39 protein-coding genes and 1 other RNA gene are annotated in these 52,432 nt (G+C 46.9%); 17 read left to right on the forward strand and 23 right to left on the reverse strand.

Annotated elements, in window-relative coordinates; translation table 11 throughout:
• Nucleotides 1–484: 484 nt before the first annotated feature.
• On the forward strand, nt 485–1,414 hold the full coding sequence (locus JGK14_RS13630; RefSeq protein WP_293325396.1) for an SH3 domain-containing protein: 930 nt from the start codon (nt 485–487) through the stop codon (nt 1,412–1,414).
• A 532-nt stretch (nt 1,415–1,946) separates the two neighbouring features.
• Here the strand turns inward: JGK14_RS13630 and JGK14_RS13635 are convergent.
• The 9 genes from JGK14_RS13635 to JGK14_RS13675 form a co-directional block, all read right to left on the reverse strand.
• A complete protein-coding gene (locus JGK14_RS13635; protein ID WP_325315181.1) occupies nt 1,947–9,323 on the reverse strand; it encodes a DUF4347 domain-containing protein in 7,377 nt (2,458 codons plus the stop codon).
• Between the two features lie 787 nt (nt 9,324–10,110).
• Nucleotides 10,111–12,228, reverse strand: coding sequence for a prolyl oligopeptidase family serine peptidase (locus JGK14_RS13640; protein ID WP_293191239.1), 2,118 nt, complete (start codon nt 12,226–12,228; stop codon nt 10,111–10,113).
• 174 nt (nt 12,229–12,402) lie between these two features.
• Entirely contained in the window at nt 12,403–12,996 is a 594-nt protein-coding gene (recR, locus tag JGK14_RS13645) for a recombination mediator RecR (protein WP_293177858.1), read from the reverse strand.
• 212 nt (nt 12,997–13,208) lie between these two features.
• A complete protein-coding gene (locus JGK14_RS13650; protein WP_293177861.1) occupies nt 13,209–13,577 on the reverse strand; it encodes a translation initiation factor in 369 nt (122 codons plus the stop codon).
• A 282-nt stretch (nt 13,578–13,859) separates the two neighbouring features.
• On the reverse strand, nt 13,860–14,660 hold the full coding sequence (locus JGK14_RS13655) for a M48 family metallopeptidase (protein WP_325315182.1): 801 nt from the start codon (nt 14,658–14,660) through the stop codon (nt 13,860–13,862).
• 176 nt (nt 14,661–14,836) lie between these two features.
• The gene (locus JGK14_RS13660) at nt 14,837–15,532 is read right to left on the reverse strand and encodes a TIGR00266 family protein (RefSeq protein WP_293177961.1); all 696 of its coding nucleotides are present in this window, start codon (nt 15,530–15,532) and stop codon (nt 14,837–14,839) included.
• A gap of 320 nt (nt 15,533–15,852) precedes the next feature.
• Complete coding sequence (locus tag JGK14_RS13665; RefSeq protein ID WP_293177867.1) at nt 15,853–16,533, reverse strand: TIGR00266 family protein; 681 nt, start codon at nt 16,531–16,533, stop codon at nt 15,853–15,855.
• A gap of 37 nt (nt 16,534–16,570) precedes the next feature.
• Nucleotides 16,571–17,230 (reverse strand): TIGR00266 family protein, encoded by a 660-nt coding sequence (locus JGK14_RS13670; RefSeq protein ID WP_293177870.1) that lies wholly within the window; start codon nt 17,228–17,230, stop codon nt 16,571–16,573.
• 202 nt (nt 17,231–17,432) lie between these two features.
• Nucleotides 17,433–17,825, reverse strand: a complete 393-nt coding sequence (locus JGK14_RS13675; protein ID WP_293177873.1) for a nuclear transport factor 2 family protein — start codon at nt 17,823–17,825, stop codon at nt 17,433–17,435.
• A gap of 383 nt (nt 17,826–18,208) precedes the next feature.
• Between JGK14_RS13675 and trpB the strand changes: the two genes are divergently transcribed.
• From trpB to JGK14_RS13695, 4 genes are all read left to right on the forward strand, one after another.
• Nucleotides 18,209–19,456, forward strand: coding sequence for a tryptophan synthase subunit beta (trpB, locus tag JGK14_RS13680; RefSeq protein WP_293312324.1), 1,248 nt, complete (start codon nt 18,209–18,211; stop codon nt 19,454–19,456).
• A gap of 217 nt (nt 19,457–19,673) precedes the next feature.
• A complete protein-coding gene (locus tag JGK14_RS13685) occupies nt 19,674–20,162 on the forward strand; it encodes a CAP domain-containing protein (protein WP_325315183.1) in 489 nt (162 codons plus the stop codon).
• Nucleotide 20,163: 1 nt separating this feature from the next.
• Nucleotides 20,164–20,361: a hypothetical protein gene (locus JGK14_RS13690; protein WP_325315184.1), complete on the forward strand. Its 198-nt coding sequence runs from the start codon at nt 20,164–20,166 to the stop codon at nt 20,359–20,361.
• Nucleotides 20,315–20,953: a ribonuclease D gene (locus JGK14_RS13695; RefSeq protein ID WP_293177886.1), complete on the forward strand. Its 639-nt coding sequence runs from the start codon at nt 20,315–20,317 to the stop codon at nt 20,951–20,953. Before JGK14_RS13690 ends, JGK14_RS13695 begins: the two co-directional genes overlap by 47 nt.
• A gap of 171 nt (nt 20,954–21,124) precedes the next feature.
• Here the strand turns inward: JGK14_RS13695 and JGK14_RS13700 are convergent, their stop codons facing one another.
• A complete protein-coding gene (locus tag JGK14_RS13700) occupies nt 21,125–22,210 on the reverse strand; it encodes an ATPase, T2SS/T4P/T4SS family (RefSeq protein WP_293177889.1) in 1,086 nt (361 codons plus the stop codon).
• A gap of 447 nt (nt 22,211–22,657) precedes the next feature.
• Here JGK14_RS13700 and JGK14_RS13705 point away from each other — a divergent pair, with 447 nt between their 5' ends.
• On the forward strand, nt 22,658–22,867 hold the full coding sequence (locus tag JGK14_RS13705) for a hypothetical protein (protein WP_293291007.1): 210 nt from the start codon (nt 22,658–22,660) through the stop codon (nt 22,865–22,867).
• 80 nt (nt 22,868–22,947) lie between these two features.
• Here JGK14_RS13705 and JGK14_RS13710 read toward each other — a convergent pair whose 3' ends face one another.
• Nucleotides 22,948–24,126: a HetZ-related protein 2 gene (locus JGK14_RS13710; protein WP_293191216.1), complete on the reverse strand. Its 1,179-nt coding sequence runs from the start codon at nt 24,124–24,126 to the stop codon at nt 22,948–22,950.
• Nucleotides 24,127–24,408: 282 nt separating this feature from the next.
• Here JGK14_RS13710 and glyS point away from each other — a divergent pair, with 282 nt between their 5' ends.
• Nucleotides 24,409–26,577: a glycine--tRNA ligase subunit beta gene (gene glyS, locus JGK14_RS13715; protein ID WP_325315185.1), complete on the forward strand. Its 2,169-nt coding sequence runs from the start codon at nt 24,409–24,411 to the stop codon at nt 26,575–26,577.
• Between the two features lie 268 nt (nt 26,578–26,845).
• Nucleotides 26,846–28,198 (forward strand): UDP-N-acetylmuramoyl-L-alanine--D-glutamate ligase, encoded by a 1,353-nt coding sequence (murD, locus tag JGK14_RS13720; protein WP_293325405.1) that lies wholly within the window; start codon nt 26,846–26,848, stop codon nt 28,196–28,198.
• 82 nt (nt 28,199–28,280) lie between these two features.
• Here murD and JGK14_RS13725 read toward each other — a convergent pair whose 3' ends face one another.
• From JGK14_RS13725 to JGK14_RS13750, 6 genes are all read right to left on the reverse strand, one after another.
• Nucleotides 28,281–28,436: a hypothetical protein gene (locus JGK14_RS13725; RefSeq protein ID WP_293177903.1), complete on the reverse strand. Its 156-nt coding sequence runs from the start codon at nt 28,434–28,436 to the stop codon at nt 28,281–28,283.
• Between the two features lie 51 nt (nt 28,437–28,487).
• A complete protein-coding gene (locus JGK14_RS13730) occupies nt 28,488–28,853 on the reverse strand; it encodes a hypothetical protein (RefSeq protein ID WP_293177906.1) in 366 nt (121 codons plus the stop codon).
• Nucleotides 28,822–29,004: a hypothetical protein gene (locus tag JGK14_RS13735; RefSeq protein WP_293177909.1), complete on the reverse strand. Its 183-nt coding sequence runs from the start codon at nt 29,002–29,004 to the stop codon at nt 28,822–28,824. The genes JGK14_RS13730 and JGK14_RS13735 overlap by 32 nt, the downstream gene beginning before the upstream one ends.
• 74 nt (nt 29,005–29,078) lie before the next feature.
• Nucleotides 29,079–29,498 carry an MAPEG family protein gene (locus JGK14_RS13740; protein WP_293177912.1) on the reverse strand — a complete coding sequence of 140 codons (420 nt, stop codon included), beginning with the start codon at nt 29,496–29,498 and terminating at the stop codon, nt 29,079–29,081.
• A 94-nt stretch (nt 29,499–29,592) separates the two neighbouring features.
• Entirely contained in the window at nt 29,593–30,252 is a 660-nt protein-coding gene (locus JGK14_RS13745) for an SGNH/GDSL hydrolase family protein (RefSeq protein WP_293325409.1), read from the reverse strand.
• 177 nt (nt 30,253–30,429) lie between these two features.
• The gene (locus tag JGK14_RS13750) at nt 30,430–32,178 is read right to left on the reverse strand and encodes an ABC transporter ATP-binding protein (RefSeq protein WP_293177918.1); all 1,749 of its coding nucleotides are present in this window, start codon (nt 32,176–32,178) and stop codon (nt 30,430–30,432) included.
• A 359-nt stretch (nt 32,179–32,537) separates the two neighbouring features.
• On the opposite strand from JGK14_RS13750, the gene groL reads away from it, so the two are divergent.
• Nucleotides 32,538–34,247, forward strand: a complete 1,710-nt coding sequence (groL, locus tag JGK14_RS13755; protein ID WP_293196541.1) for a chaperonin GroEL — start codon at nt 32,538–32,540, stop codon at nt 34,245–34,247.
• A 616-nt stretch (nt 34,248–34,863) separates the two neighbouring features.
• A complete protein-coding gene (locus tag JGK14_RS13760) occupies nt 34,864–39,099 on the forward strand; it encodes a PAS domain-containing protein (RefSeq protein ID WP_293277610.1) in 4,236 nt (1,411 codons plus the stop codon).
• Here the strand turns inward: JGK14_RS13760 and JGK14_RS13765 are convergent.
• On the reverse strand, nt 39,086–39,196 hold the full coding sequence (locus JGK14_RS13765) for a hypothetical protein (RefSeq protein WP_325315186.1): 111 nt from the start codon (nt 39,194–39,196) through the stop codon (nt 39,086–39,088). The genes JGK14_RS13760 and JGK14_RS13765 overlap by 14 nt on opposite strands.
• Before the next feature lie 301 nt (nt 39,197–39,497).
• Here JGK14_RS13765 and corA point away from each other — a divergent pair, with 301 nt between their 5' ends.
• The 3 genes from corA to rnc all read left to right on the forward strand — a co-directional run bounded on the left by corA (nt 39,498) and on the right by rnc (nt 42,388).
• A complete protein-coding gene (corA, locus tag JGK14_RS13770; protein ID WP_293177927.1) occupies nt 39,498–40,661 on the forward strand; it encodes a magnesium/cobalt transporter CorA in 1,164 nt (387 codons plus the stop codon).
• A 127-nt stretch (nt 40,662–40,788) separates the two neighbouring features.
• An RNA gene (rnpB, locus tag JGK14_RS13775) (RNase P RNA component class A) lies at nt 40,789–41,222 on the forward strand.
• 443 nt (nt 41,223–41,665) lie between these two features.
• A complete protein-coding gene (rnc, locus tag JGK14_RS13780) occupies nt 41,666–42,388 on the forward strand; it encodes a ribonuclease III (protein ID WP_293177931.1) in 723 nt (240 codons plus the stop codon).
• Here rnc and JGK14_RS13785 read toward each other — a convergent pair.
• On the reverse strand, nt 42,360–42,545 hold the full coding sequence (locus tag JGK14_RS13785; RefSeq protein ID WP_293196537.1) for a hypothetical protein: 186 nt from the start codon (nt 42,543–42,545) through the stop codon (nt 42,360–42,362). The genes rnc and JGK14_RS13785 overlap by 29 nt on opposite strands.
• A 179-nt stretch (nt 42,546–42,724) precedes the next feature.
• On the opposite strand from JGK14_RS13785, the gene JGK14_RS13790 reads away from it, so the two are divergent.
• Entirely contained in the window at nt 42,725–43,843 is a 1,119-nt protein-coding gene (locus JGK14_RS13790) for a Gfo/Idh/MocA family protein (RefSeq protein ID WP_325315187.1), read from the forward strand.
• Nucleotides 43,844–44,494: 651 nt separating this feature from the next.
• Here the strand turns inward: JGK14_RS13790 and JGK14_RS13795 are convergent.
• The 3 genes from JGK14_RS13795 to JGK14_RS13805 all read right to left on the reverse strand — a co-directional run bounded on the left by JGK14_RS13795 (nt 44,495) and on the right by JGK14_RS13805 (nt 48,763).
• The gene (locus JGK14_RS13795) at nt 44,495–46,573 is read right to left on the reverse strand and encodes a sensor histidine kinase (protein WP_293224075.1); all 2,079 of its coding nucleotides are present in this window, start codon (nt 46,571–46,573) and stop codon (nt 44,495–44,497) included.
• A gap of 187 nt (nt 46,574–46,760) precedes the next feature.
• Complete coding sequence (locus tag JGK14_RS13800; RefSeq protein ID WP_325315188.1) at nt 46,761–48,032, reverse strand: RNA-guided endonuclease InsQ/TnpB family protein; 1,272 nt, start codon at nt 48,030–48,032, stop codon at nt 46,761–46,763.
• Between the two features lie 491 nt (nt 48,033–48,523).
• Nucleotides 48,524–48,763, reverse strand: a complete 240-nt coding sequence (locus tag JGK14_RS13805; RefSeq protein WP_293177946.1) for a hypothetical protein — start codon at nt 48,761–48,763, stop codon at nt 48,524–48,526.
• 31 nt (nt 48,764–48,794) lie between these two features.
• On the opposite strand from JGK14_RS13805, the gene JGK14_RS13810 reads away from it, so the two are divergent.
• Both JGK14_RS13810 and JGK14_RS13815 read left to right on the forward strand, forming a co-directional pair.
• Complete coding sequence (locus JGK14_RS13810; protein ID WP_293216777.1) at nt 48,795–49,454, forward strand: class I SAM-dependent methyltransferase; 660 nt, start codon at nt 48,795–48,797, stop codon at nt 49,452–49,454.
• A 737-nt stretch (nt 49,455–50,191) separates the two neighbouring features.
• Nucleotides 50,192–50,446, forward strand: a complete 255-nt coding sequence (locus tag JGK14_RS13815; RefSeq protein ID WP_293152247.1) for a DUF2811 domain-containing protein — start codon at nt 50,192–50,194, stop codon at nt 50,444–50,446.
• Nucleotides 50,447–50,531: 85 nt separating this feature from the next.
• On the opposite strand, the gene JGK14_RS13820 is transcribed toward JGK14_RS13815, so the two are convergent.
• On the reverse strand, nt 50,532–50,657 hold the full coding sequence (locus JGK14_RS13820; RefSeq protein ID WP_293177952.1) for a hypothetical protein: 126 nt from the start codon (nt 50,655–50,657) through the stop codon (nt 50,532–50,534).
• Between the two features lie 106 nt (nt 50,658–50,763).
• On the opposite strand from JGK14_RS13820, the gene hemG reads away from it, so the two are divergent.
• Nucleotides 50,764–52,227 (forward strand): protoporphyrinogen oxidase, encoded by a 1,464-nt coding sequence (gene hemG, locus JGK14_RS13825; RefSeq protein WP_293191236.1) that lies wholly within the window; start codon nt 50,764–50,766, stop codon nt 52,225–52,227.
• Nucleotides 52,228–52,432: the final 205 nt, after the last annotated feature.

Here is a 52,432-nt window from a genome sequence, read left to right on the forward strand (position 1 = left end):
GTCAATACTGGCAAGCGTCAGGGTTTAACTGCTTATCAATCTATTCAACAAGCTCTCTCTACTGATGGCTCCATTTTTTCCCCTAGTTGAGCAATTACGTTATTTGCTATTCAAAAATTGACTCCACAGCCGCGATTAGGGGACTTCAACTAATGCTAGCGATTGGCGCTCTTTGCGGTAATTTTAAGGTAAAGTGCGATCGCCTGCCACACATGTGAACTGTAGACGGTTGACTCTTCCCCTCTCCCCCTCTCCCTCTCTCCCTCTCGCCTTCTCGGGTTCTACCATAACGAGCAATTTACAGGTGCAGCAGCTTAATTTTTCCTCGCTTAAATCTTACGCTGCATTAATTTATACAAATAAAAATTGACTTGCAGGCAGTATTCTGTTATAGACAGTATTTTTCTGGAAGACAAATCGCTTTTTTTGCTATATTGACCAGCAATAAAGATAATGGTTTTGATTAGATTGAGGAGTTGAACGGATGAAAAACTTGAATTGCTGGAACAAACCCGCTGCATTGCTGGGCGCGATCGCCATTGTAGCCGGAAGTGTGCAGGCGACTGCGATCGGTGTTGCCACCTCACCAGCATCCACTACCAGTCAGGATGCTGAAAAAATTTCCTTTGAAGACAGCGCTACTTTTCAAATCGCCCAAGCTGACACGCTTTGCCGCAAAGTAACTCCCAAAGAAGGTTTGACAGTTCGCCAGAGCCCAGACCCCAAATCCGCGAGAGTTGGCGGTGTAGCCATGAATACTCAGGTAACACTGTTCCAAGGCGCTACTTCTGTTAAAGCCTCCGACGGCCGCCTCTGGATTCAAATTACCGCTCCCGTAAAAGGGTATATAGCTACCGGATACCCGAACAACGAGGCTAATTTAGCTTCGTGCACAATTAGTCAAGCTCCTTCCCCAAGTCCAGCACCAGCACCTGCGCCAGCACCTGCACCAGCACCTGCACCTGCACCAGCACCTGCACCTGCACCAGCACCTGCACCTGCACCAGCACCAGCACCTGCACCAGCACCAGCACCTGCACCAGCACCTGCACCAGCACCTGCACCAGCACCTGCACCTGCACCTGCACCTGCGCCAACACCAGCACCAACACCAGCACCAGCACCAGCACCAGCACCTGCGCCAGCACCTGCGCCAACACCCGCACCAACAACGGGCCCCGTCAGCCTGTGCCGCCAAGTAGAACCTCGCGTAGCACCGAAAGGTCTGGCTATTCGTGCGGAGCCTTCAAAGACTGCGACAGTTAAAGGCGGCGTACCCGCTAACGGTCAAGTAACGCTTGTGCCGAATTTCCAGTTAGTCAAAGATAAGAATGGAGAAGACCGCAATTGGGTTGAGATTTCAGCCCCTGTTCCGGGATTCATCTCGGCTGGAAACTTGATCATGTGCAAGTAAACTTCTGAGTTCTATCAGATCGAATTTGGTTTGTAGTGAGGACATTAGCCCACATTCAAGAAGGACTAAAGTCCTTACTACAAACCTTGCTACAGTCGAGTTTTAGATTATTAAAAATTATCGAAACGCCACAGAAATTGTAAGTTGCTGTGGCGTTTTCTTATGAGAAGAGGGTAATTTCGCGACCAATTATAACCCAATACGGTTTACTTAACGCTTTTGATGAATTTTATCTGACGATTTTTGGATTATAAAGAGGTGAAGTAGATATTAAGAAGATTTTACCGCAGAGAACACAGAGAACACAGAGAGGGGAGGGATAAAAGGTTTTTTTCCAAAACTTTCGCAATACTCTTGCCTCTGCGCCAAAAGCGCCCCAATACGGTTCAAAACTCTTCTCTTGATGGAGTGGATTGTATTTCAATACGGTTTACTTAATGCTTTTGATGAATTTTATCTGACGATTTTCTGGCAATATAGCCATTTTGGGCAAGTCAGATTTTTCTTAAGTAAACCGTATTGAATTATAACCCTAAGAAGGCAAGATAATTGATGACAGGAAATCCGAGGATCCGATCGCCCCATTAATCCCCACCAGATTCGCTAAAACCCGATCGGTTCCTGCGACTCGCAGCAACGTACCGTCAGGAGTGGTGCTCAATTGCAACTGCTGGAAACTCAGGCCGCCAGTCAAAACAAACTTATCGACGCCTACCTCGAAGCCGATCGCAGTATCAGTACCACTGTCAGCACCCAAGACAAATCGATCGCTCCCAATACCTCCGATTAAAGTATCGTCGCCCAAGCCACCAAACAGCCAGTCATCACCATCACCCCCATTGAGCAAGTCGTTATCCTTACCGCCAATTAGGGTATCGGTGCCAGCATCTCCATTCAGGGTATCTTCCCCTTCATTGCCGTAGAGCAAATCATCGCCAGCATCGCCATTGATGCAGTCTTGCTGGTCGTTTGCGCCCACCGAGACAGCCCGGTTATCGGAGCGATCGCCATAAATGGTATCGTTGCCCTCGCCACCGCAGAGCTCATCGCTGCCGTCACCGCCGTAAATCTTGTCGTTGCCAAGATCTCCGTGGATGAGGTCGTTATTTTTACCGCCGTAAATGCTGTCATCGCCTTCACCGCCACTGATGGTATCGTCAGCTTCGTCGCCGAAGAGTACGTCAGCACCAATGTTGCCAAAGATCAAGTCCTGGCCGTTGATATCTTGAGCTCGACTGCGAGCGCCACCGTATATCGTGTCATCGCCACTGTCGCCGACAAGGGTATCGGAGCCTAATTCGCCCCAAATCAAGTCATTCTCTTTGCCGCCCCAAACGCAATCATTGCCTTTGCCTGCTTGCACGGTGTCATTGCCGTTGCCACCGGCGATGATGTCGTTGCCGGTGTCGCCAAAGATTAAATCTCCTTCGCTAGCACCGTTAACTGAGTTGGAACCGCCTTTGTCGCCTAGCAGAGTATCGTTGCCTGCGCCGCCGTAGAGGGTATCAGAGCCTAATTGAGCGTAGATGAGGTCATTGCCTTTACCTCCGTAAGCGCGATCGTTACCTTTGCCTGCAACCAGGGTATCGTTGGCTTCTTGGCCACTGAGGAAGTCGTCGCCGTCGCCTCCATAGAGCAAGTCGCGTCCCTGGGAATCGAAGTCTGTGTTGCCGTTGAAACCGCCAAATAAGGTGTCATTGCCGGTGCCCCCAATCAACGTATCGGAGCCGATTTGGCCCGAAATGATGTCATTTTCTTTGCCTCCAAGGGCAAGATCGTTACCTTTGCCGGCATGGATGGTATCGTCGCCTTCGTTGCCGTTAATGATGTCTGCGCCGTTACCTCCGAAGATCAAATCGCGATCGTCCGCAGCGCTGCTAGAGTTATCGCGGCCGTTATCTCCCAAAATCGTATCGGCACCTTCATCTCCAAACAGGGTGTCAGAGCCTAAGTCGCCTGCAATCCAGTCGTTCTGCTTGCCGGCACGGATGATATCGTTGCCCTCGCCACCGTAAGCAATATCCGTGTCAGTGTCCGCAAAAATCCTGTCATTGCCTTCATTGCCGTAAATTTCGTCGGCGCCGTCTTTGCCTAAAATCAGGTCGTTCCCTTTTAAACCGATGATTTTTTGGTTGCCTTTGTTGTCTGCGATCGAGTCATTGCCGTCTGTACCTTTGGTGGTTTGTCCCTCTCCCAGTTGCGAAATTGGCCGGACAAATCGAACTCCGGGCGCTGGTGGCGGCGGTGCAAAGTTAATTCCTGGTTTTTCTACAATGGGTTCGCACAGACAGTCGGTGTCTGGTTCGGCGATCGGATTTGATATTGGGGTTGGTGTTGGCGCCACCAGCCCCAAGATTGCAGCGACAGTAGCGGTAGCGGGACTAATGCCGCCGCGATCGTCTGTAGCGCTGTAGCTGAAAGTGGCTCCCGTAAAACTTCCTGTGGTTTGGAAAAATAATTGCTCAATTTGTGCCGGAGTTAGAACTTGGCCGGGTGTGACGCGAACGCCGCCGTTGGCTGGATCTCCTAAAAATAGAACTCCTTGGTTGGCTGGGGGCAGGGTGTCGATCGTGTAAGAGGCGATCGACCCGTCGGGATCGCTGCCTCCCAATCCCGGAACCTGGGCGCTGCCACTGGGAGCAATACTGAAGTTAGCATTGTTCACCAATGGCGGTAAGTTGGTCGTCGGGCGAATCGCAGCAACAGTAGCGGTGCCGGGACTAATCAGGCCGCCGTTGTCGGTGGCGCTGTAGGTGAAATTGGCTCCCGTAAATTCGCCCGTCGTTTGGAAAAATAGTTGCTGAATCTGTCCGGGAGTGAGAATTTCACCGGGTGCGATCGCTATCCCACCGTTAGCAGGATCTCCTAAAAACAGTGTTCCTTGGTTCGCCGGTGGCAAAGTGTTGATTGTGAAAGAGGCGATCGTCCCGTCGGGGTCAATTCCTCCCAATCCTGGAACCCGCACGCTGTTGTTGGGCGGAATGTTGAAGTTGACATTTATGCCAACTGGAGGTTGGTTGAGAACAATTGGCGCCGGAGTCGGAGTCGGAGTTGGAGTCGGTGCCGGAGCTGGAGCTATGGCAGCAACTGTAGCATTAGCGGGACTGGTAGCACCGCGATCGTCCGTAGCGCTGTAGTTAAAATTCGCTCCTGTAAAGTTGGCCGTCGTTTGCAAAAATATTTGCTGAAGCTGTGCGGGAGTCAGAACTTGGCCGGCTGTGACGCGAACGCCTCCGTTGGCGGGATCTCCTAAAAATAGGACTCCTTGGTCTGCTGGGGGCAAAGTATTGATGGTGTAAGAGGCGATCGATCCGTCGGGGTCGGTTCCGCCCAATCCCGTGACTAACCTGCTACTGTTGGGCGGAGTGCTGAAGTTGACATTTGTGGCAACTGGCGGTTGGTTCGGCACCGGAACCAAAGCGGTAACTGTAGCATTGGCGGGACTGGTGGCGCCTTGATTGTCGGTGGCGCTGTAGGTAAAATTGGCTCCCGTAAAGCTGCCCGTCGTTTGGAAATATATTTGCTGAATCTGTGCCGGAGTCAGAACTTGACCGGGTGTGAGTCGAACGCCTCCGTTGGCCGGATCTCCTAAAAATACCTGTCCTTGGTCTGCTGGGGGCAGGCTGTTGATGGTGAAAGAGACGATCGTCCCGTCGGGGTCAGTTCCTCCCAATCCCGGAACTCGCGGGCTGGTGTTGGGGGGAACAGTGAAGTTGACATTTGTGGCAACTGGCGGCTGGTTGGGAGGCGGCACTGGTGCAGGAGTTGGTGTCGGCACCGGTGCAGGAGTCGGTGTCGGCACTGGCGCAGGAGTCGGTGTTGGCACTGGCGCAGGAGTTGGTGTCGGCACCGGTGCAGGAGTTGGTGTCGGCACTGGCAGAGGGATTGCCGCTACAGTTGCGGTAGCAGCATTGGTGGCACCGCCGTTGTCGGTGGCGGTATAGCTGAAGTTGGTTCCCGTAAAGTTGCCTGTGGCTTGCAAAAATAGTTGCTGAATCTGTGCCGGAGTCAGAACTTGGCCTGGTGTCACCGCTACGCCTCCGCTGGCGGGATTGCCTAAAAATAGCTGCCCTTGAGAGACAGGTGGCACGGTGTTAATCGTAAAAGAGGCGATCGTCCCGTCGGAGTCCGTGCCTCCCAATCCGGTCAATAAAGCGGTGCTGCTGGGCTGCTGGCTGCTGTTGACAGGATTGGCAACCGGAGGTTTGTTGACCGGTGCGGGTGTTGGCGATGGTACTGGAATGGCGGCGGCAACGCTAGCGCTGGCGGGGGTGGTAGCGCCTTGATTGTCGGTGGCGCTGTAGCTGAAGTTGGCTGCGGTAAAAGTGCCTGTAGATTGGAAAAATAATTGATTGATTTGAGCGGGCGTGAGAATTTGACCTGCGGTGACGGCAATTCCCCCAGAGGCGGGATTGCCTAAAAATAGCACCCCTTGAGCGACTGTCGGCAGGGTGTTGATTGTGTAGGAGGCGATCGTTCCGTCGGGGTCGGTTGCTCCGAGTCCGACAATGTTGGCTGTGCTGTTCGGAGGTAGGCTGATGTTGGCGTTGTTGGCTACAGGAGGTTTGTTGGGTGTCGGCAGTACCGCAGAGACGGTAGCGGTGCCGGGACTGGTGAGGCCTTGATTGTCGGTAGCGCTGTAGGTGAAGTTCGCTCCGGCAAAGGAGTTGGTCGCTTGGAAAAATAATTGATTGATTTGAGCGGGTGTGAGAGTTTGACCCGCTGTGACGGCAATTCCCCCAGACGCGGGATTGCCCAGAAACAGGGTTCCTTGGGCTGCTGGCGGTAGGGTGTTGATGGTGAAGGAGGCGATCGTCCCGTCGGGATCTGTGCCTCCCAATCCGGTCAGTAAAACGGTGCTGCTGGGTGCGATCGCGCTGTTGGCGTTATTGGCTACCGGAGGTTGGTTCGCGGCAACGATCGCAGTTGTCACTTGAGCGTTCGCAGCCGTACCGTTGTTGTTGTCACTGTTAGGATCGGCGGTGGCGGCAGTGCTTCTGGCAGTGTTGACAACGCTGCCAGTGGCAGGAGCAACAACGCTGACAGTGCGGGTGATGGCGTTGGCTGCCCCGCTTGCCAAACTTGCGATCGCCGGGAAGCTAACAATACCTGTGGCTGGGTTGTAACTGCCACCGTTGGAAGCTGTCACTCCCGTTAACCCCAGAGGCAGAGTATCGGTGATGACGACGTTGGTGGCGCTGGAAGGGCCGGCGTTTTGGGCGGTGATGGTATAAGTGGCAGTGGCTCCCGGCGCGATCGATGCCGGGCCTGCTTTGGTGGTAACTACGTCGGCGCTGGGAGTGATCGTGGTGGTGACTTGGGCGTTTGCAGCCGTGCCGTTGTTGTTGGCAGTATTGGGATCGGCGGTGTCGGAGGTGCTTCTGGCGGTGTTGGCGACTGTGCCGCTGGCAGGAGCAACAATGCTGACTGTGCGGGTGACGGCGTTGGCTGCCCCGCTTGCCAAACTTGCGATCGCCGTCCAGGTGACAATACCTGTGGCAGGGTTGTAAGTGCCACCGTTGGAGGCTGTCACTCCGGTTAAGCCCACAGGCAGGGTATCGGTGATGGAAACGTTGGCGGCTGCCGAAGGGCCGACGTTTTGGGCGGTGATCGTATAAGTGGCAGTGGCTCCGGGCGTGACAGATGCCGGGCCTGCTTTGGTGGTAACTACGTCGGCGCTGCTCGTTATCGTGGTGCTGACTTGAGCGATCGCAGCCGTGCCGTTGTTGTTGGCACTATTGGGATCGGGAGTTTCGGCTGTACTCCTGGCAATGTCGATGACAGTGCCGGTATTTGGGGTACTGAAGCTGACTGTGCGGCTGACGGCGTTAGCCGCACCGATGCCCAAAGTTGCGATCGCCGTCCAAGTGACAACACCTGTGGCAGGATTGTAACTGCCCCCGTCGGAGGCTGTCACTCCAGTTAAGCCTGCGGGCAAAGCGTCTGTTACCGTCACATTGGTAGCGCTGCTCGGCCCGCTGTTTTGTGAGGTAATTGTATAGGTGACCGTCGATCCAGCCACGGCTGTTGTCGGGCCTGTTTTTGAGGTGATGATGTCGGCTGTAGCGGGAACGATCGCAGTTGTAGCTTGAGATACTACCCCTTCACCGGTGTTGTTAATCAGGTTGGGATCGAAAGTGCTGCTGCTGCTAAATGCCAGGTTAGTTACCGATCCGATTGTGGCAGGTGCAGTCACGGTAATACTGCGGGTAACGCTGGCACCGTTAGCCAGAGTCGAAATCACTGGCCAACTGACACTCCGCGTTGTCGGGTTGAAAATCCCACCATTATCGGCGCTGCTGAAAGTTAAGCCCGGAGGCAGGGGATCTTGAATTAGGACGTTGGTAGCGTCGTTGGGCCCGTTATTGGTGGACGTAATGGTGTAAGTAATACTGCTGTTGGGTAGGGCAAATGCGGGGCCAGTTTTAACCGTGGCAATATCGGCTGAGATGGTAGGTGCTGTGACAGTTTCAACGCTGAGATTGCGAATTTCGTGAATGTTGGTCACTGCCCCTGTCGAACTAGCAAAACCAAATTTGAAAGTCGGCGGAATTGTGCCATTTACAGCCGCCAAATTTGGGATGTCGATCGCACTTTCGCCCGGGCCGTTAAATAAGTTGTCGCCGTTTAAGTCGATGTTAACGAAAAAACGGCTGGGTATTGTGGGAGTAGACGGTTGTAAAGTAATTTGAACTCTTTTTCTGGCAAGAGTGCGATCGGTAACGGTAGGATTATCTATGCCGCCGGGAATTACATTGTTAGTTAAAAACTTATATTCTCCGGTTTGGCTGCCTCTAATTCCTACCGCATCAGGTATCGATCCCGGGCCACCTAAACGCCCTTCACTCGGATCTGAAAAATTGCCATATTCGTCAAATCCAACACCTAAATAACCTCCGACAATCCCCGGTATACCAGAACTGTTGTTGGGAGCATAACCGAGAGAACCGCCGAATCCACCTGCTTGAGTTGGTGTAGCAGCCCCGTCAATTAAGAAGAAACTAATGCCGTCGGCACCGGTGCCGTCATAGGCAAATAAATCAAAGGCAACTCTGATGCCGTCAGTCGAAGAAATTGGGTTGTTGTAGATGACAAAAGCTGCTTGGTTGTTCGCATTCGATGTTAATCTTAAAGCGCCACTGCCCGGAGGATCGCCCAGCCCTAAACTGGGAATGATGCCGGGGCCGCTACCTGAGGTTAATCCCGGTTGAATTGCACCGCCGCTAGTTCCGTAGATCCAAGGCCCTAATGCTGTGGGATTTTGAAAGCTTTCGGTAACTAATGTTCCGAGGACATGATTGTAGGTTTTTAAGACTTCTGGTTTAAAGGCTAGTTCGGCATCGATTTGTCCTGTGGTAATTTCTAATTCCCAGTCGCCGCCTAGTGCTGCACTCCCAGTTAAGTTGTTAGAAGCAGCAATATTTGCTCCAGTTAATTCGCTGAGTTTTTGTATGAATTTAATGCCCGATTCGCCGACAGCTACGTTACATCCATAAAGTAAAATGCTACCGGGTTTGTTAAGGGCTTTTCCCCACTGCTGCAATTGACTGCTGTAGGTTTCTAGGTTATCAATATTCAGTTCTGTCCGACCGATCGCGACTGCTGCTTCTCGGCCGTGAGAAACTACGTGCAGGCTGTTGATGCTGTGGTAATGCCCCAAAAATTCGGTGATTTGTGCGATCGCATCTCTGGTTGGATCGAGCACCAATACTTCGCTTCCGGGTTTGACTCCACGGATCAATTCCTCGTAGTTTTCTACTCGGGAGTCAACAACGACTAGATATGTTTTCGATTCTAGATACGCTGTAGAGTTTGCTGGCTTAAAAAATAAGTTGTTGGTAGTGGTAATATTAGTAGATTTGCGTATTTTTACGGCTGACACATTCGACGTATTGGGGCTCGTTTTCATAGTTCGCTGATTTAGTTACTTAGTTTTAAACTACCCCCTTTGAGAACATTCGATATACACGGAAATATAAATTTACTGTAAATTATATTTACGAAATAAATTAAACACTTACGTGTTTTGTTGAAGTTAAGATGTGAGGGAAGGATTGGATAGACAATGCTGTATCAGCTTCGCGCATTAACCTAGGTAATAAATCACTACACCCTTAGATATGCAAGCATTATCTGGTTTTGATTGCGCCACTCAAGTATTTTTCTTGAAAAGAAATTAATCCCATAACCTTGAGATTGCGATCGGCACTTACTTACGTATTGCTGACAAAAAGGCAGTGATTCCGGTAACGGGATGCTTCTCAGTACAGTTGGGAGTGTAATTTTTTCTGAAATCTTGACCGTAAATCCACTGAAAAAAACGTTTCCGAGAATTAGAAAATTTTTTGATTGTAGCTTGGATTTACTACTTGTGGGAGTTGACATTGCCACGAACTTTACTTAATAGGGTTTCATCTCTAAAAAGCTCAGAACCAAGGCTAAACCATACAAAAAGTTACAGAATGTCAGGCAAATTAAGACAAGTGGGAGTTGACAAGTTACACTAATTTATGCTGTAGCGATCGGTTGTCCGCAGCCACAGGCCATGAAACGATCGCACAATTTCCACATTGAACATCAGGTTAGCAGCAAAAGATGTGTCAGATCATACCATCAGGTAAGTGGTGTTCACCAGCAGTTGAAGAGAGGAGTGCGGGTGCGCGCCTAGGGAATAGGCGCACCCAATCCCGCGCTGGTTAAACGTTAATATCGAGTTCGCGCACCAAAAAAGCCCATTCATCTGCCAATTCTTCAATGACTTTAGCGGTAGGTTTGCCACCCCCATGTCCCGCTTTTGTTTCGATGCGAATTAACACCGGTTTTTCGCCTGCGTGCGTTGCTTGCAAAGCCGAAGCAAACTTGAAACTGTGGGCTGGAACCACTCTATCGTCATGATCCGCAGTTGTAATCATTGTCGCCGGATAAGCAGTTCCCGCTTTCAGATTGTGCAGCGGAGAATAGGCGTGAATTGTGGGAAACTCTGCGGGATTGTCCGACGAACCATATTCAGGAACCCAAGCATGACCAATGGTAAACTTATGGAAGCGCAACATATCTAGGACGCCGACGGCGGGCAATGCTGCACCGAACAATTCTGGCCGCTGAGTCATGCAAGCCCCCACCAATAAGCCGCCGTTGCTACCACCTGCGATCGCCAATTTAGCAGGTTTGGTATACTTATTCTCGATCAACCATTCCGCAGCGCTGATAAAGTCATCAAACACATTTTGTTTGTTCAACTTTGTCCCAGCTTGGTGCCACGATTCGCCGTACTCGCCACCACCCCGCAAACAAGCTGTCACATAAACTCCGCCCATTTCCAACCAAACCAGCCTGCTAAGAGAAAAACTTGGAGTCAGCGAGATAGAAAAACCACCATAACCATACAGGTAAGTGGGGTTATTGCCATCTAGCTGCAAGCCTTTTTTGTGCGTGACAAACATCGGTACTTGCGTACCGTCTTTGCTGGGATAAAATATTTGTTTTGTCTCGTAATCCTCTGGATTAAAATCAACCTTTGGCTGCCGATAAATGCTACTTTCATCAGTCAGCATATTGTAACGGTAGATTGTGTTCGGAGTCGTGAAGCTGGTGTAAGCATAAAAGGTTTCGGTGTCGTGCCGCTTGCCGCCAAAACCTCCTGCCGAACCAATTCCCGGCAAGGCTACTTCTCGCGCAAAAGAGCCATCTAAGTTGAAGATTTTAATCTGAGTGTAGGCGTCTTTCAGGTAAGAAGCGACAAATTGATTGTTGAGAAGGCTAATGCCTCCCAGGGTTTCGGCTGCTTCGGGGATGATTTCGGTGAACCCCCCCTTGGTAAGGGGGGGATTCAGGGGGGTGTCAGCGCCCGCTAGGGATGAAGGAGGAGGGTTGTTAGTGTCGATCGCAATTACGCGGCCCAGCGGTGCATTCAAGTCGGTTTGAAACCAGAACAATGAGCCTTCGTTATCAATGAAACTGTACTCAGCCTCGAATTTGTTAATCAGTTCGACAATGCTTGATTCCGGCGCGGTTAAATCCTTGTAAAAAATCAGGTTTTGCGGGTCAGTGCCGAGCCAGACTGATATAATCAAATACTTGCCGTCTTCCGTAACACCACCGCTAAATCCCCATTCTTTTTGGTCAGGGCGATCGCAAATTAATACATCTTCAGATTGCGGAGTACCGAGCTTGTGATAGAATAGCTTTTGGTAATAGTTAACATCTTCGAGTTTGGTTTTTTCGTTGGGTTCATCGTAGCGGCTGTAAAAAAAACCTTTACCGTCGTGAGTCCAGGCTGCACCTGAGAATTTCAGCCATTTTAAATGGTCTGATAAATCTTCCCCAGTTTCCACATCGCGAACTTTCCATTCCTGCCAATCCGAGCCAGAAATTGACAAACCGTAGGCCATAAGTTGGCCGTCTTCGCTGAGAGCTATGCCGCCGAGAGCAACGGTTCCGTCTTCTGAGAGAGTGTTCGGGTCAATTAATACTTTTGGTTCGCCGTCGAGAGATGTTAAAGTGTAGAGTACGGATTGATTTTGCAGACCGTCATTCTTGTAGTAAAAATAGCGATCGCCCTGTTTAAAAGGTATGCCGTATTTCTCGTAATCCCACAGTTTAGTCAGGCGCTGTTTGATTTTTTCCCGCGCCGGAATTTGGCTGAGGTAGCCGAAAGTGACTGCGTTTTGAGCTTCCACCCAGGCTTGAGTTTCCTCTGAATCCGGGTCTTCCAGCCACCTGTAGGGGTCGGATACTTGGACGCCGTGGTAATCGTCTGTTTGCTCGGCTTTGCGGGTTGTGGGGTAGCTTAAAGGGCGATCGAATTGAGTCATATTTTTCACTCTCAGTAACTTTATTCAGTTTAACCTTTTTTACAAAATTGTCATTGCGAACCTCAATAAAGCAATCGCACTTTCTTCTCTCCCATCTTCCTACCCTTCGGGAACGGCTTCGCCGAACGTGTCCTTAGCGTCTTCGCGGTTCATTTCTCTTCTCTTTCAATTCACCTAATCCAATTCCCTCCTTCCTTCCAAAGCACGAGCCAAAGTTACCTCATCAGCATATTCCAAATCTCCCCCCATCGGCAAACCAAAAGCTATTCGCGTAACCTTGGTAAAAGGCTTTAATAAGTGACCGATATAAAGAGTAGTAGTTTCGCCTTCCACGCTAGGACTAATCGCAATAATAACTTCAGCGATCTTTTGCTGGCTGACGCGGCGGACTAATGGCTGAATGTTCAATTGTTCCGGGCCAATTCCATCCATCGGCGAGATGACACCGCCGACAACATGATATTTGCCGATGTATTCCCGCGTTTTTTCTAAGGCGATTACATCGCGGGATTCTGACACAACACAAATAGTAGAACCGTCCCGGTTAGTGTTGCGGCAAATTTCGCAAACAGGTTCAGCGGATAAGTGAAAGCATACTTTGCAAAAACCGACTTGTTTTTTGGCATCAATCAATGATTGAGCTAGGGCTTGCACGTCTTCTTCCGGTCGCTTTAAAATATGTAAAGCGAGTCGCTGTGCACTTTTTGGGCCGATTCCGGGCAAGCGCTGCAATTGTTCGATCAAACGGGCTAAGGGTCGAGTGTACATAAAATGAAGGAAGAGGGAAGAAGGAAGAAGGAAGAGGGAAGAAGGAAGAGGGAAGAGGGAAGAGGGAAGAATAACAGAAATTAACCGGGCGCATCTGGGGCGCATGAAAATATATCTGTAGGGGCGAAGCATGACCGCAGTAAATATGAGATTATAACTAATAAGTTATATGCGGTCATGCTTCGCCCTCTTCAAAACCCAGATGCACCCAATTAACCTCCGCTAATTTTAGCTTTGTAGCCCAATTTTTTGAGAATTTCGAGTAGCTTTTGCTTGTGTTCGCCTTGAATTTCAATTTCATTATCCTTAACTGTGCCGCCCGTGCCGCATTGGGCTTTTAGCTGCTTGGCTAAATCTGCTAAAGTTTCGGGTTTTTCTTGAAATCCGCTGATGACTGTAACTGTTTTGCCACCGCGTCCTTTTCGGGATGCTTCTACTTTCAAAGTTTGTTGATTCTGGGGAACTTCCGGGGTTCCTCGCTCGAGAGCAGCCGAGTTTTCGTAGTTACCAAACTCAGAGTAAACTACTCGTTTACCGTCGGTTGTTTTGTTGTCAGAATTTTTGCGTTTGGATGCTGCCATATGTTATACTGCCTGAACTTGTTTTACCATAAATAATTGGTTGAAAGCCCCAAGCCTGCTCGGGAGAAATACAAATCAGACTATTCATTACTCCAATCCTCTTCCTTCTAGGTAGAGGTCGCTCTCAAACTGTCAACTGTCAACTGTCAACTGTCAACTGTTGAAGGGTATTTCTAGTTTTAGTGGATTGGTGTAAGGTTGCGATCGCTCGTTGAGACTCTGATATTATACCTATTGTATTAGCCCATCAAGGGAGAGCGGGAATTATTAAGTGTCTGATTGTTATCGATCGCTTTTGAGTGTTGCGGGTAAAGGCGATCGCTCTTGAATCGGATAGCGGCGTTGGGCGATCGTTTGTGTTAACGTTAAACTGCGATCGCCAGGTGCCGGATGAGTCGATAACAAAGCAATATCTAGACCAGATTTTCGCGCTAATCGCTGGAAAAAGTCTGCTGCGCCCGCTGCGTGCCCGTAATGGGAAACCAGCAGTTGTAAGCCAAATTCATCGGCTTGGGCTTCCTGACTGCGAGAAAATTGGGCTTTGCTTAAATTGGAAGCGATCGCAGCGGCAACATTCACCAACCCACCTCCATCGCCTACGAACACCGCCACCACAAACTGTAGCGCCAATCCCCGTCCAATTCCCCGCAAATGATCGCGATTGGCGAAATGACCCAACTCATGACCTAAGATCATCATCAACTCGTTTTCCGATTCCAATTGCTTTATTAAACCCCGATAAACAACAATTGTATCTCCAGGTAAGGCTAGCGCGTTTACAGTATCATCGGGAATGTAAAGTAGGCGATAATTGCGATCGATATTTTTTTGTTTAGGTAATTTAGTTTCCAGGCGATCGAGAAGTTGATTGAGGGTATCTTGTGCTGGAGAAGATTCCGCAAGACTTTCATAAGCTGGGATAACTAACGCCCCCAAACGCTGTTCGAGTTCGGGGGGAATTAATAAAATCAGCCCATCTACCAGTTTGAGGCTTCCCCAAAGCAATAAACATCCTATGGCTAAAAAGATTCCTAATAAGGTTAGCAGTTGCCTGTTGCTTGTGGGTGGATTGCGATCGGTCATTCGATTTTAGATTTTAGATTTTAGATTTTGGATTGACTTGCGTGAGTTTGTAGGGTGCATCGCTACGAGTTATTGAATAGCAGTGGCAGATTATATGGCGACGCACCTTACACGGAATTTCCCAAAATTGTGTGTACCAAATATACATGGAATATGCTGTATATAAAAGCACCAAACTAATTGTTCTTTGTCGGTCGGAAGGGATTTAAAAAATTAATCAGAGGAAACAGATTGCGAGACTGTATCCACAGTTTCCCCTGTCCACTGAAACGACAAACTAAGCCTTCTCCACCTAAAATTCCCGTTCTCAAATTTTTCCAGGATAGTCCGCCCAGGACTTCAACATCATACTTCAGCGTATCCTCAAAGGCAACGATATAACCGGTGTCCACGATATAACTTCCATTGACTGGAATTTCCAGAATTGCGCCATAGGAATTAAACCAGATATCGCCTTGTCCAGTTGCTTTGAGAAAAAACAATGATTCGCCACTAAAGAAACCTTTTAATCCCTGAAATTTAGTATCAAGGTCTACAGTAGAACTCGATGCCACAAAAGCAGAAGATTGCAGCATCAAGCTATTGCCATCGAGGTGATAATGTTGAATATCGCCGGGAACTCCAGGGGAAACGTAAAGTATTCCAGAACGTTCCGGCGAAGTAAATTCGCTGATAAACAAAGACTCACCTGCTAACATTCGCGTGAGGCCTTTCATCAAACCTCCTTTGACTTTTGATTTCAGGGTGATGTGACTATCCATTGCTGCCATTCCCGAAGATTCTACCAACACCGTTTGGTTGGCAGGAATTTTGAGTTTTAGTTGGGCATAGGATGGAGAATGTTCGATTGTATATGAGATGTTTTTAGGCATATAAGTTAGTTGACAGTTGACAGTTGACAGTTGACAGTTGGCAGTTGGCAGTTGACAGTTGACAGTTGGCAGTTGATAGCTCAATAACGTTCAGTTAGAATGATCGTTGCGAGGAACACTTTACATGAATGCGATGTTTTATGAGGGTGTATTTCAGTTTGGCAAATATGTCTGTAGGGGCGAAGCATGACCGCAATCAATATGAAATTATAATTAATAACTTATATGCGGTCATGCTTCGCCCTCTTCAAAAACCAGATGCACCCTTTTATGAAAGCAATCTCCGTTTATGTTTTGCATATCGCGAGTCTCCACGCTTGCTACCTGGGAGGTAAACGATTGCCGACGGCTTGACCGAATGCTGTGGTATTGTGGGTTTGACAGAACAGGCGACCGTTACCTTTAAATCGACAAACTAAACCTTCTCCACCGAGAAATGCACTCACCCAACTACTTCCTGGGGGCTTAGTAATTTCAAACTTTAAACTTTTCTCAAAGGCGACAATATGACCTGTATCAACAATGTATTCTCCTTTGACTGGAACTTCGTAAATTGCGCCGAAGGAACTCAATAGTACATCTCCTTGACCCCCCATATCTAGCCAGAAAATACTTTCTCCAGAAAACATCGATTTGAAGCCTTGAAAACCCAAGTCAATATTAACATCTGGTGTGCTAGCTAAATAAGAACCTGCTTGTACTACTAAGCCACTTTTGCCCATTTGATAGTGCAGCATATCGCCCAACATTTTGGGTGCTAAAAACAAGGTATTTTCCGGTGTTGGCGATCGAAATACACTTAAAAATAGCGACTCTCCGGCAATCATGCGTTTGAGTCCGCCGAAAATACCGCCACCTTTGCCTTGGCGCAATGTCGTACTTGCTTGTAGATTGCCACTCATCGCCACCATTGCACCTGCCTCAGCAACGATTTCTTCACCGGCATTTAGAGTGATTCGGGCGATCGTGCTGTCGGGTTGTTGTAAAAGTTCAATTTTCATAAGTAGGTACTAGGTAATGGATATATTCGCTCGCAAGTCAAACTTTACTTGATAAAAATTGCACCAAACCATCGATACTTCTGGATTGCAAGTAAATTGTTCCTTTACCCGTCACTTTATTCACAAACCCTTCCCCGGATGTAATCGAACCTAATAATCCGCCTGCCATTTTTATCGACATTTTCATTCCCGATTCGTAAGCTACTAAATGCCCTGTATCGACAATGAAGTCACCATTGATTTGCTTGCTAGTCAAACCACCATAGGCACCAAAAAATACTGTTCCCTGTCCGCTGGCTTGCAATTTAAATAAGCCTTCTCCCGAAAACCAACTGGCAAATCCAGCCCAGCGCACGCCTAATTTGATATCGGGGGTACTGGCAATATAAGCACCGGGTTGAAAACAGAGGTTATTTTCATAGACTTGAGCTTCGGCAATATCTCCGATTGTAGATTGAGAAAGAACGACTTGGAGAGACTGCCGTGTTGGATTGATAAATCGATTGACGAACAGCGATTCACCACCAAAAAACTTTTTCAATACACCTGACAAAAAACCTCCATTAAATTCTGTTTTCATTGTGAGTGCTGCATCCATTGCTATCATCGCTCCTGATTCAGCAATAATGCTTTCTCCAGGTTCGAGTGTAAGAAAAATTGTGGCAAAGGAAGGTTTATAACGAATGTCGATATCCACGATTTTGGTTTCCTGTTGTGTAACAATAACTAAAGGAAGTGAGAATTGTAGGTCTACGCTTTTAGTTTACTACGATTGAATGAGCCAACTGTTGCGTTCTTCAATAATTTTAACATATTGCATAAGGGGGCGGGTTTATGTAGATTGTTTGTTGGTATTAAATATTATTTGTAAAACCCGCCCCCGCCCAAGGACATCATTGCTAGTTGGAACTTTTTGTCTTTTGAATCATCTCCTCTATTGTTTCGGTTTCGCCAATTTCATAAAGACAAATCAGACCATCCTCAATGGTAAAGATTTGATGAATTGTTGCATCCGCAAGCACATTGCATTGCAAATCTTTAATAATTTGATGAACGGTGACAATGTTCCGATTGTTTTCGTCAGTCTCGAATTTTAACGTTTCAAGCTCCGGTTGAATATCCTTAAATTGATTTGTCCAATATTCGCGCACCGCATCGCGTCCATAAACGAAACCGCCTTCCACTCCGTTCGCCCATTTCACGTCTGGGCGCATCAACGAGATGATTGTTTCAATTTCGCGTTTGTTAAAAGCATCGTATAAATTTTGCAGAAACTGCTGATTTGAATTCATAATTGTTCACCATTACGAAGTTTCCATTCAATTAGTTTCCCCAGCGAGCGGGAACACGTCAACCTACCAAAAGTAAAGGTCGGGAGATCCTAGTTTCCATTCAATTAGTTTCCCCAGCGAGTGGGGATCCCTCGATTATAAACCCCATACAGCGCAACGTGTCCAGAGGCCATTTGCGAGGACTCCCAAAAATCTCTGTACAAACAACCTCTCATCTACAGAAAAAATCCCTGAAACCCTTACAGGGCAATATCTCGAAGGCTCCGACGAACTTCCGCCATCCTAGCGATTTTTGGCAGCCCTCGCAAAATTACCCGATCGCCCACCGCCCCGCCACATCGACTAGATATAATAAAATCTGTCCCCTTATCCCCACAAAGTCCGTGACTGTCACACCCCTGCGTCTCACCACAGAAACCACCGAAACCACCGCCCAACGCCCCGACTCCCTCGGTAGATTTGGCAAATTCGGCGGCAAATATGTCCCCGAAACCCTGATGCCGGCTTTATTTGAGCTTGAAGCGGCTTTTCACAAATACCGCAGCGAACCGGAATTTCAACAGCAACTTCAAGGATTACTTAAGGATTATGTCGGCCGCCCCAGCCCATTGTATTTCGCCGAACGCCTCACGGAGCATTATGCTAAACCAGACGGCACTGGCGCCCAAATTTACCTCAAACGCGAAGATTTAAACCACACTGGTGCTCACAAAATCAATAATGCTTTGGCTCAAGCATTGCTCGCAAAACGCATGGGTAAAAAGCGCGTAATTGCTGAAACTGGTGCTGGCCAACATGGCGTTGCTACTGCCACTGTTTGCGCTCGTTTCGGTTTAGAATGCGTTGTCTACATGGGCGTTCATGACATGGAAAGACAGGCTTTAAATGTGTTTAGAATGCGCTTGATGGGTGCTGAAGTGCGACCCGTGGCGGCGGGTACGGGAACGCTGAAAGATGCCACTTCTGAAGCGATTCGCGATTGGGTGACAAATGTTGAAACAACTCATTATATTCTTGGTTCGGTGGCGGGGCCGCATCCTTACCCGATGATGGTGCGCGATTTCCATGCAATTATCGGTCAAGAAACTCGCAGTCAGTGTCTAGAAAAATGGAATGGTTTGCCAGATATCTTATTAGCTTGTGTGGGCGGCGGTTCTAATGCTATGGGTCTTTTTCATGAGTTTGTTGGGGAAGAAACTGTGCGGTTAATTGGTGTTGAAGCGGCGGGAGAAGGTGTGGATACGGATAAACACGCTGCTACTTTGACTAAGGGAACTGTGGGTGTTCTGCACGGGGCTATGAGTTATTTGTTGCAGGATAATGAGGGTCAAGTCATCGAGCCGCATTCGATTAGTGCGGGTTTGGATTATCCTGGTGTGGGGCCGGAACACAGTTATTTGAAGGATGCTGGCCGGGCTGAATATTACAGTGTAACCGATCAGCAAGCTTTGGATGCTTTTCAACGGTTGTCGCAGTTGGAGGGGATTATTCCGGCTTTGGAAACTGCTCACGCGATCGCCTATTTGGAGACTCTCTGTCCGCAGCTAACCGGTAATCCGCGCATTGTCCTCAACTGTTCGGGACGCGGTGATAAAGATGTGAACACTGTGGCGAAGGTTCTGAATATCTAGTTTACCGGAATTTCGGGCGATCGCCCTGTAGGAATGGTCAGACGGCGGTTTCAACCACGTCTATATAAATGATGTCCGCCTCCGCCGACTTAGAAGATAACGTAATTTTCATCATCCGTTCTTCAACCCGCGGAGGCGGGTTTTGTCTGTGTAGCCGCGGTTTCAACCGCCCGGTCTTCTTTATCTTTAATAGTTCATGTACAAACCTTTGATTTTAATGTCTCTAGGATTCCTGGCAATCCTACCTAATTGTACTCAACTCATTCCTACACAATCGCTCCCAGAAACTTCCATGAATACTAATATTGCTGCTACGAGTTCAATTGCTGAGTTAGAAAAAGCTGTTAACCAACAGATCAATCAATATCGAGCCTCGAAAAAGTTGCCGCCGCTGACTGTCGATCCGCGAATTAGTCAGATAGCCAGAATTCACAGCGAAAATATGGCGAGTGGGAAAGTTAAATTTAGCCACGATGGATTTGAAGGGCGGGCGAAAGCAATTACTGTTCCCTATCAAAGTGTAGCTGAAAATGTTGCTTACAATTTTGGCTACAGCGACCCGGTTGGCAATGCTGTTGAGGGTTGGATTAAAAGTGACGGCCACCGCAAGAATATCGAGAGTCAATTTAATTTGACTGGTATTGCGATTGCCAAAAATGCCAAAGGGGAGTATTATTTTACTCAGCTTTTTGTCCGCAGTCGATAAGATGAAGGAAGAAGGAAGAAGGAAGAAGGAAGAAGGAAGAGGAAAGAAGGAAAGATTAATTATCGATTCCCGATTACCGATGCCCGATTACCGATTACCGATGCCCGATTACCAATTACCGATTACCAATTACCGATTACCAATAACCAAGAATGGAATTTCCAGATTTTCAAGTGTGCGATCGCGATATCTCCGATGATCTGCTATCTTATTATTTGACGGCGGAGGCGATCGCCGTTGATACGGAAACGATGGGTTTGATGCCCTGGCGCGATCGCCTGTGTTTGGTGCAGTTGTGCGATCCGCAAGGTAAAGTGGCGGCGGTGCGGATTGCTAAAGGCCAGACGGCGGCGCCAAATTTGAAAAAGCTCATGGAAGCTGAAAATATTGAGAAGGTATTTCACTTTGCGCGCTTCGATCTGGCAACAATGCGTTACAATTTAAGTATTGACATTGCACCTGTTTTCTGCACAAAAATAGCTAGCAAGTTAGCCAGAACTTATACTAACAGACACGGACTTAAAGAGTTAATCCAAGAGTTGGAAAAAGTAGAACTCAATAAAACTTCTCAAAGTTCGGATTGGGGAAATTCCGAGCATCTTTCTGATGACCAATTGAGCTACGCTGCTAACGATGTCCGATATTTGCTGGGCGCTAAACAAAAGTTGACTGCTATGTTGCAGCGAGAGGAACGCTGGGAAGTTGCACAGCAATGTTTTGGGTGTTTGCCAGTTTTTGTAAGTTTGGATTTGTTGCAGTACGATAAGATTTTCGAGCACGGTTCATCTTAGGTGCGATCGCACAACTGCACTCACATAGGTTTGTAGTGAGGAATGCGAGTCCTTCTTCAGATTTTGGATAAGGAAGGACTCGCATTCCTCACTACGAACCTAATTATTGTTATTTATTTGATCGGGCTAGATTTGAGTTAAAGAAAGTTCAAAACTTACAACTATTTCTAATTAGAAATCCTCGGGATTCTGTTCTTGCATCAAAGCTTCAAGTTGGTCGTCAACATTTCTGACAACTTGTTCCAAAGCGGGTAAACCTTCCAAAGGTAAAGGAGAAAGCCGAGTGCGATCGCGAATTTGATTCACTTTCCGCTGCAATTCTTTGGCCAGTTGCAGTGCATCTCGACTCAGAGTAGACAATTGCTGCTGCTGGTAAAACCTCAAAGCTGCTCCCCGCAAGACTTGCAGCGTTGCTTCTTCCTTGCCACCCACGGGCATTACTCGCAAGCGCAACAGCAAATGAGTTTTTCCATAGATGCGTTCTACTTCGACTTGTTTGGGATGTTCCACCGGGGAAACAGGCATATCTGTCAGCCGTTTCAACTCGTCGATGACTTCTTGAAACAGGAAGGGAGAGAGACCTTCGAGGATCGATTTCAAAACGCCGTCTTGACTCCAAAGAATCCTACCTTGGGACTGGTGTCTCTCAAAAAACAGCCTACCGATACCGTCTACGAGCACTCTACCGAGCAATTCTTGCAGCAGTTGGGGCGCGGGTAAAGTTGCCAAAACTTCGACGGGGCTTGACAAGTGCACGGCCTCGACATCCAAAACCGAAAGTTCTGTCGGCGTCAGCAAAACCTCAGCATCGGGAGGTTTCAACCGATCGGGAACCCGAATGGAGGGTTCGGGTACAGACAGCAGGGTGTCTGCTTCGGAGCTTGATGTTGTTGGTGCGGGATTTATTGGTGTTGGGGCTGGTATCGGTGTTGGGGCTGGTGTGGTTTCTGTCAGGCTGGGTTCTCTGACTTGGTTCCCGTGGAGCAAGTAAGCTGAGAGCATCGAACGCTGAGTTTCCGGGGCAATTTGCTCCGTTGTCACCGAGCAATTCATGTATGCTAAAATCCGCTGCACGTAGTCCAAAGCGGAGTCATCTTGCACATCGACTACGCCCAATTTAAATAGATTGCCTTCTAGAGATAAAGGCAAAACTTGATAGTAAAGGCAAGCTTCAAAGGGAACAACTGTATCGATTAGTTGAAATATTCGATCGGAGTCCATTGTAGTCGCCGAGTCTGTTGAAGATGTATGTACCATTAGCTTCTCTGTAGTCGGAAGCGCGATCGCGCTATACCAACCTGATTTATAAAATTAAACCATGCAACTTCCCTGACGTAGCTAGGCATCTGAAACCCGGAAGCTTTTATGAAAGAAAAATATTGGGTCTCAGAATTTTCTCTCTTCTGTATTCCAGTCTCAAATTCTACAGAAAGATTGACAACTAGATGATCGCGGGCGGACTATCGACTAACTATCATTTATCGCCCAAGATTGATTCCTATGGCTGGCAAAGATAGAATTTTGTCTGAATGCCCAAGTATGACAGATACACCAGAACTGATGATTGACGTGCAACTGCTGAACTGAGGATTGGTTAAAAAATCCTGAAGAGTCGATCGTCCTACTAATATCTTACTCCACAAAGTTCACGGTGAGCATCCCCGATCGCGAGCGTCAGTCAATTTGAGATTTGAGATTTGAGATTTGAGATTGACTCCTCTAGATGAATCTGGGATGTGGATCTTTGGTCTAAAATTTGGGGATCAGCGCGATTTAAGTACGTGGGACGGTATCCGTTTTTGGGTGAGATCGCGGCAGCACGCGCGATATCCCGATCGATATTACCTGATTCGATCGCGCGGTTTCCACGGGGAAACTCGCAGCAAATCTGGCTGTTCGGGAATTGATTTGTAGCGCGAATTCGGAAAATTCCTACCGCCAATTAACAATTAGCAATTCCCTCCGCTACGCTTCGCCCGCCACTCATTACCAATCTACTCGTTTCGGAGGGATTGAGCAGCTAAATAGAGTTTGCTCCACTCGCCGATGACTTGATTGGTTTTTAACTTTAATTCAGAGGCGATCGTCTCTACACTTTTCCCTGCTTTGAGCGATTCTATCAACTGTCGCTGCACCGGCGTGAGATCTTGTAAATATTGCTGCCACTGGGCGGGAGTCAAGCCCAAACTGTGTTCTTTGAGCGAAATTTCCAGCCAGTTAGCGACTAATTCTGGTGCTTGTTTGACTGCAAACACCCGAATCGCGTGGTAACTGACTTTTTCTCGCAAGCGGTAAATTTGTTTGACTGGCACCTTCAAATCCTCAGCAATTGCCTCTTGGGAACGGCCTTGCAGGTAAAGCCGCAGCCATCGCGAAGCCAGCGGATCGACTTCAGCAGTCAAGTAATTCTCAAATTCTTGTTGGACAATCTGCCGCTGAGTTTGCCGTTCTTCCCAAGCTTGATGTTCTCGATAATCCGACATCGCCTGTTCGTCTAGCAAGCTGAGCGGTTCGTCTGTATCGTCAGGCAGAACCTGTTCCGACACCAGCCGCACCCAATCTCCCGCCGGGACTTGCGTCAACCCGCCCCGCTGGGAACGCCGCAGGTAGTTGACGAAGCGGTACACCAGCAGCGGCTGGTTGCGGATCGGCCGCAAGCAGTATTCTTCTGTGCTCGCTAGCAGCAAAGCATTTCGCAAGCGCTTATCTGTTGTGCATTCGGCAATCCAGGCGACTTGCTGCTGGAGGTAGCGATCGGAATTCAGCATTTCCTGAATCACTTCTTGCAGTACCTCTACCGCACTGCGCTGTCTGTCGCGCGAGAGAGAAACCCACGCTTGGATTTTTTGCCGGAGCACCACCAAACCGCCCAGGCGCCCGATCAAGTTGCGGTAAGCTCTTTCTGGCGCTACTCCCAGATAGCGCTGCTGCAAAATTCGATATAAAAAGTCGATCGCCCCAGAAGCGACAGCGAGTTGAGTCGGATTTAGAGTGTCAAATCTTTCTGGCTTGTCTCCCAACAGCCAGCGAACAACACTCTCGCGAGTGCTAGAGCTCTCGTCGGGGCAATCTTGTTCGAGTCGCGACTTCCAATCTTCTGCTAGTCTTTCCGCCAAGGTCATGAGCTGCTGAGAATATCTTTCACCCCCGATTTTAAGTGCTATGCTGATCATTTGAGTGTTTTTTAGCTCTAATCAGACCTGTGACCGGTAAAATAATTCTGTGATGTTATTATCGCGATCGTCATTCCAGGCTTTTTTGATTGCCGATCGCTAATTTTTGTAATAATTGAACTGGCAAATGAATTGCCTCTTGACAAAAAACCATAAATTTGTTATGTAAAGGTTTTCTGTCAACTAACGCACTCCCCAGCCGATTACCAATTACCGATTACCAATTACCCATTACCCATTACCCATTACCAATCCGTAGCTCCCTCACTTCACAATTTCTATATGCCTAACTTTTTATTAGAACTCGGCACCGAAGAATTGCCCGCATCTTTTGTCGCAGGCAGCGTCCAACAGTGGCAGGAACTCGTACCTGCAACTCTGGCAGAACAATCTTTGACAAATGAATCAATTAATGTATACGCAACTCCGAGGCGTTTGGCCGTTCTTGTTAAAGGACTGCCAGTTAAGCAATCAGACAGAGAAGAAGAGGTAAAAGGGCCGCCCGCAAGTTCGGCTTTTAAAGATGGCAAACCGACGAAAGCAGCCGAAGGTTTTGCGAAAAAACAAGGCGTAGAAATCGATGCTTTGGAAGTTCGCGCTACCGATAAAGGCGATTTTGTGTTTGTTCTCAAACAGATTCCGGGGCGGATGACGGCGGATATTTTGGTCGAACTTGTGCCGCAGTGGATTAACAAGTTAGAAGGCAAAAGATTTATGCGGTGGGCTGACGGAGATTTGAAGTTTCCGCGCCCGATTCGATCGATCGTAGCGCTGTTTGATGATACTGTACTGCCGATCGCATTGGTCAGCGGTTCAGATACCGTCAAGAGCGATCGCATTTCCCAAGGACATCGGGTGTTGCACACCCCCCCTACACCGGAGATGGGGGGGGTCTCGATTCCGCAAGCCGAGGATTATGTCGAGTGTCTGCGGGCTGCTGGCGTGGAAGTCGATCGACAACAGCGCAAAACTCAAATTAAAGCACAAGTAGAAGCCGCCGCCACCAAACAAGGCGGTTACGCCGACATTACCGAAGATTTGTTAGAAGAAGTTACCGACTTAGTAGAATGGCCCAACGCCGTAGTCGGCAAATTTGACGACGGTTTTTTGATGTTACCGCCGGAAGTAATCACCACAATTATCGTCACCAACCAGCGCTATTTTCCAATTCTCAAAAGCCCAGAATTCCCCGAACTCCTCCCCTATTTCATTACAATTTCCAACGGCGATCCGGCAAAATCGGCGATAATTGCCGCAGGTAACGAGCGAGTCGTGCGGGCGAGATTGGCAGACGGTCAGTTTTTCTACAAAGCAGACTTGGTAAAGCCTCTAGAGGATTATTTGCCAAAGTTGGAGACGGTCACTTTCCAGGAAGATTTGGGTACAGTGCGCGCCAAGGTCGATCGACTGTGCAAGATTGCCTCTCTCATCACCAAGCAACTGCAAATCACCGCCGCAGAACAAGCTTACATAGAAAGAGCAGCATTGCTTTGCAAAGCCGACCTTGTAACCCAAATGGTTTACGAATTTCCCGAAATGCAAGGAATTATGGGGCAGAAATACGCCTTAGCTTGCGGCGAACCGGAAGCCGTAGCAACAGGAATTTTCGAGCATTATTTGCCCAAAGGTGCGGGCGATAATTTGCCGCAAACTCTCACAGGTCAAGTTGTCGCAATCGCTGACAAATTAGATACATTAGTCAGCATCTTCGGCTTAGGAATGCTGCCGACTGGTTCCTCCGATCCCTTCGCCCTGCGCCGCGCCGCCAATGCAATAACTAACATTATTTGGGCGGCTCAGTTGCCAATCAATTTGCACCAACTACTTGCAGAAGTTGTCGCAGAATTTACCGCGGTGCGCCCCCAAACATCGGCGGAGTTGCTATCGCAATTATACGAGTTTTTCCTGCAAAGAATTCGCACTTTGCTGCAAGAAGAAAAGAATGTAGATTATGATTTGGTGAATGCAGTTTTGGGAGAAAACGACCCAGAATATACTGAACGAGCATTGAGAGATTTGTTGGACGCGCTGGAAAGAGCAATTTTCCTGCAACAAATCCGCAATGACAAGACTTTGGATCTGATTTACGAAACAGTCAACCGTTCGACTCGTTTGGCGGCTCAAGGTGATTTGGATAAGGTAGAATTGGAACCGAAAACGGCGGTGAAACCCGAGTTATTTCAAAAGTCTTCCGAACAAGCTTTTTACGATGCTGTGGTGCAGTTAGTGCCGCAAACGCTGCTATCGAAGCAAACTCGCAATTACCAACAGTTGGTAGATAGTTTGACGGAGATTGCTCCGGCTGTGAGCAGCTTTTTTGACGGGCCAGAAAGCGTTTTGGTGATGGATTCTGACCCGGAAATTAAGCGCAATCGCTTGAATTTACTGGGTTTGTTGCGGAATCACGCGCGGGTGTTGGCTGACTTTGGGGCGATCGTCAATCGATTTTAAATTTTTAAGGTACGTTGTTGCGCTTCAGCGCTCTTTCCTGCGGGATCATCTCATTTTTGTAAAAAGCATTTTTTCTTTGAGGTGCTCGCACTATAATAAATGCAAAACTGAGATACTCCCCTTTCATACATAGATGAAAGAGCGCTTAAGCGCAACAACATACCTTTTTTCGTAAATTAAGCATAATGGCCAATAGGCAAAAATTCATGCAAGGTTAAGATATAAACTTAGAAAACCAGGGAAATTCGCTCCATCACACACATAACGTATGCCGATCGCTCATATAATTGGATTAGGAAAATCAGGGATTGCCGCCGCCAGACTGCTCAAACGCGAAGGATGGGAAGTAACGCTGAGCGATCGCTCATCGGCCCCAAACTTGCTCGAACAACAACAGGAACTAGCTAACGAAGGCATCAACCTAGAATTAGGTAAATCTTTTGAACCTGACAAATCCATAGAATTAGTAGTAGTAAGTCCGGGCGTTCCCTGGGATATTCCAGCATTAGTACGCGCCCGAGAATTGGGAATTGAAACAATCGGAGAAATGGCTCTCGCGTGGCGCTATCTCAAATCTCCTTGGGTAGCAATTACTGGTACTAACGGCAAAACTACAACTACTGCTTTAATTGCTGCGATTTTTGCCGAAGCAGGGCTTCATGCTCCCGCTTGTGGCAACATTGGTTATGCTGCGTGCGAATTAGCTGCTTCCGAGAAACCGCCGGATTGGGTAATCGCAGAAATCAGCAGCTATCAGATAGAATCATCGCCGTCGGTAGCGCCGCGCATCGGAGTTTTGACGACTTTGACGCCGGATCACCTCAGCCGCCACAAAACTTTAGAAAATTACTACAACATTAAAGCCCATTTGCTGAAAAATTCGGAATTGCAAATCATCAACGGTGACGATCCTGGTTTGCGACAGCAAGGAGTTGACATTTGGCCGGATGCGTGTTGGACGAGTGTTAAAGGTGAAAAAGATTTGTTGGGAAAACACGCTTTTGGAGCGTACATCGAAGACGGTTGGGTAATTGCTCAAGGCGAGAAAATTTTGCCTGCTGAGTCTTTGCGGATGGTGGGCGAACACAATTTGCAAAATTTGTTGATGGCTGTGGCAGCGGCTAATTTGGCAGGGATAGATCAAAGTGCGATCGCCCGGGCGATCGCGAAATTCCCCGGAGTGGCGCACCGCCTCGAACACATCCGCACCTGGGAAGGCATAGATTTCATCAACGACAGCAAAGCGACTAATTATGACGCAGCGCAAGTCGGGTTAGCTGCTGTCAGCGCGCCGGCGATTTTGATTGCGGGCGGCGATCCCAAAGAGGGCGATGATAATGCTTGGATTGATACAATCAAGGCGAAGGCTGTTGCAGTGCTGTTAATTGGGGATGCAGCGGGCCTTTTTAGTGATCGGCTAGAACAAGCAGATTATAACGCTTGGGAAATCGTCGAAACAATGGAAAGAGCCATTCCCAGAGCCGCAGAATTAGGCAAACAAAACAAAGCTAAAGTCGTACTGCTTTCGCCAGCTTGCGCCAGCTTCGATCAATACCAAAGCTTCGAGCAACGCGGCGATCATTTCCGTCAATTGTGTCTCGAATCGCTTCCCAAAAAGTAGGGCTGCATTACGCGATATCCGCAGGGACACGGCAATGCCGTGTCCGGTGCTGGAACCTACAACTTTATAAACAGGCCATCCCTCAAACACTCTTCCAAATATCCTTAATTTTTGCCTGCTGTTCCCATTCCAGCTCATCAAAAACTAGCATCATTTCCTCATGAGTGTAATCAATAATAATCGCAGCCAACTGAGCCACCGTTTTCGCTTCCAGCAGCGCTAGTTTCAATTTAGTCATTACTTCTTTATCCATTAACGCTAAAACTTTAATCTTGACCTCACTTTGACTTTATTTCTGCCTGCAAATCTCATTTAATTTTGGCTGAAAACTGGCAATCTCAGCAGCACTGATTGTATCATGATACCGCGAGGAGATTAAAAAATCTTCCCGACAAAGCTGAGAGCGCAATTTTTCATCAATCTCCAGAATCTTGCCTTCGGAAGTGGCAGTTTTTCCCAACAAAGCTGCGATTTCCCGTTCCAGTTGGCGATTTCCTTGCTCGAAGAAATCTTGAGAGTTAGAACGAAATAAACCGCTATTAACTTGTTGAATTGGGTTAATTGTCAGCGATTGAGCGGAGACAGCAGCCGGAAATACAAAAAAGAATACTGCCAGCCACAAGCTAGGAATTATTGGTTTGAGAATGCTGTTCATCACTATCGGGAGGACTTTTTACCTCTATTGGTTTCTCGTCTTCTGACTCGCTGGCTAATTCATCTTCTAGTGCGAGTTTTTCTTGCCACTCGGTAAGCTGTTGAAAAAGTTGCTGGTTAATTTGAAATACAGGTTTGTTAGTTTCAGACATATTGACTCGTGAAGGTAATTGAAAGAGTTGTATTTGCGTCGTAAGGTGCTGATGCTGCACCCTACTAATATTAGTTATAGCTGTGAAACTTTTACCAGCGACATGATGATGCCAATCAATGAACCGCCAAGCAAAGTTAAAGTAGCTAAGGTACTAATACCAAATCCTGCGGCTCGTTTTTCCGCCGCTTGGTAATAACCCCAAGCAAACAAAATGCGTCCAACTATCCAAACTGCACCGATACCGGCTGCCCAAATTGGGCTGACAAATTGCGAAAACAGCCATAGCGAGGGCAAAAATAGAATCATTTGCTCTAGGGTATTTTGCTGAACTCGCACTACTCGTTCAAAGTCCGGGTTTCCTGTCATCTGCGGGGGAGAAACTTTGTATTTGAATCTGGCTCTGCCAACGTTGATGGTAACAACGAAGTATAGAATTAATGCTGAAACAGTTATTAGACTAGGCCAGAGTGTGGCGTTTGCTTCTGCGAGCATGATTGGGGATTATTGGGGTGGACTAGATATATTCATTATACTATTTTTCTTGACGACGATTGTAGACTGCGTGGAATCGCAGACGAGGAATTTGTTAACTTAGGTGCGCTGACAGACAAGCTTCAAGAGCACCAGCAATTTTCCGAAATCCTTCTCGGTTGGGATGAACGCCATCGGGGAGATCGTCTAGGCTGAGGATATTATATAAATCAACAAAATCTATGGGCTTCCCTGCTTGTTGTTTTTCCTTGACTAACTCCTCGCTGTTTTGATTGTATAGTTTAACTCGCTGATTTAAGGTGGGTTCAGACATTGGCGGAATTGCAGCGACAAAGAGTTGGACATTGGGTGCAGTTTGAAAAATGCGATCGATTAATTGGTTGAGGCGATAGCTTGCAGTTTCTACTTGATACCATTGTCCGATATTATTGGTGCCGATGAGGAGCAAAATAATATCGGGTTGGAAGGTTTGCAGCCACTCCACAACCCGATCGCAAATTTCTTCGATCAGCCAACCGGAATGTCCCTCGTGATGCTGAGAGAGTAGGGTATCGGGGCCATTGCTTAGGGAACCGACAAACTCAATAGCATAGCCTCGATTCTCCATTGCAGGCTGTAAGTCGATGCGATATCCTCCTGGTACGAAGTATCCATCGGTAATTGAGTCGCCTAGGGGCATGATTTTGATGGGACTATTTCCCGGTGAATCAGTGTTGCTGGAGAGGCTTGAAGGATCGGGATTTTGATTTTCCACGACAATTTTTGATGAATAACTAAGTTAACTACGCTTCAGTTTGTAGTGAGGACTTCAGTCCTTTTCTCTTGGGCTGAAGAAGGACTAAAGTCCTCACTACGAACCTGGATGAAGAAGGACTAAAGTCCTCACTACGAACCTGGATGAAGAAGGACTAAAGTCCTCACTACGAACCTGTCAATGCAGCAATTCTTCTAGTTTTTGCTGGTTCCACAAATACTGATAAAGCCCTGTTTCCTTTACCAATTCTGCGTGAGTGCCGCTTTGCACTATTTCTCCCTTTTCCATGACGAATATGCGATCGGCACTCGCGGCTGCTGACATTTGGTGCGAGATGAAAATTACGGTTTTGCGATCGGTTCCGGTTGCCAAGTTCTGCAAAATATCGGTAGCAGTTTGATTGTCCACGCTGGAAAGAGCGTCATCTAAAATTAGCACGGGAGCGTCAACTAACAAGGCTCTAGCTAGTGCTGTTCGCTGCCTTTGTCCGCCGGATAAGGTAATGCCGCGCTCGCCGACAACTGTTTTGTACTGTTGCGGAAAGTTGAGGATTTCGGGGTGGATTTGTGCCTGTTTGGCGGCTGCTTCAATCTGGGGTTCTTCTGCTAAAGGATTGCCGTAGCGGATGTTATTCTTGATGGTAGTACCGAACAGAAAGCTTTCTTGGGGCACGTAGGCGATCGCCCCGCGCAACTCCCTCAACTTCACCTCGGTAATATCCTGCCCGTCTACAAACAACTCACCCGCATCGATATTCAGCAAGCGCGGCAGGGCATTAGCCAAGGTTGATTTGCCAGAACCGATCGCCCCAACAATCGAGACTGTTTCGCCCGGTTTGATGGTAAAATTGACATCTTTGAGCGCGGGTATCTTAGCGCCTGGATAGGTATAATTCAAATTGCGAGCGACTATTTCACCTTTGACAGGAGTTGGCAAGTCCGCTGCATCGGGAGCATCCTTAATTTGCGGTTCCACAGTCAAAATTGATTCTATGCGATCGACACTGACTTCTCCGCGCTGGTAAGCAGTAATGGTGAAACCCAACAGCGCCGTCGGAAATACCAAACGCTCGACATAAATCAGCAATGCCACAAAATCGCCGATGCTAATTTCGCCCTTAGCAATTGCTCCGCCACCTGCTGAAAGTAGTACCAACAAACTGATGCTGGCTAAACCGCCCAGTAGTGGAAAAATAAAGTTTCTAGTTTGGGCTAATGTCAAATTTGCTGATAGCAACTTGGCGTTACAATCGCGAAAAGCTCGACGTTCGTTTTCTTCTTGAGCATAGATTTTAATTACGGACATTCCGCTCATATCCTCTTGAATTAAATCGCTCATCGCCGATAGTTCTTCTTGGACTGCTAGTTGCTGGATGCGAAGTTTGTCGCTAAATAACTGTACCAAAACTAGCATTAATGGATAAACTGCGATCGCCAACAGCGTCAGCCGTACATTAATCCCCAGCATCACCGGCAAAGTCAAAGCATAAGCAAAGGCTGTATTCGCCAAACTCAGCACTGCAAAACCCACCAAGCGGCGAATATTGTCCAAGTCGGAAGTAGCGCGATTAATTAAATCCCCTACAGTATTGGCAGCAAAATAAGACGGTTCTAATGTTAATAAATGATTAAATATTTGCTGTTTGAGGTCAAATTCTACTTGACGCCCGACGCCAAACAGCAGAATCCGCGATGCCATCCGAATTCCCCACATGATTGAAGCTAGTACGAGAATCAGTATCACGTAGTTGAAAACTTGGTCAAATTTAGTCGCCACTTGGAGTGTGTCAACTGCATTCCGAATCAGTAGGGGAATGTAAACGCCTACAGCATTGACAATTAATAAGGAAAAAACGCCCCAAAATGTTGGTTTCCAGTGCGGGCGCATATAAGAAATGAGTTTTTGCAGTCGAGAATAACGAGCCATAGGTATAACAGTTGACAGTTGACAGTTGACAGTTGACAGTTAGTACCCGAATTTAACCGTTGATGCGTATAGCAGTTGACAGTTGACAGTTGACAGGGGGCACTCCAATATCCGATCGGGCGATATGTCACAAACCACATTATATCTATGAGGACACGGCAGTGCCGTGTCCCTACAGCGGGTATGTAGGGACACGGCAGTGACGTGTCCTGGGCCACCGTTGGGGCCCGCCCTTTTCCCCAAATCCGCCCCCGCCAGCCCCACACTTCTGAGGGACACGCTACAATCTAAAGTCGATCGACTTAGCACTCAGAGTCAGAGAGTGCTAAATTTGCTAATGTAAGCGCAAGGAGACAAACATGACCAAAATAGTTGCATTTAGCGACAAATCTCGGCGGGCACTGGAACGCGGCGTCAATCAACTCGCCGATGCAGTCCGCATTACCTTGGGCCCCAAAGGCCGGAATGTCCTACTCGAAAAGAAATTCGGCACTCCCCAAATCGTTAACGACGGTATCACCGTTGCTAGGGAAATCGAACTCGAAGATCCTCTAGAAAATGCTGGCGCTCGCTTAATTCAAGAAGTCGCCTCCAAAACTAAAGATATCGCAGGCGACGGCACCACCACCGCTACCGTGATTGCCCAATCCCTCATTCGCGAAGGTTTGAAGAATGTCGCAGCAGGCGCCAATCCAGTCGCACTGCGCCGCGGGATTGAAAAAACGATCGCCCATTTAGTCCTAGAAATCGCTAAATTAGCGAAACCAGTCGAAGGATCTGCCATTGCTCAGGTCGCCACTGTCTCCGCCGGTAACGACGAAGAAGTCGGCGACATGATTGCTCAAGCAATGGAAAAAGTCACCAAAGATGGCGTCATTACTGTTGAAGAGTCGAAATCTCTGTTGACAGAATTGGAAGTTGTCGAAGGGATGCAGTACGATCGCGGATATCTTTCCCCGTATTTCGTCACCAACAACGATCGCATGGAAGTTGAGTACGAAAACGCTCGCATCCTGATTACCGACAAAAAAATTAACTCCATTCAAGAACTAATTCCGCTTCTTGAAAAAGTTGCCCGCACCGGTTCACCGCTGATCATTATCGCCGAAGATATTGAAGGTGAAGCTTTGGCAACTTTGGTCATCAACAAAGCACGCGGTGTATTGAATATCGCAGCTACCAAATCTCCTGGTTTTGGCGAGCGACGCAAAGCCATGCTACAAGATATCGCCGTTCTGACCGGCGGTCAACTGATTTCTGAAGAAGTCGGACTCAGCATTGATACCGCAACACTAGAAATGCTCGGTACCGCCCGCAAAATTACGATCGACAAAGAAAACACCATCATTGTCGCTGGCGACGAACACAAAGCAGACGTGTTATCACGGATCGAGCAAATCCGCAAGCAGCTAGCAGCGACGGATTCTGACTACGATAAGGAAAAATTAACCGAACGCATTGCCAAACTTGCTGGCGGTATTGCTGTAATTAAAGTAGGCGCAGCTACCGAAACCGAACTCAAGGATCGCAAACTCCGCATTGAAGACGCCCTCAACGCTACTAAAGCTGCTGTGGAAGAAGGTATCGTCGCTGGAGGCGGCACGACGCTGATTCACCTGATTACAAAAATTGATGCCATCAGAAGCACTTTAGACGCTGAAGAGCAAATTGGCGCTGATTTGGTTGCAAAAGCTTTGGAAGCACCTTTGCGTCAAATCGCTGATAATGCCGGTGTTGAAGGTTCGATCGCGATCGAGCGAGTGCGGGCTAGCGAGCTGAACATTGGCTACAACGCTCTCACCGACGTTTACGAAGATATGATTGCCGCTGGAATTATCGATCCGGCTAAGGTAGTGCGATCGGCTTTACAAAATGCCGGTTCCATTGCTGGCATGGTTTTGACCACTGAAGCTGTAATTGTCGAAAAACCCGAGAAGAAAAAAGCTGGTGGCGACATGGGCGACATGGGCGGCATGGGCGGCATGGGCGGCATGGGCGGCATGGGCGGCATGGGCGGCATGGGCGGCATGGGCGGCATGGGCGGCATGGGCGGCATGGGCATGATGTAGTCATTAGTCATCAGTCATTAGTGCGAACGTCCCCCCCCCGAGCGAACGGGGAGCATCTGGGTTTTGCATTTGTAGTGCTGTCCCGCTCGCGTGCTTTATAAAGCACGCGAGCGGGGACAGCACTGAAAGAAAAAATGCTTTTTGCAAAAATGAGATGCTCCCGAGCGAACGTTATTAGTCATCAGTCATCAGTTAGCAGCTAAAAACTGCCTGGTGACTGCTGGCTTTTGATCCCAAAAATGTCTCTAGCGTCTTTCGGGTGCGCACTGCCCACCTGAAGCTATTAAAGATTTTTCCAAGCAAACGCCTCTTTCCCCATCTCCCCCTCTCCCCCTCTCCCTCTCTCCCCCTCTCCCCATCTCCCCCTCTCCCCATCTCCCTCTCCCCCTCCCTCTTCTCCTTTTGTATCCGATGCGTCTTGTTGAAAAAAAGAGCAGATGCTCTAATTAAGTTATATTCCAAAACATACTATTTCCTGAAATTTTTTGTATTATAGGGAACGGGCCGAAAATTGTACCGGGAACGCCAGCAGTAAAGTGCGAAAAAATATTTGAGTGAGTTAAACTAACTTTAGGAAAAATTTAAAGCTTAACTTGCAAGTGATCAAAAAATACCCATGCAGGAAGTTATCAACTCGTTACAGTCTTTTTTCTCTGACTCTGTTGATGCTTTCCTAGAGTGCGATCGACAGCAAAAGTACATATCGATTAATCCTGTAGCTGCTGCTTGGATGGGATTGGATCCGGCTGAAGCAGTCAACAAAACGAATCGGGAATTGTTGAAATTATATCCCAATAATACAGCTCTAAAAAATATAATCTCTCAGATTGATTCCTGCCTGCAACAAGTATTTATCACAGGGGAAAAAAAGCTGGCAATTCACGAGGTGACGGCGGCAGATGGCGGGATTAAAATTTACGAAACGGCTTACACGCCAGCGCTGGATGTCGCTAACAATCAGATGCGGGTGTTGGGTGTCGGTAGAGATATAACCAGGCACTACCGCTGGCAGCAGCAGAAAACTCAACAGTTGCGTCGCTCGAATCATTTACTGTGGTTGAATGCAGCTAACAGTCCCCTGGCAATGGTAGGCTGGGATGAGAATTTTCGGATCGTTCAGTGGTCGAAACGTGCTGAAGAAATATTTGGCTGGACTTCCGATGATATGCTGGGCAAGCATTTCGGCGATTTGGATTTGGTTTGCGAGGACGATCGAGAGGCTGTAAGTGCGATCGAACTCGAACTAGCCTCCGGTAACGGCAATACTTCAATCAATCAAAATAAAACCAAATGCGGACAAGTTATTTGGTGTCGTTGGTTCAACTCGATTATTCGCAGCGGCGACACTTTTACAGTGCTTTCTTTGGTGGAAGATATCACGGATCGCAAACGGCTGGAAGCAGAAAAAGCCCAAGCTTCTCGCCTCACAGCAATGGTAGCCGATGTCGGTATTGCCCTCACCAAACACCCTCAAGATATCCTGCTTCCCTGTTGCGAGGCAATGGTACGAAATCTCGATGTCGCCTCTGCTGAAATTTGGACTTTTAACTCTCAATACAATATTTGCGAGTTGCAAGCAACCTCTGGAATCTACAGCCGCACAGACGAGGTTGCTAGATTTATTCAAAATAAGGTTAACTCGATCGCCGAACAGCAAAAACCACTATTTGACTGCCGATTTGAACTGAATCATTTGGGGCTAGAGGAGCAAGAATGCGGGGAAGCCACGCCAGCACACAGTTCGCAATTAGCAATTATCGACAGCAGTCACAATCGGGGAAATTGCCAAATCCCCAAGCAAATTCTTACCTTCGCCGGCTATCCTTTAATTGTCGAAGAAAGGCTAGTGGGAGTCATGGTAATTGTCAGCCACCAGTCGCTGACAGTACCCTTTGAAGAAACTTTAGGATCCGTTGCCGATGTCATCGCTTTAGGCATCGAACGCAAGCGTGCAGAAGCTGAATTAAAATCAGCTAGAGGGTTCCTCAATTCCGTAGTAGAAAATCTGCCGTTGGGAGTTTTTGCTAAAGATGCTTCTTCGCTAAAATTCGTGCTGTGGAATAAGGCGGGGGAAACGATCGCAGGTGTGACATCTCAAGAGGCGATCGGCAAAAATGACTACGATATTTACCCGAAAGAGCAAGCTGACGTTTTTACCGCTCAAGACAGGGAAATATTGACCAGCCATCACAACCAATCTCTGGTTAAAGAAATAGCCGAAGAGCCGATCCAAACTCGCCACAAAGGTATGAGAATACTGCACACCCGCAAAGTGCCAATTCTCGACGCTCAGGGCGAGCCTCAGTACGTTTTGGGGATTACAGAAGATATCACCGAACGCAGGCAGGTAGACGAAAGCGTGCGCCTCTACGACCAAATTGTCGAGAATATGCAAATTGGTTTGTACGTCTACCATTTGGAAAATATAGACGATGATAGCACCTTGAGGGCGATCGCCTCGAATCCCGCTGCTACGCGGTTTACCGGGCTAGAAATGGCCGACGTTTTGGGCATGACAATCGACGAGATTTTTCCGCATTTGCGATCGAAAAACATTCCCCAAGCATTTGCTGAAGTAATTCGCAACCAAAAAGCTGTAGAAGTTGAAGATATTGACAGCGACGAATCGGGAAAAATAACTCGTGCTTTTTCTATTAAAGCTTTTCCGTTACCTAACAACTCCGTAGGCGTGGCATTTGAAAACATTACAGATCGCAAGTGCCTGGAAGTAGAACTGCAAGTAGCATTGGCACAAACCGAACGTTCGGAACAACTTCTGCGGACGGTAATCGACAAAACCAGTGACTGGATTTTTGCCAAGAATAAACAATTTCGCTACATTTTGGCCAACAACAGTTTAGCCGAAGCGATCGGTAAAACAGTCGAAGAAATAATTGGCAAATCAGATTTAGAATTAGGATTCTCAGAAGAGCTAGTATTTGGAAATTCCGCACAAAATATCCGAGGATTTCGCACAGACGACTCTGCTGTACTGGCAGGCGAAATCATCCACAATCCCTGCGATGCCGCAACAGTTGCTGATGGTTCAATACATATTTTAGATACCAAAAAAGTCCCTCTGCGCGATACTGAAGGTAATATATTTGCAGTGCTAGGTTTTACTAACGATATTACAAAACGCCATGAATCGGAAGCAGCTTTGCGTAGGAGTGAAGCCAGATTTAGGTCTTTGGTTGCTAATATTCCCGGGGTGGTTTATCGCTGGCAGTGCGATTTTTCAACAAGTTTTATTAGCGAGGCAATTTACTTAATAGCGGGCTACCCGGCTGGGGATTTTATTTCGCGTTTGGAGAGCAAAGGCAGAACTTTTGCTAGCATTATTTACCCAGAAGATTTGGCAAAAGTAGAAGCAACTATTCGGCAAGGAATAGAAAATAAACAGTCTTATAATTTAGAATACCGCTTGCTAGCAGCAGACAGCACCGTTAAATGGGTGTGGGATAAAGGTTCTCCAGTGTTCGACGCCGATGGGAGCGTTTCCTGTTTGGATGGGGTAATTTTGGATATTAGCGATCGCTACTACGCCCAAGAAGCATTGCGCCAAAAAACTTCTGAGTTGGAATCTGTTTTTCTAGCATTGCCGGATCTGTATTTCCGCCTCAATGCTGACGGCATTATTTTGGATTATTTGTCAGGAAATTCAGGGGATTTGTACCTGAATTCCGACTCTTTTCTTGGCAAACAAGTGACCGATATATTGCCAACAACCGCCGCTAGCCAGCTAGAACAGGCTCTACTGGAAGTTGCCAAAAATAGAACTCCAGTTAGTCTAGAGTATTCCCTATCCATGCCGTCTGGGGAAGAAACCTATGAAGCGAGATTGCTACCTTTTAACTCGAATCAGGCAATAGTTATCGCCCGCAATATTACCAAGCGCAAACAAGCCGAATCAGAATTAAAAGATAAAAATCGCGAACTAGAGCAAACCTTGGAACAATTAGGCCGGACTCAAGCTCAATTAATTCAAGCAGAAAAAATGTCGAGTTTGGGACAGCTAGTAGCCGGAATTGCTCACGAAATCAATAATCCTGTTAGTTTTATTTACGGCAATATTATTCACGCTAACGAGTATGCAAAAAATTTGCTGCAACTGTGTAGTTTGTATCAAAAAAATTACCCGCAACCAGTGACGGAAATCGCGAATTTTGCTCAAGAAATAGAAGTAGAATTTATGCAAGAGGATTTCCCGAACCTGCTGAATTCAATTGAAAATGGAGCCGATCGCATTCGCGAAATTGTTCTGTCTTTGCGAAATTTTTCCCGGCTGGAAGAATCTGATATTAAGCGTGTTGATATTCACGAAGGAATTGACAGCGCGCTGTTAATTTTGCAACACAAAATCAAAGAAAATGGTAAAAATCGCCAGATTGAAATAGTCAAAGAATATGGAATACTGCCACCGATACAGTGCTATGTCGGACAGTTAAATCAAGTGTTTATGAATATACTAAGTAATGCAATTGATGCTTTGGCAAATGTTAGAAATAGAAAATTGGAATTCGCGAGTGCAACGGATGGGGAACGGCAAAACTTTCCTACTTTACCTTTGGCTTGTGACGCATTTCCTTTGATTCGGATTCGCACGGAGGTGTTGGATAACAATCGAGTGGCGATCGCAATTTCGGATAACGGGTCGGGAATGGCAGAGTCTGTTAAATCTCGGATATTTGACCCGTTTTTTACTACTAAACCCGTCGGTAAAGGTACTGGTTTGGGACTGTCCATCTCCTATCAGATTGTGGTGGAAAGACACAGGGGCAAGCTGGACTGTATTTCCGCGCCCGGTGGTGGCACTGAATTTGCGATCGAGATTCCTATTAAGCAAAGGTAATTGGTAATTGGTAATTGGTAATTGGTAATTGGTAATTGGTAATTGGTAATTGGTAATTGGTAATTGGTAATTGGTAATTGGTAATTGGTAATTGCAATCAATATGAGATGATAACTAATAACTTATATGCGGTCATGCTTCGCCCTCTTCCTCTTCCAAAACCAGATGCACCCGTGATTGGTGATTGGTGATTGGTGATTGGTTATTTAATATAGCGGAGGCAAAACAACAGATTTATTATAAAACATTTATTTGGCTGCGATAATTATACAAAAAAAACTGGTTTTCGATACCTCCCTAATAAGTCACATTCAAACTTATTCATGCCAGATTTAATTGGTAATTATCCAAAAAAAATGATAACCTAATTAAAGATACTAAAAGTAAGGAATATCAACATGGTATACAAAAGCATACATACTTCTAGTGCCGTCACCAAACCAATTAAAGATGATGATGATTCCTACGTTGACTATTTTTATGACGATCCGGGAGCGCTACCGGGAACTCTCGATTTAGAACCCGATGCGCCACCTCCTGAGATTGTATTAATTGACTATTGCGAGACAGGAGCTACCCGAGTCCAATTGGCAAATCCTAGAGAAGCTGCTGCCTATTTAGATACAGAATCTGTTTCTTGGGTGGATATGTTGGGATTGGGAAACAAAGAAACCTGGAGACAAATGGGCGAAGTATTTAATTTGCACGTTATGGCTCAGGAAGATGTAGTTAATGTTCCTCAACGACCGAAAGTTGTAGACTATGAAGAACACCTTTTAATCATTGCTTGGATGGTGATGATTAAACCAAATTCAGATAATTTTCATAAAGAACAAGTAAGTTTTATTTTGGGCAAGCATTACCTACTAACTGTTCAAGAAGAACCGGATTATGATTGTTTTGACCCGGTGCGAGTTCGCATTCGCAAAGGACAAGGAACTATTCGCAAGCACAAAGCAGATTATCTGGCTTATACTCTCCTAGATTCGATTATAGATGGATTTTTCCCTGTATTAGAAGTTTACGGAGAGCGGATTGAAGAGTTAGAGGATGAAGTGGTGGTGCGCCCAACGCGAAAAACTCTTGAAAAAATTTATAAAATCCGGCGAGAATTGCTGACGCTGCGCCGCGCCATTTGGCCGCAGCGGGATGCAATTAATGTTTTGATTCGCGATAGCAGCGATTTGATTAGTCCTGAGGTGCGAATTTATCTGCGCGATTGTTACGATCACACGGTGCAGGTGATGGATATGGTGGAAACTTATCGGGAGTTGTCTTCGGGTTTGATGGACGTTTACTTGTCTTCAGTGGGGAATAAAATGAATGAAATCATGAAATTGCTGACGGTGATTTCGAGTATCTTTATTCCTCTTACTTTTGTGGCGGGAGTATACGGGATGAATTTCAATACAGAGAAATCACCGTTGAATATGCCGGAACTGAATTGGTATTTTGGCTATCCACTTTGTTGGGGGCTGATGCTAGCGATCGCCTCTACTTTAGTTTACTTCTTTTGGCGGCGCGGATGGTTTGAGAATTTTTCTACTCTTAAGGATGACTGAACCCAGGAATTCGATAGAATGCGATCGCCACCCAGGACATTTTTCGGGAGAGGGTGTTGATATGTTTGTTAGCTCTGATTTATTTTAATGGGAGATGCTTCGGTTCAGGTACAATAAATCTGGGGAAAAAGTAGGCGCAGGCGGTTGCGGATTAGCGAAAGCTAGTCTGAGGAAAGTCCGGGCTCCCGAAAAACCAAACTTGCTGGGTAACGCCCAGTGCGAGCGATCGTGAGGATAGTGCCACAGAAAGATACCGCCCCCCATTTAGAGATTGCAGATTGGAGATTGGAGATTGCATCAAAAGTCGATCGTCAAAAATCGCAAAGTGTTAGGGGGTAAGGGTGCAAAGGTGCGGTAAGAGCGCACCAGCAGCATCGAGAGGTGCTGGCTAGGTAAACCCCGGTTGGGAGCAAGGTCGGAGGGACTATGGTTGGTTTTTTACCGGTTCCGTTCTTTGGTACCGCTTGAGGCGTCTGGTAACAGGCGTCCCAGATAGATAACTGCCCTCGAAAACTGCTTGCAGTTGAGAGAACAGAACCCGGCTTATGTCCGACTTTTTCCCCTCCAATTTTTCGGTAAGGTTCGCCCATCAGCACCCGCACAAATATTTGGGTAACGGAACATTTGGTTTTGTAATGACAAGCTTTTTTCTTAAAATGAATTTGATATTCTTTTCAACAATTCATGCTACTTTATACAAGCTCTAAACCTGGATAGTCATCAGCAAAGGAAATTCGCAATTATAATAAAATCCTAAATGCCCAATCCCCAATCCCCAATCCCCAATCCTAAATCCCCAATCCTAGGGTGCATCTGGTTTTTCAAGAGGGCGAAGCATGACCGCATATAAATTATTAGTTATAATCTCATATTTACGGAGGTCATGCTTCGCCCCTACAAACATATTTGCAAAACCCAGATGCACCCCAATCCCCAATCCCCAATCCCCAATCCTAAATCCTAAATCCTAAATCCTAAATCCTAAATCCTAAATCTAAAATCGTATGATTTATCCAGGTCGCCAAAAGCAACTTGAAATATTAATTGAAAAATTGGGGCTACCGAAGGATGCTTCGATCAAATGGCATCTTGTAGATTTAGCTTTGACTCATGCTAGTGCGTCTGCTAAGGCAAATTACGAGCAATTAGAGTTTGTCGGCGATGCTGTGGTGCGGCTGGCGGCTTCGGAATTGTTGTTTGAAATTTATCCTGACTGTGCGGTGGGGGAATTTGCTGCTATTCGATCGATCTTGGTGAGCGATCGCATCCTTGCTAAAATCGCTGACAGTTACGGGTTCGATCGCTATTTAATCGTTTCCAGCAGCGCCGCCTCGGACAAAACAGGCGCAGTGCCCAGGCTGGCAGATTCTTTGGAAGCCTTGCTGGCCGCCCTTTATTTGAGTGCCCAGACGTTAGAATTAGTTCGCCCTTGGCTAGATCCTCACTTTCAGCGCCTAGCGGCGGAAATTCGCAGCGATCCCGCCCGCCAAAACTACAAAGCTGCCCTCCAGGAGTTGACTCAAGGCAAATATAAAACTTTGCCCAAATATAGCGTGCGAGAAACCGGGACAGTTCAGGGCGGCGAGGATCGTTTTACCGCCGAGGTTCACATTCAGGGAGAGTTGGTAGCAGAGGGAAAAGGTCGATCGATCAAAGCGGCCGAACAAGCAGCGGCTCAGGCAGCTTTCAATAAATTAGTCAGTAGTGAGTTGACAGTTGACAGTTGACAGTTGACAGTTGTAATTGGGGATTGGGGATTGGTAATTGGTAATTGGTAATTGGTAATTGGTAATTGGTAATTGGTAATTGGTAATTGGTAATTGGTAATTGGGGATTGGGTGCAGCGGCTTGTGCAAGCAAATATGTTTGTAGGGGCGATCGCATGACCTCCGTCAATATGAGATTATAACTAATAAATTATATGCGGTCATGCTTCACCCTCTTCAAAAACCAGATGCACCCTTGGGGATTGGGGATTGGAATTGGCATTTTTTAGGATTCAAAGAGATCCAATTATTACCAATAATGCTATAATGGGTGTGCGATTCTTGAAATTATCATCAATGAAAATCGGAATAGCTGTATTGGGTGCCGGACGCTGGGGAGTTAACCTAATTCGCAACTTTCTCGAACATCCCAACAGCGAAGTTTTAGCGGTGGTAGACCCGAATCGAGATTCATTGGTGGCTGTCCAAAAACAGTTTCATCTGCATCCCTCGGTGATTCTAGCTACCGATTGGTCACAAATAGAAGCATTGCCGGGACTAGATGCTGTGGCGATCGCCACTCCAGCCTCCACACACTACACCCTCGCAACCGCCACGCTGCAACAAGGCTACCACGTCTTAGTAGAAAAACCCCTCGCCCTCAACCTCAGTGAAGCAATAGAACTCTGTAAATTAGCCCAAAAACAGCAGCGACAACTCTTCGTCGATCACACTTATCTGTTTCATCCCGCAGTCGATCGCGGCCAAACGATTATTCAGCAGCATCAACTCGGAACCTTGCGCTACGGTTACGCCCAGCGCACCCATTTTGAACCCGTGCGGCATGATGTTGATGCCCTTTGGGATTTGGCCGTTCACGATATCGCTATTTTCAATACTTGGCTGGAACAAACCCCTATTCAAGTCAGGGCGACTGGTACTGTATTTCCGAAGTCAGAAGTCAAAAGTCAGGGGGAAGAAGCAATAAATCAAGCAGAAGGATTAGCAGATTTAGTTTGGGTAACGCTGACTTATCCCGACGGATTTCAAGCATTCATTCACCTGTGCTGGCTAAATCCCGACAAACAGCGGCGGTTAACAGTTGTTGGCAGTTTGGGAACTTTGATTTTTGATGAAATGTCGCCGGAAACTCCTCTAATTTTGCAGCGTAGTGGTTCAAATCGGGGGGGCAATGAGAATAATTTTGGCGAAAGTGCGTTAGCGAAGCCCGCCCCTACGGGGGCTACGCCAACGAAGAGGATCGCGTCGCCACCCACAAATCTCAGGTACCGGGAAGTGTTAAATTTAGAACCAGCAGAGCCACTGCGGCGAGTGTGCGATCGTTTCCTCAACTGCGTGCAAACAAATACCCCTTGTCCTAGCTCTTCCGGTGCGGCTTCCGTCGAATTAATCCGCATTCTGGGCACTTTGAGCAAATCCCTCGAACTTGGCGGACAGCCCCTGATACCATTTTAGATTAAGAAAATCCGATCGTGTCCGTTGGAACGATCGCCCTAAAATTGGTTTCTAGTGAGTAATACCCATTTGAAGAATTAATGCAACAATATTCGTAGGGTGTGTCGCCATTCATAGTACCGAAAAAAAACAGAAAATTGAGCGAGCGACGCACCAGCCACAATATTTGAGTAAACCAACTTAACTAAGAGTATTGTAGCAAGGTTTTTTTATTGGTATAACTTATTCCTCATAAAAATCTCATAACTAACATCCTCACTGCGAACCTTTGATTAAGGATAATTAACCAGACATATAGCCTTTCGATCTCCCATATGAGGTACGACTGGGAATAGGGCATAGGGCATGGGGCATGGGGCAAACAGGTCATGGGGCATAGGGCATAGATGGGTAATAGGGCATAGGGCATTGGGCATAGGATAATGGGTAATAGGGCATAGGGCATAGGATAATGGGCATAGGATAATGGGTAATAGTTAGTGGTTACTTGTTAGTCATTTTTCTAATAACCAATTCCCTGCGCGGGCCTTCTTCCCAATTCCCAATGCCCCATGACCTGTTTGGCCCATGCCCTATGCCCCATGCCCTATGCCCCATGCCCAATTCCCAATTCCCAATTCCCAATTCCCAATCTATTGGAGAACTGCTATATCAGTCATAACTTTTGAAATTTCCCTTTTCCTTTACCAAGTCCGGGCTGTGAAAATAAAAACTAGACTGCTGATTGACAGGCAAAGAAATCATCACCGCAGTACCTTGATCCACACCCGCGCTGTGCAGGGTAATGCTTCCGATCATAGATTCCATGATCCTTCGGGAGATAGCCAAGCCCAAACCGTTACCGCCAAACTTGCGAGTTGTAGAACCATCCGCCATCACAAAAGGTTGAAACAATTTCTGCTGCTGCTCGGGATCTATACCAACTCCGGTATCTTTAATTGTCACCACAACCCAATCGCTTTGGGTGTTGTTGGCGATCCTCTCCGAGGGCTGCGCTAACGCATTTTCCGGCACACTCCCGTTAAAACTACCAGAATTAGTCCTGGCTTCTAACCGCACAGATATACTAATGCTGCCCGACTCTGTAAACTTAACGGCATTGCTCAACACGTTTAAAAATACCTGTTTTAGCTTCTCCGGATCCGCATGAACAATAATCGGATCGTGAGCAGGTGGCAAGTTTAATTTTAAACCTTTTTCCTCAATTTGAGCCGCTTGCAAATCAATCGCGTCTTCAAGTACCTGAGTAATATCAACTACTTCTAACATCAGGGAGAAAGTGCCGGATTCTATTTTAGCAATATCCAAAATATCATTAATAATATTGAGCAATTGCATTGAAGAGTCATGGGCGCGCTGCAAGAACTCCATCTCTTCATCTCGGTCATCGCAGTAGCCGTCACGCACAATTTGAATAAAACCAATAATTCCGTTGAGTGGCGTTCTCAATTCGTGAGAAATATTTCCCAAAAATTCATTTTTTAACTGATTGGCAACTTGCGCTTCCTTGGTTGCGATTTCCAATTCTCCTGCCCAGGTTCTGAGGCGCTGCACCATGCTGTTGAGAGCTTCTGATAGTTGATTAAATTCTCTAATTTGAAAATTTTCCGGCACTGCTAGGGGCGCTTCTGCTGTATCCACTGTCTGCGCGTAGTCTCTCAGTTTTTCCAAAGGACGCGCTAAGTCGCGAGACAGATATAAAGTCGCGATGATACTAGCAGCAACCAAACCCACAATTAAATTAAATAAAACTTGCTGAATTTCTTCCAAACCTGACAGAGCATAATCTAAACGAGAGACAGCTAAAATAATCCACTTGCTGTTCTCCTTTCTAGTTGAAGGACTCGGGATAGCAGCGTATCCTGCTAGCAACTCTACGCCATTTCTTTCAAAGGAAAATAGGTGGAGAAAAGCCTGTCCGCCAGCCATCGCCCTTCTGAGAATACTTTTTAGTCGATCGGCATCTGCCTCAGCATCGATATTGCGGCCCACGCGGTTGATATTCGGATGCGCCAAAATCGTCCCATCTTGGTCGATCGCCACCGTATAGCCAGCTAGAGAACCCTTGGGAGCACTGGTTTGCACCGGCAGGGCCGACTGCAAACTCAAAGCATAACTCAACTGCCGGGTGTTGCCCCGACGAGTGTAAACTGGAGCGCTCAACACCAAACTAACTTGGCTGTCGCGAGCTTCTTTACTCGCATCTGGAAAATCCTCAGCACCCGAAGCCACCTTCTTGCTGCTGGCTTTTCCCTGTCGCTGGAGAGGCCACGACAGACTGATGTAAACGCTCTTGTCATCCAGCAGAGTTTGCTGCTGCTGCACAGGCGGCCAAAACTTGGCAGGTAGCGACTGAATCGGCTGCTGCCCGCAAGTGCTCGCTATCACTTGATTTGTCTGTACATTAGTCAATTGCAAGCAATCAACCTGGGCTGGCAACCGCTGCCCTAATTGCGCGATAAACTTTTGATAATCCTTCGGCTCTACAGACTGCAACATTGAGTTTTCCGAAGCGCCGATCAGATTGGACTTCAGCGATTTCGACCACTGTTCAATAGTTTCTGCTTTTCTGACCGCACTTTCTGTCAAGTTTAGACGAGCAGTTTCCAGAAGCGTCGAGCGTGCCTTGCGATAGGTAACATACTCCCCCACCAGTAGAACAGGTACGCTGAGCAACAAAATCCGCGACAGTAAAATACGGCGAAAGGAGGATTGACCTAACTTAACCATAGGACATATCAAAATTAAGGTGCAACACCAACAGCGACCATAGTGCAATCAACCAGACGGAAAGCGCGAATCGGTCTAGGGTGCCCTGCTGACCAGACAACACAGCTTCAAAACAACATTTAAACACAATTATAGAAGCCACTGTAGTAATCTCGATTCTAAGTGTGCAACACAAAACTTACTCAAATCAAGCATTTGGCTTAAATTGACGTTTGCTTCCTGCTTCAACCAAGGATGACGGCATCTTGTTGTTCGCAGGCCTTAATTGGGCGCTTGCCTCAGGTACAATGCTCTGGCGGGCATTTTCCAGAATTATTGCTGCATTTAGATTGCAATTGAGGGAACCACCACATCGATCGCAGCTATATACAGGTTCCTTGAGAGGCATTTGCTGAATATTGCCACAGCAAGAACAGGTTTTAGACGAAGGAGACCACCTGTCAACCAGTTCTACCTTGGTTCCCCAAAATGCCACTTTGTAGGTCAAAATTCTGCGGAATTCATCAATACCTAAGCTCTCCAGGTCGATCGCTAATTTTTGATTAGCGATCGTGCCAGAGATATTGAGGTCTTCAATCCGAATCTGGTAGTATTTTCGGCTGATAATATCAGTTGTTATTTTTTTTTGCCCCAAAATTCGTCTGAGGTTAGCAATATCTGCGGGTTTTATTGGTAATTTTTGGTAGTATTTCCAGCCATTGTTAGATGCTCTAATTGTTTGAGTACGGTTCCCTGATTTCTGGTTGCGGTTGTACCACCGATTCTTGATCGGCTTGATTTTTGATATTTTCAGGATTTGTGGTGCGATCGTGAATAAGCCATCTGACAACGTGGCAAAGCATTTGACACCTAAGTCAACACCAACAGTCTGAACTTGATGCACTCTGTGTAAATTTTTGTCATCAACAGGCAGATTCCAGGAGACCAACCCTTTGTCTGCTGCCCTAGAGATAGTGAATGTTTTGCTATAACTCACAAATGCTATTGGTTGCTTGAGTCTGAATTTTTCCAAACCAGGGATTGTGCTTTGCTTCCTCTTGAGTCGGACTTGGCGATTAGTAAATGGCATCATTGCTTCACCCTTTGCAGGATATACTCCTGATTTGTTTTTGCTGGTGAAACTATCACCTTTCTTTTTAAATTTGAATCGAGTCAAGCCTGATTTACCTAGTCGCCACCCTTGGATAGCTTTACCTAAATTCTTCAGTGCTGATGGATAGATAGCTAATGGATAGCCTTTTATCCAAGCATACTCAGGCTTGATTTTTACCTGATTGGTAAAGACTTTCTGAATATCAGCTAATTGTTGAGAATCACTGGCTTTGATTTCTTCAAATTGCCATGACTGGGTTAGTATGGATAATCGCAAGTTATAAACAAGCCTCGCCAAACTTGCACAGCCATCTAGCAAAGAGCGTTCTTTATTATTCAGTTTTAGCTCTTGTTTCAGACTGTACATTGTTTTACCCTATTTGCAGGTATATCTGCAAATATATCAACAGCTAATAGAAAATGTCAATGACTTTCAAAAGGCACAATAGATTAGGTTTCCTCCCACACAATGAAGAACCATTTGATAAAATTCCACTACAAGCCAATGTAAAAGTAGGTGTGAGATCGAAAATAAAGGCGAGAGGGGATTGGCACAACCGTCTGAGACAAAAATTGGATGAATGGCTGCAATAATGGGAGCGAGATACGGAGATTTGAGGGATTTAGGCAGAAATTTTGCACGTCTGGTGACCAGTCTTTACTTAAAGATGCTCAGCAATTTGTTGGGCAAATGGCTGTGATTTGAATCACACTTCCATTTTCAATTCTCGGCTCGATTTGCAGCCGATCGCCCAGGGGTAAAATCTTTCAGGCTGACAGACGGCAGTGGGTTGAAGGTAGAATGGCATAGATGCACGGTTGCGACCGAAGGTAAGAGGCAAAAACTTGTGTCTCGGGCTAGCGATCGAGAGAGACTTCTGGCTCGATCGCACTTTGGGTCGCGAATGCCTTCGAGGGATACCCCATCAAATGGGCGATGCGAGATTTTGCACCCTGGGAAAGATTTTTTGTGACATAGGATTGATGCGGTAACAATAATTTACCTGTCAAACAATGAGACGATCGAGTCGCCGATCGACTCTCACAACCGTAATTCTGACGAACATTAGCCCAAACAGTGCATCCACGCCACGTCAATTTGCGACCTCGACAATAGTCTCATAGAGCGATGAAAAAAAACTCCACCAATTATACGTATTATTACACAAACAACCGTCCCAGATATCATCACGCTTATTTGGTATCTCCCCTTCTAGAAATGCTGGCGACACTTCAGGATGCCAGCCCGACAAAACTCCGAGTTTTGGATCTCGGCTGTGGCAATGGCAGCCTCAGTCACGTCATCGCAGAGTACGGCTGCGAAGTTGTCGGCGTTGACACTTCTGCACCCGGAATTGCCATCTCCCGTCAAAGTTTCCCAGAGTGTCAGTTTATCCAAGCAGATATTTATGAACTCCCCGATACCGATATGCTGAACTCATTTGATGTTGTCTTAGCCATTGAAGTAATCGAACACTTACTTTATCCGAAAGAACTGGCTAAAAATGCCAAATTATGTCTAAAGCCGGGAGGGATGCTAATTATTTCCACACCCTATCACGGCTATTTAAAAAACCTGATATTAGCTATTTCCGGCAAGTTAGAAAAACATTTTACCGTGCTTTGGGACAACGGACACATTAAATTCTTTTCAGTAAAGACCCTGACTAAATTATTGACTACAGAAGGATATACCGACATTAATTTTAAATTTGCTGGTCGGTGTCCCTATCTTTGGAAATCAATGCTATGTTCTAGTAAATTCAAAGAAAAATCTGAAAATTTATAAACTTTTATTGTTTTTAGTGGCGCTCAGTCAGCCGAATTAATTTCCTTAATTGACAATCAGCCATCAGTCCAAGTAAAAGATAAATTTCAGATTCAAAAATAAAATGACTGTTGGCGTTTGGCGATCGAAAGGCTATGGCGGTTCTCGAAAAAGTAAAGTATGCCCACGGAAGCCACTCCAGGCCTATGCCTTATGTACCTCATCTTTTTGAGAAAGGCTATATTGTCGGGTCGGGGGTGCAAGTTCGATCGCGCTCGATCGGGCGAAAATGCCTGAAAAGACCAATGACCAATGACCCATGACCCATGACCAATGACCCATTAATCGCCTTTGCAATTCTTATTTTTTCCCTGACTTTTCCCTCAACATTCCACAGCGTTTCCACAGGCAAGTCTGAGGTTTTCCACAGATTTAAAAAAGTTTTCCACAGAAATTAACGGCACGGTCGGATCTTGCTGCGGAATTGGGGATTTCGTTAACCTCTTGCCAAATCCCTGATATAAACCTCTCATATGTAAACTTATGTAACAAAAAAGCCTCAAAAGGCTTATTTTTGCGTAAATCTTTTTTTTACATAAAGGAGTTTGTAATATTTTGCAACATTGACAAACCCACCTATTGATACGCACAATGATGCGACCGACCTAAAAAAAGCGCTCTGATTTCGGCTGTGCCTGTACCTGTATCCGGCCGAAAAGGGGGTTCTATTTTCAATTTATTAGCGAGACTAAAAAATGATGAACCCAACAGTCAGTATTTTTGCCGAAATTCCCGAAACGCTGCACGATTCTCTCAAAATTTACCTGGAAACTCATCCCGAATGGGATCTCGATCGAGTATTCTCCGCCTCCCTGTCGCTGTTTTTGTTGCAGAATGCCGATAGCGGTACGCCGGAAGCTTCCCGCAGCTACCGCCAAGCTGCCAGGGTTTATCTGGAAACTCTGTTTCAATCGCCTCAAGACTTGCACAGCAATAATGTAAGTCCTTTTTAGTTAAAGAGAGGGAGAGGGGGAGAGGGGGAGAGGGGAAGATTAATCGACAATTTTTGAGAAAAATGCTTTAGAAATACGGGAGAATTTACCGATTTTCAATTCCCGATTCCCAATTCCCAATTCCCGATTCGCGATTCCCAATTCCCGATTCCCGATTCCCGATTCCCGATTCCCGATTCCCAATTCCCAATTCCCGATTCTCAATTCCCAATTCCCAATTCGTTAATCTGCAAGCGGTTTTGCGGTATGCCCAGCAAAGAGCGAAAGCCGTGCAAACCCATGTAACATAAAGATTGCGATATTTTTATATATGTAACATGGAAGTTTTAGATACCTTGATTGTGGGTGCGGGGATTAGCGGTTTGAGTTTGGCGCACGCACTTCAAAAAGAAGCAACGAGTGCATCGCCACGGGCGATTTTGGTGGCTGAGAGTCAGGGACGTGTGGGCGGGAATATCACGACTGCGACAGGGGAGGGGTTTCTCTGGGAGGAGGGCCCGAATAGTTTTTCGCCGACGCCGGAGTTGCTGAAGTTGGCTGTGGATGTCGGTTTGAAGCAGGAGTTGATTTTTGCCGATCGCAAATTGCCTCGTTTTGTTTATTGGGAAAAGAAGCTGCAACCGGTGCCGATGACTCCTGGGGCGATGATTCAGTCTCAGTTGCTGAGTTTTCCGGGGAAACTGCGGGCGCTGTTCGGGGCTTTGGGGTTTGTGGGGCCGGCAATGGGTTCTCAACTTTCGCAGCAGGGTGATGAGGAAACTGTTTCTCAATTTTTCCGCCGTCATCTGGGAAAGGAAGTGATGCAGCGCTTGGTGGAACCTTTTGTGTCTGGGGTTTATGCGGGGGATCCCCAACAACTTAGCGCGGCGGCTGCTTTTGGCCGGGTAACAAAGATGGCTGATGCGGGTGGCGGGCTGGTGGCGGGGGCGCTGCTTTCTGCTAGGAAAAGACCCCCCCAACCCCCCCTTACCAAGGGGGGGCTAAAGACTGTTGCAGACCCGAATATTCCGAAGACTAAGCCGGGGGAGTTGGGTTCGTTTAAAGGGGGGTTGCAGGCTCTGCCAGAGGCGATCGCTGCGAACTTGGGCGATCGACTGAAACTCAACTGGCACCTGACTCGACTCGATCGCACGGAACGCGACACTTACATAGCTGTATTTTCTACGCCCGACGGACAGCAGGAAGTTGAGGCCCGAACCGTAGTTTTGACAACACCGGCCTATGTTACAGCCGAGTTGTTGGAGCCTCTGCAACCGTCCGTTAGCAGCGCTTTACAAGCTTTTACTTATCCTACGGTTGCCTCCGTTGTATTGGCATATCCGATGTCGGATCTCAAGGGTAAATTAGTGGGATTTGGAAATTTAATTCCGAGGGGGCAGGGAATTCGCACTCTGGGGACGATTTGGACATCGAGTTTATTTGCCGATCGCGCGCCTGCGGGCTGGCAAACTCTCACCAGTTATATCGGCGGGGCTACTGATTCGGGAATTGGCAATCTTGACGCCGAACAAATTGTTGGGGAGGTGCACCGAGATTTGTCTCAGATTTTGCTGAAGCCGGAGGCGGCGCAGCCGAAAGTGTTGACTGTGAAAATTTGGAAGCGGGCGATTCCTCAGTACAATTTGGGTCATTTCGATCGCCTGCAACAGATCGATCGGGGCTTAAAATCTTTGCCGGGGCTGTATTTGTGCACCAACTACTTTGGCGGTGTGGCTTTGGGAGATTGCGTGCGGAGAGGTTTTGAGCGGGCTCAAGAAGTGGACGAGTATTTGAACGGATAGTATCGATAGTTTTGAGTTGCTCCGGGTGAGCCACAAGCACTCGATCTAGCGCGTGGGAAGGGTTGGCTTACAAATATCTGGATGTCAATCGAAGATATTGGTTAACCAACCGCTCGTAAAAACCTGGACAAAGCTACCCAAAAGTAGTCAATGTTAGACATCTACGTTAGTAATTTTAGTCCACAGTCCTAAAACTACAGGAATA

Source organism: Microcoleus sp. PH2017_28_MFU_U_A (assembly GCF_020738035.1).
Classification (GTDB): domain Bacteria; phylum Cyanobacteriota; class Cyanobacteriia; order Cyanobacteriales; family Microcoleaceae; genus Microcoleus.

Bases quoted from the DNA above. Each gene is read 5' to 3' on its own strand.
- JGK14_RS13695 (WP_293177886.1), top strand. From the start codon at position 20,315: ATGGAATTTCCAGATTTTCAAGTGTGCGATCGCGATATCTCCGATGAT.
- groL (WP_293196541.1), top strand. From the start codon at position 32,538: ATGACCAAAATAGTTGCATTTAGCGACAAATCTCGGCGGGCACTGGAA.
- JGK14_RS13785 (WP_293196537.1), bottom strand. From the start codon at position 42,545: ATGCGATCGCCCCTACAAACATATTTGCTTGCACAAGCCGCTGCACCC.
- glyS (WP_325315185.1), top strand. From the start codon at position 24,409: ATGCCTAACTTTTTATTAGAACTCGGCACCGAAGAATTGCCCGCATCT.
- JGK14_RS13640 (WP_293191239.1), bottom strand. From the start codon at position 12,228: ATGACTCAATTCGATCGCCCTTTAAGCTACCCCACAACCCGCAAAGCC.
- hemG (WP_293191236.1), top strand. From the start codon at position 50,764: ATGGAAGTTTTAGATACCTTGATTGTGGGTGCGGGGATTAGCGGTTTG.
- rnc (WP_293177931.1), top strand. From the start codon at position 41,666: ATGATTTATCCAGGTCGCCAAAAGCAACTTGAAATATTAATTGAAAAA.
- JGK14_RS13700 (WP_293177889.1), bottom strand. From the start codon at position 22,210: ATGGTACATACATCTTCAACAGACTCGGCGACTACAATGGACTCCGAT.
- JGK14_RS13740 (WP_293177912.1), bottom strand. From the start codon at position 29,498: ATGCTCGCAGAAGCAAACGCCACACTCTGGCCTAGTCTAATAACTGTT.
- JGK14_RS13650 (WP_293177861.1), bottom strand. From the start codon at position 13,577: ATGGCAGCATCCAAACGCAAAAATTCTGACAACAAAACAACCGACGGT.
- JGK14_RS13795 (WP_293224075.1), bottom strand. From the start codon at position 46,573: ATGGTTAAGTTAGGTCAATCCTCCTTTCGCCGTATTTTACTGTCGCGG.
- JGK14_RS13660 (WP_293177961.1), bottom strand. From the start codon at position 15,532: ATGCCTAAAAACATCTCATATACAATCGAACATTCTCCATCCTATGCC.
- murD (WP_293325405.1), top strand. From the start codon at position 26,846: ATGCCGATCGCTCATATAATTGGATTAGGAAAATCAGGGATTGCCGCC.
- JGK14_RS13675 (WP_293177873.1), bottom strand. From the start codon at position 17,825: ATGAATTCAAATCAGCAGTTTCTGCAAAATTTATACGATGCTTTTAAC.
- JGK14_RS13630 (WP_293325396.1), top strand. From the start codon at position 485: ATGAAAAACTTGAATTGCTGGAACAAACCCGCTGCATTGCTGGGCGCG.
- JGK14_RS13815 (WP_293152247.1), top strand. From the start codon at position 50,192: ATGAACCCAACAGTCAGTATTTTTGCCGAAATTCCCGAAACGCTGCAC.
- JGK14_RS13635 (WP_325315181.1), bottom strand. From the start codon at position 9,323: ATGAAAACGAGCCCCAATACGTCGAATGTGTCAGCCGTAAAAATACGC.
- JGK14_RS13800 (WP_325315188.1), bottom strand. From the start codon at position 48,032: ATGTACAGTCTGAAACAAGAGCTAAAACTGAATAATAAAGAACGCTCT.
- JGK14_RS13690 (WP_325315184.1), top strand. From the start codon at position 20,164: ATGAAGGAAGAAGGAAGAAGGAAGAAGGAAGAAGGAAGAGGAAAGAAG.
- JGK14_RS13685 (WP_325315183.1), top strand. From the start codon at position 19,674: ATGTCTCTAGGATTCCTGGCAATCCTACCTAATTGTACTCAACTCATT.
- JGK14_RS13665 (WP_293177867.1), bottom strand. From the start codon at position 16,533: ATGAAAATTGAACTTTTACAACAACCCGACAGCACGATCGCCCGAATC.
- corA (WP_293177927.1), top strand. From the start codon at position 39,498: ATGGTATACAAAAGCATACATACTTCTAGTGCCGTCACCAAACCAATT.
- JGK14_RS13735 (WP_293177909.1), bottom strand. From the start codon at position 29,004: ATGTCTGAAACTAACAAACCTGTATTTCAAATTAACCAGCAACTTTTT.
- recR (WP_293177858.1), bottom strand. From the start codon at position 12,996: ATGTACACTCGACCCTTAGCCCGTTTGATCGAACAATTGCAGCGCTTG.
- JGK14_RS13725 (WP_293177903.1), bottom strand. From the start codon at position 28,436: ATGACTAAATTGAAACTAGCGCTGCTGGAAGCGAAAACGGTGGCTCAG.
- JGK14_RS13810 (WP_293216777.1), top strand. From the start codon at position 48,795: ATGAAAAAAAACTCCACCAATTATACGTATTATTACACAAACAACCGT.
- JGK14_RS13790 (WP_325315187.1), top strand. From the start codon at position 42,725: ATGAAAATCGGAATAGCTGTATTGGGTGCCGGACGCTGGGGAGTTAAC.
- JGK14_RS13730 (WP_293177906.1), bottom strand. From the start codon at position 28,853: ATGAACAGCATTCTCAAACCAATAATTCCTAGCTTGTGGCTGGCAGTA.
- JGK14_RS13750 (WP_293177918.1), bottom strand. From the start codon at position 32,178: ATGGCTCGTTATTCTCGACTGCAAAAACTCATTTCTTATATGCGCCCG.
- JGK14_RS13760 (WP_293277610.1), top strand. From the start codon at position 34,864: ATGCAGGAAGTTATCAACTCGTTACAGTCTTTTTTCTCTGACTCTGTT.
- JGK14_RS13655 (WP_325315182.1), bottom strand. From the start codon at position 14,660: ATGACCGATCGCAATCCACCCACAAGCAACAGGCAACTGCTAACCTTA.
- JGK14_RS13710 (WP_293191216.1), bottom strand. From the start codon at position 24,126: ATGATCAGCATAGCACTTAAAATCGGGGGTGAAAGATATTCTCAGCAG.